This is a genomic window from Enterobacter mori LMG 25706 (genome assembly GCF_000211415.1).
GTDB classification, from domain to species: Bacteria; Pseudomonadota; Gammaproteobacteria; order Enterobacterales; family Enterobacteriaceae; genus Enterobacter; species Enterobacter mori.
The window spans coordinates 133433-189100 of sequence record NZ_GL890773.1 but is presented as its reverse complement, the minus strand read 5'-3'; the positions used below and the strand labels follow the sequence as shown (position 1 = coordinate 189100).

57 protein-coding genes and 1 tRNA gene (1 of these 58 running past the window's edge) are annotated in these 55668 nt (G+C 55.9%); 29 read left to right on the top strand and 29 right to left on the bottom strand.

Annotated features, from left to right (window positions below; genetic code table 11):
- Both ENTMO_RS0101575 and ENTMO_RS0101570 read left to right on the top strand, forming a co-directional pair.
- A protein-coding gene (locus ENTMO_RS0101575; RefSeq protein WP_010426540.1) for a YidH family protein crosses the window boundary here: on the top strand, positions 1-245 show its 3' portion. It extends 103 nt beyond the left edge of the window; the window shows 245 of its 348 coding nt (coding positions 104-348); its start codon lies off the left edge, out of view; its stop codon occupies positions 243-245.
- Positions 235-582 carry a DUF202 domain-containing protein gene (locus ENTMO_RS0101570; protein WP_010426539.1) on the top strand — a complete coding sequence of 116 codons (348 nt, stop codon included), beginning with the start codon at positions 235-237 and terminating at the stop codon, positions 580-582. The genes ENTMO_RS0101575 and ENTMO_RS0101570 overlap by 11 nt, the downstream gene beginning before the upstream one ends.
- Before the next feature lie 32 nt (positions 583-614).
- On the opposite strand, the gene dsdA is transcribed toward ENTMO_RS0101570, so the two are convergent.
- Positions 615-1901 (bottom strand): D-serine ammonia-lyase, encoded by a 1287-nt coding sequence (gene dsdA, locus ENTMO_RS0101565; protein ID WP_010426538.1) that lies wholly within the window; start codon positions 1899-1901, stop codon positions 615-617.
- A gap of 17 nt (positions 1902-1918) precedes the next feature.
- Positions 1919-3256 (bottom strand): D-serine transporter DsdX, encoded by a 1338-nt coding sequence (gene dsdX, locus ENTMO_RS0101560; RefSeq protein ID WP_010426537.1) that lies wholly within the window; start codon positions 3254-3256, stop codon positions 1919-1921.
- A 204-nt stretch (positions 3257-3460) separates the two neighbouring features.
- Here dsdX and dsdC point away from each other — a divergent pair, with 204 nt between their 5' ends.
- Together dsdC and ENTMO_RS0101550 are read left to right on the top strand one after the other, a co-directional pair.
- Complete coding sequence (gene dsdC, locus ENTMO_RS0101555; RefSeq protein WP_010426536.1) at positions 3461-4387, top strand: DNA-binding transcriptional regulator DsdC; 927 nt, start codon at positions 3461-3463, stop codon at positions 4385-4387.
- An 84-nt stretch (positions 4388-4471) separates the two neighbouring features.
- Complete coding sequence (locus tag ENTMO_RS0101550) at positions 4472-5560, top strand: cellulase family glycosylhydrolase (protein WP_010426535.1); 1089 nt, start codon at positions 4472-4474, stop codon at positions 5558-5560.
- Here the strand turns inward: ENTMO_RS0101550 and emrD are convergent.
- The 4 genes from emrD to tisB form a co-directional block, all read right to left on the bottom strand.
- Positions 5463-6647: a multidrug efflux MFS transporter EmrD gene (emrD, locus tag ENTMO_RS0101545; protein ID WP_041951340.1), complete on the bottom strand. Its 1185-nt coding sequence runs from the start codon at positions 6645-6647 to the stop codon at positions 5463-5465. The two genes, ENTMO_RS0101550 and emrD, sit on opposite strands and share 98 nt — an antisense overlap.
- A gap of 176 nt (positions 6648-6823) precedes the next feature.
- Positions 6824-7657: an EamA family transporter gene (locus ENTMO_RS0101540; protein WP_010426533.1), complete on the bottom strand. Its 834-nt coding sequence runs from the start codon at positions 7655-7657 to the stop codon at positions 6824-6826.
- 62 nt (positions 7658-7719) lie between these two features.
- Entirely contained in the window at positions 7720-8166 is a 447-nt protein-coding gene (locus ENTMO_RS0101535; protein ID WP_010426532.1) for a GNAT family N-acetyltransferase, read from the bottom strand.
- A 64-nt stretch (positions 8167-8230) separates the two neighbouring features.
- Positions 8231-8320, bottom strand: a complete 90-nt coding sequence (gene tisB, locus ENTMO_RS24880) for a type I toxin-antitoxin system toxin TisB (RefSeq protein ID WP_023309830.1) — start codon at positions 8318-8320, stop codon at positions 8231-8233.
- Positions 8321-8806: 486 nt separating this feature from the next.
- Here tisB and ENTMO_RS0101520 point away from each other — a divergent pair, with 486 nt between their 5' ends.
- The 9 genes from ENTMO_RS0101520 to uhpT all read left to right on the top strand — a co-directional run bounded on the left by ENTMO_RS0101520 (position 8807) and on the right by uhpT (position 16889).
- Complete coding sequence (locus tag ENTMO_RS0101520; RefSeq protein ID WP_010426531.1) at positions 8807-9121, top strand: type II toxin-antitoxin system HigB family toxin; 315 nt, start codon at positions 8807-8809, stop codon at positions 9119-9121.
- Positions 9118-9537 (top strand): helix-turn-helix domain-containing protein, encoded by a 420-nt coding sequence (locus ENTMO_RS0101515; RefSeq protein ID WP_157133700.1) that lies wholly within the window; start codon positions 9118-9120, stop codon positions 9535-9537. Before ENTMO_RS0101520 ends, ENTMO_RS0101515 begins: the two co-directional genes overlap by 4 nt.
- A gap of 147 nt (positions 9538-9684) precedes the next feature.
- A complete protein-coding gene (gene ivbL, locus ENTMO_RS26030; protein ID WP_057979964.1) occupies positions 9685-9783 on the top strand; it encodes an ilvB operon leader peptide IvbL in 99 nt (32 codons plus the stop codon).
- 106 nt (positions 9784-9889) lie between these two features.
- Complete coding sequence (gene ilvB / locus ENTMO_RS0101510; protein ID WP_010426529.1) at positions 9890-11578, top strand: acetolactate synthase large subunit; 1689 nt, start codon at positions 9890-9892, stop codon at positions 11576-11578.
- A gap of 3 nt (positions 11579-11581) precedes the next feature.
- Entirely contained in the window at positions 11582-11869 is a 288-nt protein-coding gene (gene ilvN / locus ENTMO_RS0101505) for an acetolactate synthase small subunit (RefSeq protein WP_010426528.1), read from the top strand.
- A gap of 82 nt (positions 11870-11951) precedes the next feature.
- Complete coding sequence (gene uhpA / locus ENTMO_RS0101500) at positions 11952-12545, top strand: transcriptional regulator UhpA (RefSeq protein WP_010426527.1); 594 nt, start codon at positions 11952-11954, stop codon at positions 12543-12545.
- On the top strand, positions 12542-14047 hold the full coding sequence (gene uhpB, locus ENTMO_RS0101495; protein WP_010426526.1) for a signal transduction histidine-protein kinase/phosphatase UhpB: 1506 nt from the start codon (positions 12542-12544) through the stop codon (positions 14045-14047). The genes uhpA and uhpB overlap by 4 nt, the downstream gene beginning before the upstream one ends.
- On the top strand, positions 14040-15359 hold the full coding sequence (gene uhpC, locus ENTMO_RS0101490) for an MFS transporter (RefSeq protein ID WP_010426525.1): 1320 nt from the start codon (positions 14040-14042) through the stop codon (positions 15357-15359). The genes uhpB and uhpC overlap by 8 nt, the downstream gene beginning before the upstream one ends.
- 132 nt (positions 15360-15491) lie before the next feature.
- The gene (gene uhpT / locus ENTMO_RS0101485; RefSeq protein ID WP_010426524.1) at positions 15492-16889 is read left to right on the top strand and encodes a hexose-6-phosphate:phosphate antiporter; all 1398 of its coding nucleotides are present in this window, start codon (positions 15492-15494) and stop codon (positions 16887-16889) included.
- Between the two features lie 64 nt (positions 16890-16953).
- Here uhpT and ENTMO_RS0101480 read toward each other — a convergent pair whose 3' ends face one another.
- Complete coding sequence (locus ENTMO_RS0101480) at positions 16954-17754, bottom strand: MBL fold metallo-hydrolase (protein WP_010426523.1); 801 nt, start codon at positions 17752-17754, stop codon at positions 16954-16956.
- A 197-nt stretch (positions 17755-17951) separates the two neighbouring features.
- Here ENTMO_RS0101480 and ENTMO_RS0101475 point away from each other — a divergent pair, with 197 nt between their 5' ends.
- Entirely contained in the window at positions 17952-18404 is a 453-nt protein-coding gene (locus tag ENTMO_RS0101475) for a DUF1198 domain-containing protein (RefSeq protein WP_010426522.1), read from the top strand.
- Between the two features lie 102 nt (positions 18405-18506).
- Positions 18507-19697 carry a purine ribonucleoside efflux pump NepI gene (nepI, locus tag ENTMO_RS0101470; protein WP_010426521.1) on the top strand — a complete coding sequence of 397 codons (1191 nt, stop codon included), beginning with the start codon at positions 18507-18509 and terminating at the stop codon, positions 19695-19697.
- Positions 19698-19808: 111 nt separating this feature from the next.
- On the opposite strand, the gene ENTMO_RS0101465 is transcribed toward nepI, so the two are convergent.
- From ENTMO_RS0101465 to ENTMO_RS0101440, 6 genes are all read right to left on the bottom strand, one after another.
- Positions 19809-20714, bottom strand: a complete 906-nt coding sequence (locus ENTMO_RS0101465; protein WP_010426519.1) for a DMT family transporter — start codon at positions 20712-20714, stop codon at positions 19809-19811.
- Positions 20715-20859: 145 nt separating this feature from the next.
- Positions 20860-22239: a carbohydrate porin gene (locus tag ENTMO_RS0101460; RefSeq protein ID WP_010426517.1), complete on the bottom strand. Its 1380-nt coding sequence runs from the start codon at positions 22237-22239 to the stop codon at positions 20860-20862.
- A gap of 137 nt (positions 22240-22376) precedes the next feature.
- Positions 22377-22679 carry a PTS lactose/cellobiose transporter subunit IIA gene (locus tag ENTMO_RS0101455; protein WP_010426515.1) on the bottom strand — a complete coding sequence of 101 codons (303 nt, stop codon included), beginning with the start codon at positions 22677-22679 and terminating at the stop codon, positions 22377-22379.
- Positions 22680-22684: 5 nt separating this feature from the next.
- Positions 22685-24061, bottom strand: coding sequence for a glycoside hydrolase family 1 protein (locus ENTMO_RS0101450; protein WP_010426514.1), 1377 nt, complete (start codon positions 24059-24061; stop codon positions 22685-22687).
- A 17-nt stretch (positions 24062-24078) separates the two neighbouring features.
- Positions 24079-25404: a PTS cellobiose transporter subunit IIC gene (locus ENTMO_RS0101445; RefSeq protein ID WP_010426512.1), complete on the bottom strand. Its 1326-nt coding sequence runs from the start codon at positions 25402-25404 to the stop codon at positions 24079-24081.
- An 11-nt stretch (positions 25405-25415) separates the two neighbouring features.
- On the bottom strand, positions 25416-25730 hold the full coding sequence (locus ENTMO_RS0101440; RefSeq protein WP_010426508.1) for a PTS sugar transporter subunit IIB: 315 nt from the start codon (positions 25728-25730) through the stop codon (positions 25416-25418).
- A 293-nt stretch (positions 25731-26023) separates the two neighbouring features.
- Between ENTMO_RS0101440 and ENTMO_RS0101435 the strand changes: the two genes are divergently transcribed.
- Entirely contained in the window at positions 26024-26974 is a 951-nt protein-coding gene (locus ENTMO_RS0101435) for a LacI family DNA-binding transcriptional regulator (RefSeq protein ID WP_010426506.1), read from the top strand.
- Positions 26975-27022: 48 nt separating this feature from the next.
- Here the strand turns inward: ENTMO_RS0101435 and ENTMO_RS0101430 are convergent, their stop codons facing one another.
- The 5 genes from ENTMO_RS0101430 to ENTMO_RS0101410 form a co-directional block, all read right to left on the bottom strand.
- Positions 27023-27319 carry a YicS family protein gene (locus ENTMO_RS0101430; RefSeq protein ID WP_010426504.1) on the bottom strand — a complete coding sequence of 99 codons (297 nt, stop codon included), beginning with the start codon at positions 27317-27319 and terminating at the stop codon, positions 27023-27025.
- A 120-nt stretch (positions 27320-27439) separates the two neighbouring features.
- Positions 27440-28804 carry an efflux transporter outer membrane subunit gene (locus tag ENTMO_RS0101425; RefSeq protein ID WP_010426503.1) on the bottom strand — a complete coding sequence of 455 codons (1365 nt, stop codon included), beginning with the start codon at positions 28802-28804 and terminating at the stop codon, positions 27440-27442.
- A complete protein-coding gene (locus ENTMO_RS0101420) occupies positions 28804-31914 on the bottom strand; it encodes an efflux RND transporter permease subunit (RefSeq protein WP_010426501.1) in 3111 nt (1036 codons plus the stop codon). The genes ENTMO_RS0101425 and ENTMO_RS0101420 overlap by 1 nt, the downstream gene beginning before the upstream one ends.
- Positions 31914-33035: an efflux RND transporter periplasmic adaptor subunit gene (locus ENTMO_RS0101415; RefSeq protein ID WP_029484915.1), complete on the bottom strand. Its 1122-nt coding sequence runs from the start codon at positions 33033-33035 to the stop codon at positions 31914-31916. The genes ENTMO_RS0101420 and ENTMO_RS0101415 overlap by 1 nt, the downstream gene beginning before the upstream one ends.
- A gap of 148 nt (positions 33036-33183) precedes the next feature.
- Positions 33184-33753: a TetR/AcrR family transcriptional regulator gene (locus tag ENTMO_RS0101410; protein ID WP_010426497.1), complete on the bottom strand. Its 570-nt coding sequence runs from the start codon at positions 33751-33753 to the stop codon at positions 33184-33186.
- A 186-nt stretch (positions 33754-33939) separates the two neighbouring features.
- Between ENTMO_RS0101410 and ENTMO_RS0101405 the strand changes: the two genes are divergently transcribed.
- Positions 33940-34359, top strand: coding sequence for a GNAT family N-acetyltransferase (locus ENTMO_RS0101405; protein ID WP_010426495.1), 420 nt, complete (start codon positions 33940-33942; stop codon positions 34357-34359).
- On the opposite strand, the gene ENTMO_RS0101400 is transcribed toward ENTMO_RS0101405, so the two are convergent.
- Positions 34356-35003, bottom strand: a complete 648-nt coding sequence (locus ENTMO_RS0101400) for a TetR/AcrR family transcriptional regulator (RefSeq protein ID WP_010426493.1) — start codon at positions 35001-35003, stop codon at positions 34356-34358. The genes ENTMO_RS0101405 and ENTMO_RS0101400 overlap by 4 nt on opposite strands.
- A gap of 93 nt (positions 35004-35096) precedes the next feature.
- On the opposite strand from ENTMO_RS0101400, the gene ENTMO_RS0101395 reads away from it, so the two are divergent.
- The 6 genes from ENTMO_RS0101395 (at position 35097) to ENTMO_RS0101365 (ending at position 40429) form a co-directional block, all read left to right on the top strand.
- On the top strand, positions 35097-36581 hold the full coding sequence (locus tag ENTMO_RS0101395; protein ID WP_010426491.1) for an MDR family MFS transporter: 1485 nt from the start codon (positions 35097-35099) through the stop codon (positions 36579-36581).
- A gap of 188 nt (positions 36582-36769) precedes the next feature.
- Positions 36770-37570, top strand: coding sequence for a lipoprotein NlpA (gene nlpA, locus ENTMO_RS0101390; RefSeq protein ID WP_010426489.1), 801 nt, complete (start codon positions 36770-36772; stop codon positions 37568-37570).
- Between the two features lie 95 nt (positions 37571-37665).
- Entirely contained in the window at positions 37666-38445 is a 780-nt protein-coding gene (locus tag ENTMO_RS0101385; RefSeq protein ID WP_010426488.1) for an MBL fold metallo-hydrolase, read from the top strand.
- 25 nt (positions 38446-38470) lie between these two features.
- Positions 38471-39424: a GlxA family transcriptional regulator gene (locus tag ENTMO_RS0101380; protein ID WP_010426485.1), complete on the top strand. Its 954-nt coding sequence runs from the start codon at positions 38471-38473 to the stop codon at positions 39422-39424.
- Between the two features lie 111 nt (positions 39425-39535).
- Positions 39536-39784, top strand: coding sequence for a hypothetical protein (locus tag ENTMO_RS0101375; RefSeq protein ID WP_010426483.1), 249 nt, complete (start codon positions 39536-39538; stop codon positions 39782-39784).
- Positions 39785-39973: 189 nt separating this feature from the next.
- On the top strand, positions 39974-40429 hold the full coding sequence (locus ENTMO_RS0101365) for a hypothetical protein (protein ID WP_010426480.1): 456 nt from the start codon (positions 39974-39976) through the stop codon (positions 40427-40429).
- 38 nt (positions 40430-40467) lie between these two features.
- On the opposite strand, the gene ENTMO_RS0101360 is transcribed toward ENTMO_RS0101365, so the two are convergent.
- The 4 genes from ENTMO_RS0101360 to ENTMO_RS0101345 all read right to left on the bottom strand — a co-directional run bounded on the left by ENTMO_RS0101360 (position 40468) and on the right by ENTMO_RS0101345 (position 44000).
- Complete coding sequence (locus ENTMO_RS0101360) at positions 40468-41556, bottom strand: AAA family ATPase (protein WP_010426477.1); 1089 nt, start codon at positions 41554-41556, stop codon at positions 40468-40470.
- Between the two features lie 146 nt (positions 41557-41702).
- Positions 41703-42662: a YbgA family protein gene (locus tag ENTMO_RS0101355; RefSeq protein WP_010426475.1), complete on the bottom strand. Its 960-nt coding sequence runs from the start codon at positions 42660-42662 to the stop codon at positions 41703-41705.
- Between the two features lie 102 nt (positions 42663-42764).
- The gene (uraH, locus tag ENTMO_RS0101350) at positions 42765-43175 is read right to left on the bottom strand and encodes a hydroxyisourate hydrolase (protein ID WP_010426473.1); all 411 of its coding nucleotides are present in this window, start codon (positions 43173-43175) and stop codon (positions 42765-42767) included.
- Between the two features lie 99 nt (positions 43176-43274).
- Positions 43275-44000, bottom strand: coding sequence for a MerR family transcriptional regulator (locus ENTMO_RS0101345; protein ID WP_010426471.1), 726 nt, complete (start codon positions 43998-44000; stop codon positions 43275-43277).
- Positions 44001-44117: 117 nt separating this feature from the next.
- Here ENTMO_RS0101345 and ENTMO_RS0101340 point away from each other — a divergent pair, with 117 nt between their 5' ends.
- From ENTMO_RS0101340 to ENTMO_RS0101330, 3 genes are all read left to right on the top strand, one after another.
- Positions 44118-44642, top strand: a complete 525-nt coding sequence (locus tag ENTMO_RS0101340; protein WP_010426469.1) for a lipocalin family protein — start codon at positions 44118-44120, stop codon at positions 44640-44642.
- 78 nt (positions 44643-44720) lie between these two features.
- Entirely contained in the window at positions 44721-45767 is a 1047-nt protein-coding gene (locus ENTMO_RS0101335; RefSeq protein WP_010426467.1) for a class I SAM-dependent methyltransferase, read from the top strand.
- A gap of 66 nt (positions 45768-45833) precedes the next feature.
- A complete protein-coding gene (locus tag ENTMO_RS0101330; protein ID WP_010426464.1) occupies positions 45834-46274 on the top strand; it encodes an acetyltransferase in 441 nt (146 codons plus the stop codon).
- Here the strand turns inward: ENTMO_RS0101330 and ENTMO_RS0101325 are convergent.
- Both ENTMO_RS0101325 and ENTMO_RS0101320 read right to left on the bottom strand, forming a co-directional pair.
- Positions 46271-47308: a virulence RhuM family protein gene (locus tag ENTMO_RS0101325; protein ID WP_010426462.1), complete on the bottom strand. Its 1038-nt coding sequence runs from the start codon at positions 47306-47308 to the stop codon at positions 46271-46273. The two genes, ENTMO_RS0101330 and ENTMO_RS0101325, sit on opposite strands and share 4 nt — an antisense overlap.
- Before the next feature lie 59 nt (positions 47309-47367).
- The gene (locus ENTMO_RS0101320; RefSeq protein WP_010426461.1) at positions 47368-47709 is read right to left on the bottom strand and encodes a SymE family type I addiction module toxin; all 342 of its coding nucleotides are present in this window, start codon (positions 47707-47709) and stop codon (positions 47368-47370) included.
- 127 nt (positions 47710-47836) lie between these two features.
- Between ENTMO_RS0101320 and ENTMO_RS24870 the strand changes: the two genes are divergently transcribed.
- Positions 47837-48001, top strand: a complete 165-nt coding sequence (locus tag ENTMO_RS24870; protein WP_010426460.1) for a YlcI/YnfO family protein — start codon at positions 47837-47839, stop codon at positions 47999-48001.
- A 180-nt stretch (positions 48002-48181) separates the two neighbouring features.
- Here ENTMO_RS24870 and ENTMO_RS0101310 read toward each other — a convergent pair whose 3' ends face one another.
- From ENTMO_RS0101310 to ENTMO_RS0101295, 4 genes are all read right to left on the bottom strand, one after another.
- Entirely contained in the window at positions 48182-49126 is a 945-nt protein-coding gene (locus tag ENTMO_RS0101310) for a hypothetical protein (protein WP_010426457.1), read from the bottom strand.
- Positions 49126-50256 carry a DUF3696 domain-containing protein gene (locus ENTMO_RS0101305; protein WP_010426455.1) on the bottom strand — a complete coding sequence of 377 codons (1131 nt, stop codon included), beginning with the start codon at positions 50254-50256 and terminating at the stop codon, positions 49126-49128. Before ENTMO_RS0101305 ends, ENTMO_RS0101310 begins: the two co-directional genes overlap by 1 nt.
- Entirely contained in the window at positions 50253-51332 is a 1080-nt protein-coding gene (locus tag ENTMO_RS0101300) for a DUF262 domain-containing protein (protein ID WP_010426454.1), read from the bottom strand. The genes ENTMO_RS0101305 and ENTMO_RS0101300 overlap by 4 nt, the downstream gene beginning before the upstream one ends.
- A 230-nt stretch (positions 51333-51562) precedes the next feature.
- Positions 51563-51657: transfer RNA gene (locus ENTMO_RS0101295), tRNA-Sec, on the bottom strand.
- Positions 51658-51945: 288 nt separating this feature from the next.
- On the opposite strand from ENTMO_RS0101295, the gene ENTMO_RS0101290 reads away from it, so the two are divergent.
- Together ENTMO_RS0101290 and yicI are read left to right on the top strand one after the other, a co-directional pair.
- A complete protein-coding gene (locus tag ENTMO_RS0101290) occupies positions 51946-53337 on the top strand; it encodes a glycoside-pentoside-hexuronide family transporter (protein WP_010426452.1) in 1392 nt (463 codons plus the stop codon).
- 12 nt (positions 53338-53349) lie between these two features.
- Positions 53350-55668 carry an alpha-xylosidase gene (yicI, locus tag ENTMO_RS0101285; RefSeq protein ID WP_010426451.1) on the top strand — a complete coding sequence of 773 codons (2319 nt, stop codon included), beginning with the start codon at positions 53350-53352 and terminating at the stop codon, positions 55666-55668.

Genomic DNA, 55668 nt, shown 5'->3' with positions numbered 1-55668 from the left:
CCGGTGTCGGCCTCGATCAGCTTGCCCCCGAGTTTGCCACCCCATTAATTCGTGAAGTGCTGGCGCTGCTGCTGTGCCTGTTCGCGGGCGTGCTGGCGATTTACGGCTACCTGCGCTGGCTGCGCAATGAGAAGGCGATGCGTCTGAAGCAGGATCTGCCCTATACGCGCGGGCTGCTGATTATCAGCACGATTCTGCTGACGGTGGCGGGCGTGGTAATGGTACTGGTGTTCTATGGCGGATAGCCGCAAAGCGCGACGCGAAGCGGACCCCGGCCTGCAGCCGGAGCGGACGTCACTGGCCTGGCTGCGCACGCTGCTGGGGTATGGCGCGCTGATTGCACTGGCGATTAAGCACAACTGGCACCGCACGGGGGGGCCATTCTGGATCTCAATTATCGTGCTGGCGCTGGTGGCGATTATTTTATGGCGCTATACCCGCAGCCGTAACCTGATGGACGTGGCGCAGGATGACTTTGTACAGCCGAAGGCGGTGCGGGATAAGTTCCTCATCGCCCTGGCCGTGCTGTCGCTGTCACTGCTGTTTGCTGTCACCCACATTCAACAAATTTTGCAGTTATAGGCCGGGTAAGGCGCAGCCGCCACCCGGCATAATTACTTCCCTTTCGCCAGATACTTCGCCATCTCGTCTTCCGGTACCATCCCGCCGCCGGTCGCCCAAACCAGGTGGGTAACGTTGGTATGCGAATGAACGCGCAGCGGCCCAGCCATCCCCGCCAGCGCGGACGGTTCCAGCCGAATGCCTTCCTCCTGCGCCAGCCAGCCGAGCATGTCGTACATGCTCTGGTCGGAAAGCGTATAGAACCCGTTGAGCAGGCGCTCCATCGCGCGGCCCACGAAGCCGGAGGCGCGTCCTACCGCCAGGCCGTCCGCTGCCGTCACGTTATCAATGCCCAGATCCTGCACGGCAATCTCATCATGCAGGCCGGTGTAGACGCCCAGCAGCATGCACGGTGAGTGCGTTGGCTCCGCGAAGAAACAGTGAACGTTATCGCCAAAGGCCAGCTTCAGGCCAAACGCCACGCCGCCAGGGCCACCGCCGACGCCGCACGGCAGGTAGACGTACAGCGGATGCTCCGCATCCACCACCCGGCCCTGTTCGGCAAACTGCGCCTTCAGGCGCTCGCCCGCCACCGCATAGCCCAGGAATAAGGTGCGCGAGTTTTCATCGTCGATGAAAAAGCAGTTGGGATCGCTTTCCGCCGCCTTTCGTCCCTGCTCTACCGCCACGCCGTAATCCTGCTCATATTCCACGACGATGACGCCATGGCTGCGCAGTTTGGCTTTCTTCCACTCGCGGGCGTCGGCGGACATATGTACCGTCACCTTAAAGCCGATGCGGGCGCTCATGATGCCGATGGACATCCCGAGGTTGCCGGTTGAGCCTACCGCGATGCTGTACTGGCTGAAGAATTCCTTAAAGCGCGGCTCCAGCAGAACGCTGTAGTCGTCTTCGAGGCTCAGCAACCCGGCTTCAAGCGCCAGTTTCTCCGCGTGGGTCAGCACCTCATAGATGCCACCGCGCGCTTTGATCGAGCCGGAGATCGGCAGATGGCTGTCTTTTTTTAGCAGCAGCGTGCCGGGAACGGATTTGCCAGACTCTTTCTCCAGCCGCGCCTGCATTGCCGGAATGGCGACCAGCTCGGATTCGATAATTCCGCCCGTTGCCGCCGTCTCCGGGAAGGCTTTCGCCAGATACGGCGCGAAGCGTTTCAGGCGAGCGTGGGCGTCGTCCACGTCGGCTTTGGTCAGCCCGACATACGGCAACCCTTCTGCAAGCGTCGTGGTGCGCGGGTTAAGCCACGTGGTTTCTTTCAGGGCGATCAGATCCTCAACCAGAGGAAACTGTGCGGTTAAAGTAGTGATTGTTGCGTTTTCCATAATACGTCTCTTCGCGCTCAGATAATGAAGGAAAGCAGGAATGTGCCGCCAAGTGCAAGCACCGAGGCGATAAACGTCGCCGTCGTATAGTATTTGAAGGTCTCATTCAGGGTCGCGCCGCAGTATTGTTTCACCAGCCAGAAGAGAGAATCGGTCACGATCGTGCAGCCAATGGCGCCGGAACCGATGGCAATGGTGATGATCTCCGGGCTGACGTTCGGGTAGAGCGGAAGCATCGGCGCGACGATCGCCGTGGCGCCCATCATCGCCACCGTGGCGGAGCCGACGGCGGCATGCAGCACCAGCGCCACCAGCCAGGCGAGCAGGATAGGGTGCATGTGCAGGTTCGAGAGAATATGCGCCAGCGAGTCCGCCAGTCCGCTGGTTTTGAGAATGGCGTTAAATGCGCCGCCCGCGCCGATAATCAGCAAAATGTTGGCGATAGAGCCGAAGCCGTGCTCGGTATGCGTCAGCATTGTGCCCATGCCCATATGCTGGCGGATCCCCAGCAGGTAGTAGGCAACAAACACGGCGATAAACATGGCGGTGATCGGGTTGCCGATAAATTCCAGCAGCGTATACAGCGTGCCTTCTTTTGCCATATTCAGCTCGGCGATGGTTTTCACCAGCATCAGGGCAATCGGCAGCAGCACCGTGAACAGCGTGGCGCCCAGCGACGGCAGGGTGTGCTCTTCACGTACCTTCAGGTCTGAAAATTCCGCCGGAACCGGCTTATACGGCAGACGGTTGCCGAGCAGTTTCAGGAACAGCGGGCCGCCGACCAGCGAGGCCATCAGGCCTACCATCAGACCGTAGACAATCACCGTTCCGACGTCTGCACCGAGTTTATTGGTGACAAACAGCGCCGCCGGATGCGGCGGCACCACGCAATGCACCGCCATCAGCGCGGTACAGAGCGGAATGGCCAGCTTGAGCAGCGACGTGTGGGTCTTTTTGGCGATGGAAAACGCCAGCGGGATCAGCAGTACCACACCCACTTCCACGAACAGGGTAATGCCGCAGATAAGGCCCACCAGCACCATAATCACGTCCGCTGACAGCCAGCGGCAGCGCTGCAGTGCGATCCCGATGCGCTCGGCCGCGCCGGAGACTTCCATCATTTTGCCGAGAATGGTGCCCAGGCCAATCACCGCCGCCAGGAAGCCCAGCGTACCGCCAATCCCGCTCTCGATGGCATTCACCATATCCAGCGGGCTCATCCCCATCATCGCGCCGACGAAAAAGCTCGCCAGCAGCAGCGCGAGAAACGGGTGTAATTTCAGTTTTACGATGGTTAAAACAATCAACACAATGCTGACCAGCAGCGTTGCCACAACCCAGACCTGAGATCCCATATCTCACCTCACCCTTATGTCATCTGTGGGTATTGGACGAAAAAACGGCGTAGGCTGACAAACGATATAAATTGGCGTTCAGGTGAGCCAGATTGGATCAACTAAGTGACTGCATTCTAAAAAGTGCACTTAATTCGCATTAGGTTCACATAAATTCACCCTTGAGCGGTATGCTGAGCGCAGATACTACGCGCGAGAATTGTGATGACCGATGCAAATGAAGCCAGAAACCGGCTGTTAAACGGCTGGCAGCTGTCGAAAATGTACACCTTTGAAGTGGCTGCCCGGCATGAGTCCTTCGCCCTGGCGGCGGAGGAGCTGTCGCTCAGCCCCAGCGCGGTGAGCCACCGCATCAACCTGCTGGAAGAGGAACTGGGCATTCAGCTGTTCGTCCGCTCGCACCGTAAAGTCGAGCTGACGCAGGAAGGCAAGCGCGTTTACTGGACGCTAAAATCGTCCCTCGACACCCTGAATCAGGAGATCCTGGATATCAAAAACCAGGCGCTCTCCGGCACGCTGACGGTTTACTCCCGCCCGTCGATTGCCCAGTGCTGGCTGGTGCCGATGCTGGGGGACTTTACCCGCCGCTACCCGTCGATTTCACTCACCATTCTGACCGGCAATGATTACGTTAATATGCAGCGAACGGGCGTCGATCTGGCGCTCTATTTCGACGATACGCCGCCAAACCACCTTTCTCATCACTTTTTGATGGACGAAGAGATTTTGCCCGTCTGCTCGCCGGCGTATGCCCGCGAGCATGAACTGCTGAAAAACCCCGATAACCTCAGCCACTGCACGCTGCTGCACGACCGTCAGGCCTGGAGCAATGATTCCGGTACGGATGAGTGGCTGAGCTGGGCGCAGCACTTTGCGGTGAATATGCCGCCATCGTCGGGTATTGGTTTCGATCGTTCCGATTTAGCGATTATTGCGGCCATCAACCACGTAGGCGTCGCGATGGGAAGAAAGCGGCTGGTGCAAAAACGGCTCGAGCGGGGCGAGTTGATTGCACCGTTTGGTGAAAAAACCCTCAAATGCCATCAGCATTATTACATCTCAACGCTTTCTGGCCGTCAGTGGCCGAAAATTGACGCCTTTATCGGCTGGCTGAGAGAACTGGTGAGGTGAAGAATTATTACGCTTTGACGCTACACCAAATGTGAAAAAGCGTGCTAAATACAGGTAATGCTTTTGATTTATCCAGGGTAAACCGTGTTAAAGCCTTTTATTGCCACTGCGTTGCTGATCTCTTCCGGCTGGGCGATTGCCGCTGAGCCGCCGCTGACGGCTGCTCACTATGCGCAGCAGCTGGGCGTCGGGATGGATGTGGACTGGGCGCGCGCCGAGCGCGGCATACGCGAATTCGACCCGCTGGTGGTACGGGATTTTCGTGCAAAAGGCATTACCCATGTGCGCATCCGCGTGGCCGATGAGCCGACGGAAGCGCGGCTGATCCACCTGCGCAAGCTGGTAGAAGCCTGCGAGCAGTATGGCGTGATCCCGATAGTCGCTTATCAGGCTGATGAATATAAAAACGACCCAAAAGCCGATAACGAGAAAGAGGCGATCAACTGGTGGATTGCCGTGGCGCACTATTTCGGTCAGAGCTACCCGCTGCTGGGTTTTGATCTCATTTATGAGCCCGCCGACAAGCTTAACCACAACCTCACGTCGCTAAACCGCGTGTATGAAAAAACCATTAAAGCGATCCACGATATTGACCCGCAGCGCATGATCTTTATTGCGCCACGCCTGCGTGCCGCGCCGGAGGATTTATCCAGCCTGAAGCTGCCTGCGCACAGTCAAAACTACCTGCTGGCGGAGTGGCATATTTTCCCGTGGGGGCCGCTGAAAAATAACGGTAAATACCCGTGGACGTCCGGCACGGCGGCGGAGAAAGCGGCTATCCATAATCGCATCAATAACGCGCTGCGCTGGCAGCAAAAAACCGGCCACGTTAGCTGGGTCGGGGGCTGGGGCGTGGGGGAGTCAAACCACCTCACGCCAACCGCTTCGCAGCTGGCCTTCGCCACCTTTATGGCCTGCGAGCTGCAAAAGGCGAAAATCCCGTATGCGTTGAACGCGGACTTCCAGTTTTACGACGGGGAAGAGGGTGCCTGGCGGCCTGCGCCAGAGCCGTTACTACAGGCGATGATTGCGCCCGTCTGTGAAAAACCCGGCGAGAAGCCGGGTCATCATGCGGTTAAACCGGCTGCTCGTGATGCGGGACACGCGACGCCAGCGGCAGCCAGCACAGTAAAATCAGCAGCCCCATCAGCGTCATCAGCAGGCCCAAACTAGCCTGCCCTGTCTGCGGCATCATGGCCGAGAGCCAGGCCAGCGCGCCGGAACCGATGTTCTGCAAACCGCCCACCAGCGCACCTGCCGTGCCAGCAAGGAACGGGAACGGCTCCATCGCGCCGCTGGTGGCGAGCGGGAACAGCATGCCCGCGCCGAAGAAGAACAGCGCCGCCGGGATGAGCAGCGTCCAGACCGTCATCACGCCGAACAGCCCCGGGATCCACATCATCAGACCCGCCAGCAGGCAGCTGATCACCGACTGCCACATCAGGGTTGAGAAGCGTTTGTTCGGGCGTCCGGCAAACCACGCGCCGAAAAACGCCGCCGGGATCGGCAGAATAAACAGAATACTCACCACCATGCTGCTCAGGCCCAGCCCCGCGCCCAGCAGCACGCCGGAGCAGGCTTCGAACACCGCGATACCCGCCAGGCGGCCGATCAGCATCAGCAGGTAGCAGGTAAACGATCCGTTACCGAACAGCGTCTTATAGCTGGTAATGAGCTTCGTGCGCGGCGCGTCCTGCGGGCGCGTTTCCGGCATCCAGCGCGCCATGCTGAAGGTGACAATCACGCACAGCACCAGCAGGAAGGCGTAGCAGGCGCGCCAGGACCACATCGTGTCCAGCAGGCCGCCAATCAGCGGGGCGAGAAGGGGGCTGACCAGAATACCCATGTTCAACAGACTGTTGGCATGACGGAGCTGGGTGCCCTGATACATGTCGCGCGGTAAGGTTCGCGCCATCACCCCGCCAACGCCGGTGCCGACACCCTGTAGGGCGCTTGCGGCAATCAGCACAGTCAGGCTGTGCGTGGTAATGGCAATCACCGTCGCCACCATGAAAATGCTCATGCCCACCAGGATCACCGGACGACGTCCGACGCGGTCGGACAGCGGGCCGTAAAAGAGTTGCGAAACGCCATAGGTCAGCAGGTAGGCTGCCATTACGCTCTGCACCGCGCCCTCGCGGACGTTCAATTCCTTTGCCATGTCGGCAATCGCCGGAAGGTAGATGGTTTGCGCCATCTGACCGACGGCCACCAGTAACACCAGCATCAACAATAAGTTAACGTTCCTTTGTTTTTTCATGTCGCTGAATACTTTTGCCCAAAAGAGAGAAATGAAGAATAAGTGACTGTGCATTCCCATAAATGCGCGAGGAATCTACCACAATGAGATGACAATTTAAGCATTGTCGTGGGGAATGAAAAAACCGGGTAAGGCAGGATTTGTAAACAAGAATGGCAACTAATGTTGCCAGTGATTTACGCCAGGCGCAGCAGAATGGCACCGCCAGCAATACCGAGTGCCGCGGCGATGCGCAGACCGGCAACCTTCTCTTTTAAAAGGACAAACGCGATCAGTGCCCCAAAGAGAATGGAGGTTTCACGCAGCGCCGCGACCACTGCCAGCGGGGCCTGGGTCATCGCCCAGAGCGCCAGACCGTAAGATCCCATGGTGCCAACGCCGCCGAGTAATCCCTTTTTCCAGTGCAGGCGCAGGTAGCCGGACGCCTCGCGCCGACGCGCTACCATCGCCCAGCTTAGCAGGCAGAAACCGTTCATAAAGAAGGTCCACAGCGTATAGCCCAGCGCGGTGTCGGAAAGCCGCACGCCGGTGCCATCCACCAGCGTGTAGCCTGCGATGAAACAGGCGTTCAGCAGCGCCAGCCAGATCCCTTTGCGTGACTGCATGCGGCCATGCATCGCCATAATGAGAATCGACAGGCAGATCACGCCAATGCCGGACCAGGCGAGCCATGAGAGGCTATCGCCGAGCGCCAGCACGCTGATCAGCGCCACCAGCAGCGGGGCGGTGCCGCGCATCAGCGGATAGGTCTGGCTCATGTCAGAGACCTGATAGGTCTTCGCTACCAGCACGGTGTACACCACCTGTAAGGCACAGGAGACAATCAAAAACGGCCAGCTTGCAGCAGATGGCTGTGGAGAAAACGGCAGTAAGACCAGAGCGATAACCGTGGCGGAGCCGCTGACGCTTATTGCAGAATAGAGCTTGTCCGTTCCGGCTTTAACGATGGCGTTCCAGCTGGCATGCAGCAGCGCGGCGAAGAGTAAAATGCAGAAAACGGTGAGGGTCATGGCGTATCAGATGATGAATTGTCACTCAACTGTAACATTCACATCCTGATGCTGCCAGCCGGTTACACCGCACAAAAAAGGCGGTGTGTCACCCGCGGTTCGTCTGAGACCATCGTAAAACCCGCCCGATTATAAAACCCGCAGGCACTGTCCGGCGCATGGGTATTCAGGAAATCAAACCAGATGCTGGCATCGGCCATTACCACGGTCAAAAGCTGTTTGCCAATGCCCAGCCCGCGACACTTCTCGCTGACGTAGAGATGGCGAATACGTCCGGCGCGCGGCTGCTGGCTGAACGGATCGCGGTTGAGGCCGCACACGCCGACCAGCTTGCCGTTAAGAAACGCACCCAGCAGCTTTTCACCCGGCGCGTTAAAGCGGTTCTCGCCACGCTGCCAGTTCTCTTCCAGCCTGCGCAGCATGTTGAAATTCAATGCGATACTTTCCGCTTTCAGGGCGATATACCCCGGCTCATCCGGTGTGACAGGCTCAATTAACAGACGCGACATAGCATTCCCTCGTTATTAAAGAGGGGCGGTTGCCCGCCCCTCTCAGGTGCGACTTGAACCTGAATTACCGAAGGAATTTCAGGACAGCATCAAGCAGTTGCAGTACTGCAACAATGAGTTTGAGGATAAGTATCACCATATCCACTACGCTCATACGCGTCTCCTTTTGGTTAAAAGGAGCACGATGCTGGCGTACCTTTCCGCCGCCTGTTGCCAGCACCTGGATTGACGTAACACAGTGTGCTCACTTCAGGGGGTTAAGGCACTGACGGCACCACCCGTTTCAGCCAGGACTTCGTTGCGCCGGTAGAACTGCGGCCCCCTCGCTCACTGCGAACACCCTCAGTATAGATAAATACTGTATGCATGAACAGTATTTTGTGGACAAAATTTGGAAGGCGATTCATACTCAAAAACGTCAAAATCCGTGCCGGAATTGCGCGTTCCTCTTCGATCGCGTATACTTTTCGCGTTGACGTAACACAGTGTGTTCTGCGGCGACCAACCGCAAAACCCTGATAAAAACCTCGCTTAGGCGGGGTTTTTTGTTTTCTGGTCTTCTCAAAAAAGATGGCTGTTGACTTATTGGCAATGAATGTCATCATTGCCATAATGGCAACGGACGCGGCAGGCATGCAGTATGCGTTTAATCTCTCTGAAAGCTATTTTGGATGCGGTAACTCAGTTTCCGCAGCACAAAGAAGAACTCCTCTTTTTGGGCCGCACCATAGAAAAGAGTCATTGTCCGACGCCTGCTGCGCTGAAAAAACTGTTTCCGACGCTGGATAACTTTAAGTATATGGATAAGCATTATGTTATTGATATTGCAAACAACAATCTCAGAGTAGTGGCTCTCAGCTTCTTTGAAAGCCAAAAGTTTTATGTGCGCCATGTTTTTACTCATAAGGAATATGACCGTTTTACGGAGAAACATCGCACTAAGGGGAAGAAATGATGATCGTCGCTGATGCAATGAAAGCTACGCATGCCCTTGTTGCGGCCGTTCCTTTACTGGGTGAACAGCCGAGCGAGAAAGATTATAAAGATGCGCTTGAGCTGGTTGAGTATCTGCTCATGAACGAGCCCGATAGCCCCCTGCTGGATATTGTGTGCGCCAGGATTAGCCGTTACGAAGCCAATCGGCCAGAGATAGTTGCATTACGCAAGGAGATGGAGTCCGTTCCTGTCGGTATTGCGGTTTTAAGAACTTTGATGGATCAGTACAGCCTGACGATATCGGATTTTCAGGATGAAATTGGCAGTAAATCAATGGTTTCACGGGTATTGAATGGTCAAAGGCAGCTTACGCTGAACCATATTAAAAAGCTCGCGGCCAGATTTGGGGTATCACCTGCTCTGTTTATTGAGTGAGTTAAAACCGACTTTTTAAGTGTCATCACTCAACAAACGAAACGTGATCCCTGACGCATTTTTGCGCAGATGAAAATATTTCCATTGTCATGCCCGAAAACCTGTGTTTGTATAAATTCAATCAATGATTCCAAACACAGGTCCCCAATGACTTCATCCATCTTCACTTCGACCCTACTAAAAACTGCGCAACCAGCCGCAGTGGTCGTCGTGCGTGTGGTGGTGGTCGTCGGCAATGCGCCGTAGGGACTGGATCAACACACGAATCCAAAACCCCGCCGGCGCAAACCGGGCGGGGTTTTTCGTTTAAGAGCCTCCCCGGAAAGTCGGCCCAGAAGAAAAGGACTGGAGCATGGCAATTTCGGGCACAACATCCACGAATACGCGTTTCACCGGCGCGCAGTTGATCGTTCATTTGCTGGAACGACAGGGCATCACTACCGTTGCGGGTATCCCGGGCGGCACGGTGCTGCCGCTGTACGACGCGTTGAGCCAAAGCACGCAGATCCGGCACGTGCTGGCGCGTCACGAGCAGGGGGCAGGCTTTATCGCTCAGGGCATGGCGCGTACGCAGGGCAAACCGGCGGTCTGCATGGCCTGCAGCGGCCCGGGCGCAACCAACCTGGTGACCGCCATCGCCGACGCGCGCCTCGACTCCATTCCGCTGATCTGCATTACCGGCCAGGTGCCGTCTTCAATGATCGGTACCGATGCATTCCAGGAAGTGGATACCTACGGCATCTCTATCCCCATCACCAAACATAACTATTTAGTTCGCGACATCGCCGAGCTTCCTCAGGTTATCAGCGATGCGTTCCGCATTGCGCAGTCTGGCCGCCCGGGCCCGGTGTGGATAGACATTCCTAAGGATGTCCAGACCGCAGAGATCGAGATCGACGTGCTGCCGGAGCCGGGCGACCGTGCCCCCGCGCCAGAATTCAGCGCTGAGAGCGTGCGCGATGCCGCCGCCATGATTAACGCCGCCAAACGTCCGGTGCTCTATCTGGGCGGCGGAGCGATTAACGCCGCGGATGAAATCCGCCAGTTTGCGGAAAAAGCCAACCTGCCGACCACCATGACCCTGATGGCGCTGGGCATGCTGCCAAAAGCGCACCCGCTCTCTCTCGGCATGCTGGGCATGCACGGCGCGCGCAGCACTAACTACATCCTGCAAGAAGCGGATTTGCTGATCGTTATGGGCGCACGTTTTGATGACCGGGCGATCGGCAAAACCGAGCAGTTCTGCCCGAACGCCAAAATCATTCACGTGGATATCGACCGCGCCGAGTTGGGTAAAATCAAGCAGCCGCACGTGGCGATTCAGGGCGACGTGGCAGAGGTGCTGGCGCAGCTGATCCCGCAGACGGACGCAGCCGACCGCGCCGACTGGCGTAAGCTGGTGGCCGATCTCCAGCGCGAGTTCCCGGGCGCCATCCCAACCGAAGGCGACCCGCTGAGCCACTACGGGCTGATCAACGCCGTGGCCGCCTGCGTGGACGACAGCGCGATTATCACCACCGACGTGGGCCAGCACCAGATGTGGACCGCTCAGGCCTACCCGCTGAACCGTCCGCGCCAGTGGCTGACTTCCGGCGGTCTGGGCACCATGGGCTTTGGCCTGCCCGCAGCCGTGGGTGCAGCACTCGCCAATCCGGACCGCAAGGTCATCTGCTTCTCCGGCGACGGTAGCCTGATGATGAACATTCAGGAAATGGCGACTGCGGCCGAAAACCAGTTAGACGTGAAAATTATCCTGATGAACAACGAGGCGCTGGGGCTGGTGCACCAGCAGCAGAGCCTGTTCTACAAGCAGGGCGTGTTTGCGGCGACCTATCCGGGGATGATTAACTTTATGCAGATTGCCGCCGGTTTTGGCCTGCATACCTGCGATCTGAACGCCGAAGAGGATGCCCACGCGGCGCTGCAGGCGGCGATTTCTCGCCCCGGCCCGGCGCTGATCCACGTGCGTATCGACCCTGAACAAAAAGTGTATCCGATGGTGCCGCCGGGAGCGGCAAATACTGAGATGGTGGGAGAATAAACCATGCAGAAACAACATGATAACGTCATTCTGGAACTCACCGTCCGCAACCACCCTGGCGTCATGACGCACGTTTGTGGGCTGTTTGCCCGCCGTGCGTTTAACGTGGAAGGCATTCTTTGTCTGCCGATTCAGGGCAGCGAGCACAGCCGCATCTGGCTACTGGTCAATGACGATCAGCGTCTGGAGCAGATGATGGCGCAGATCGACAAGCTGGAAGATGTCACCAAAGTGGCACGCAATCAGTCCGATCCCACCATGTTTAACAAAATTGCGGTGTTTTTCGAGTAAATCGCTTAAGGTAAGCGCCTTTCGCTCTTGTAGGCCGGATAAGCGCAGCGCTATCCGGCATTTTCAGACCGCAGGAACACACATGACCACCATCGCTCTTATCGACGACCACCTTATCGTCCGCTCCGGCTTTGCCCAGCTTCTGAACCTCGAACCGGATTTTCAGGTCGTGGCCGAGTTTGGTTCCGGTCGCGAGGCGCTGGCGGGCCTGCCGGGGCGCGGGGTGCAGATCTGTATCTGCGACATCTCGATGCCGGATCTCTCCGGGCTGGAGCTGCTAAGCCAGCTGCCGAAAGGAATGTCGACGATTATGCTGTCAGTTCACGACAGCCCGGCGCTGGTCGAGCAGGCGCTCAACGCGGGCGCGCGCGGCTTCCTCTCTAAACGCTGTAGCCCCGACGAACTGATCGCCGCGGTGCGTACGGTCTCCACTGGCGGCTGCTATTTAACGCCGGATATCGCCATCAAGCTGGCGGCCGGACGTCAGGATCCACTCACCAGACGCGAGCGTCAGGTTGCGGAAAAACTCGCGCAGGGAATGTCGGTAAAAGAGATTGCCGCCGAGCTGGATCTGTCCCCGAAAACCGTGCACGTTCACCGCGCCAACCTGATGGAAAAACTTAACGTCAGCAACGACGTCGAGCTGGCGCGCCGCATGTTCGACAGCTGGCAATGAGTTCCGCTTTTTCACGGCTGATCGCCGTCGTCGCCAGCTTTTTTATCTTCTCCGCCGCCTGGTTCTGCCTGTGGAGCATCAGCCTGCACATGGTAGAACGCCCGGAGCTGGCGGTGCTGCTGTTTCCCTTCGGCCTGCGTCTGGGCTTAATGCTCCAGTGCCCGCGCGGCTACTGGCCCGTTTTGCTGGGTGCAGAGTGGCTGATGCTGGTCTGGCTGGCGCAGGAAGTCGCCCTCGCGCACCTGCCCTTATTGATGACCGGAAGCCTGCTTACGCTTCTCCCGGTTGCGCTGATTTCCCGCTACCGTCACCAGCGCGACTGGCGCACGCTGCTGCGTCAGGGGGCGGCGCTGATTGCCGCCGCGCTGCTGCAGTCGCTTCCGTGGGTCGGCGAGAAGGAGATGCTCAACGCCCTGCTGCTGGCCCTGACCGGCGGCCTGACGCTCGCGCCGACCTGCCTCGTTTTCTGGCACTACCTCACCAGCACCGTCTGGCAGCCGCTCGGCCCGGCGCTGGTTACTCAACCGGTGAACTGGCGCGCCCGGCACCTCATCTGGTATCTGCTGCTGTTTGTGGTGAGCCTGTGGCTGCAGCTTGGCCTGCCCGCCGAACTTTCACGCTTTACCCCATTTTGCCTGGCGCTGCCGATTATCGCCCTGGCCTGGCACTACGGCTGGCAGGGGGCGTTGATCGCCACGCTGATGAACGCCATCGCGCTGATTGCCAGCCAGACCTGGCACGATCATCCGGTGGATCTGCTGCTTTCCCTGCTGGCCCAGAGCCTGACCGGGCTGCTGCTCGGCGCGGGCATTCAGCGCCTGCGCGAGCTGAACCTGTCCCTGCAAACCGAACTGGCGCGCAACCGTCGTCTGGCGGAGCGTCTGCTGGAGACGGAAGAGAGCGTGCGGCAGGAGGTCGCCCGCGAGCTGCACGACGATATCGGCCAGACCATCACCGCCATTCGCACCCAGGCGGGCATTGTCCAGCGCCTGGCGGCAGAAAACGCGGGCGTGAAGCAGGGTGGGGCGCATATCGAACAGCTCTCGCTGGGCGTCTATGACTCCGTTCGTCGTCTGTTAGGACGGCTGCGCCCGCGCCAGCTTGACGATCTGTCCCTGGAGCAGGCGGTGCGTTCCCTGATGCGCGAGATGGAGCTGGAAAGCCGCGGGATAGTCAGCCATCTCGACTGGCGCATCAATGAAGCTACCCTGAGCGAAGGTCAGCGCGTGACGCTGTTCCGCGTCTGTCAGGAGGGGCTGAACAATATCGTCAAACACGCCAGTGCCAGCGCGGTCACGATCCAGGGCTGGCAGCAGGACGAGCGCCTGATGCTGGTGATTGAAGACGACGGCTGCGGCCTGCCGCCGGGCTCCGGCCAACAGGGCTTTGGCCTTGCGGGCATGCGCGAGCGCGTGAAGGCGCTCGGCGGCACGCTGAATATCTCCTGCACCCACGGGACGCGCGTTACCGTCAGCCTGCCGTTACGGAGCCACCATGTTTAAAACCCCTGCCAGCGCCGCGCCGATTGGCGACAAAGCGGAAATCGACGCCCGCTACCGCTACTGGCGTCGCCAGATCCTGATTACCCTCTGGCTCGGCTACGCGCTGTTCTACTTCACCCGCAAAAGCTTCAATGCCGCCGCGCCGGAAATCCTCGCCAGCGGCGTGATGACCCGCACCGATATTGGCCTGCTGGCGACGCTGTTTTACATCACCTACGGCCTGTCGAAGTTCTTCTCCGGCATCGTCAGCGACCGCTCCAACGCGCGCTATTTTATGGGTGTCGGGCTGATCGCCACCGGTGTGGTGAACATCCTGTTTGGTTTCTCCACCTCGCTATGGGCCTTTGCCCTGCTGTGGGCGCTGAACGCCTTTTTCCAGGGCTGGGGCGCGCCGGTCTGCGCCCGCCTGCTCACCGCCTGGTACTCGCGCAACGAGCGCGGCGGCTGGTGGGCAGTCTGGAACACCGCGCATAACGTCGGCGGGGCGCTGATCCCGATGGTCGTGGGAGCCGCAGCGCTGCACTACGGCTGGCGCGCGGGGATGATGATTGCCGGTGGCCTCGCGATTGTCGCCGGGCTGTTCCTCTGCTGGCGCCTGCGCGACAGGCCGCAAACCGTCGGCCTGCCGGCGGTAGGTGACTGGCGGCACGACGAGATGGAGATTGCCCAGCAGCAGGAAGGCGCGGGGCTGACCCGCAGGGAGATCCTCACTAAGTACGTGCTGAAAAACCCGTACATCTGGCTACTGTCGCTCTGCTACGTGCTGGTCTACGTGGTGCGCGCGGCGATCAACGACTGGGGCAACCTGTACATGTCCGAGACGCTGGGCGTGGACCTGGTGACCGCCAACTCGGCGGTGACGATGTTCGAGCTGGGCGGGTTTATCGGCGCGCTGGTGGCGGGCTGGGGATCGGACAAGCTGTTCAACGGCAACCGCGGGCCGATGAACCTGATTTTTGCTGCCGGGATTTTGCTCTCCGTCGGCTCGCTGTGGCTAATGCCGTTTGCCAGCTACGTGATGCAGGCGGCGTGCTTCTTCACCATCGGCTTCTTCGTCTTTGGCCCGCAGATGCTGATCGGCATGGCGGCGGCGGAGTGTTCCCACAAAGAGGCGGCTGGCGCGGCGACGGGCTTTGTCGGGCTGTTTGCCTACCTCGGCGCGTCGCTCTCCGGCTGGCCGCTGGCACGGGTCATCGACGTCTGGCACTGGAGCGGGTTTTTCGCGGCGATCGCCATCGCGGCGGGGATTTCCGCCCTGCTGCTGCTGCCGTTTTTGAACGCGCAGGCCCCACGCGAGGTGAGCGAAGCGTGATGCGTCTCACCTTTTCACCCCGAATAGCGCAAAACTAAGAAATTTTCCCGGTTTTACCTGGACGCTGTCTCAGGCATCTCTCCCGGCTGATTTTTACAATGCTGCAAAAATCAGCTCGGGAGTAACTCAGTCATGCTGGCCTTCTTAAATCAGGTGCGCAAGCCGACCCTGGATCTGCCGCTCGACGTGCGGCGCAAGATGTGGTTCAAACCGTTCATGCAGTCTTATCTGGTGGTCTTCATCGGCTACCTGACCATGTACCTGATCCGCAAAAACTTTAACATCGCGCAGAACGACATGATCTCCGCCTACGGGCTGAGCATGACGCAGCTGGGGATGATTGGCCTGGGCTTCTCCATCACCTACGGCGTGGGGAAAACGCTGGTTTCCTACTACGCGGACGGCAAAAACACCAAGCAGTTCCTGCCGTTTATGCTGATCCTCTCCGCCATCTGTATGCTCGGCTTCAGCGCCAGCATGGGCGCGGGTTCCGTCAGCCTGTTCATGATGATCGCCTTCTACGCCCTGAGCGGTTTCTTCCAGAGCACCGGCGGGTCGTGCAGCTACTCCACCATCACCAAATGGACCCCGCGCCGCAAGCGTGGTTCGTACCTCGGCATGTGGAATATCTCCCACAACCTCGGCGGGGCGGGTGCGGCAGGCGTGGCGCTGTTCGGCGCGAACTACCTGTTCGACGGCCACGTGATCGGCATGTTTATCTTCCCGTCGATTATCGCCCTGATTGTTGGCTTTATCGGCCTGCGCTACGGCAGCGACTCCCCGGAATCCTACGGCCTCGGTAAAGCCGAAGAGCTGTTCGGCGAGGAGATCAGCGAAGAGGACAAAGAGACCGAAGAAAACGAGATGTCCAAATGGCAGATCTTTGTTGAGTACGTGCTGAAAAACAAAGTGATCTGGCTGCTCTGCTTCTCGAACATCTTCCTCTACGTGGTGCGCATTGGTATTGACCAGTGGTCGACCGTGTATGCCTTCCAGGAGCTGAAGCTTTCTAAAGAAGTGGCGATTCAGGGCTTCACCCTGTTCGAAGTGGGCGCGCTGGTCGGCACGCTGCTGTGGGGCTGGCTCTCTGACCTCGCCAATGGTCGTCGCGCGCTGGTGGCCTGCGTCGCGCTGGCGCTGATTATCGCCACCCTCGGCGTCTACCAGCATGCCAGCAACCAGTACGTTTATCTGGCGTCCCTGTTCGCGCTCGGCTTCCTGGTGTTTGGTCCGCAATTACTGATCGGCGTGGCGGCAGTGGGCTTCGTCCCGAAAAAAGCGATCGGCGCCGCCGATGGGATTAAAGGCACCTTCGCCTACCTGATCGGCGACAGCTTCGCCAAACTGGGTCTGGGGATGATCGCCGACGGTACGCCGATTTTCGGTCTCACCGGCTGGGCAGGCACCTTCGCCGCGCTGGATGCGGCAGCCATCGGCTGTATCGTCCTGATGGCGATGGTTGCAGTGCTGGAAGAACGTAAAATTCGCCGTGAGAATCGTGCGCAGAAGCAGAAATTGAAAGCAGCCTGAGTGTGCAGGTGACTTCTTTGCCCGGTGTGTGATGCCGGGCTTTTTTTATTCAGTGAGTTAAGACCTACCCCAGAACAAAAATATCCCCAGTTGACGGGGTGACTGCGTCCGGCAACCACAAATTGCCCCATTTACCCGTACAATGGCAGCCCATTATTTTGTCGGGCTGTAGGCCGCGCAGAAACTGCCTGACTGCCCAGAGCTTACGCGGTGACGCACAGCGAAGATGGAAACCGCCGAAAATTGCATGGATATGATTGATACCGGTTATTCTCTGGCAGTGACGCACAATATCAATCAGCCCTCGGTGCCCACAGCCAATAAAAATAATCAGGCCACGGTCAGACTTATAAATCAGAACCCCTTCATCTTTTACATAATCCGCATTCGCATTTTTACTGCCGATAACACCATATGCGTGCGGTTTGGCGACAGGGATCTCCCCTGACCACATAAAGCGCTCCCCAAGCTGGAGCGGGGTACGGCTGTATTCCATGCGATAGCGTGAATAATCATTATTCAGCGACAGTTTTTTTAGTCTGGCGGTATACCCCGAAAACCGTATTGCCGAATAGCGCTCGCAGGCCACGTGGGGATGGCATACGATCCGGCAATTATCCGGTAACCACGGAACGCCGCCGCAATGGTCATAGTGCCCGTGAGACAGTACCGCTGCGGTCAGGCAAGTTAAATCGACTCCCATCAGGCCTGCGTTATGCAGGAAGCTATCATCAGGACCGGTATCAAACAGAATGGAATCATTTTCATCCTGTATAAACAGGCTGAGCCCTGCTTTGGCCCGCAGTGAGCTTTTAGCGTTATGGTTAGGCCGATTCTCCAGCAGGACACTGATTGTTATGGACATGTTCGCTCTTTCCCTGAAGTCATGATTCGTTACCGCCACCCGTTGACCATACACCCTGGAAATACAATCGTCCCCATAAAAACTAAAACGACTTTTCTGCCCTTTTTCCAGCGCTTTTCAGTTCACTATTATGGTTCTGCCCGCTGTTGACGCCCTGCGTTTCCCGCTATGATGAGCGGCTAGTCTAAGGAGAACGCATGGTCTGGATAATGCTGGCAACGCTTGCCGTGGTGTTTGTGGTGGGATTTCGTGTCCTGACCTCAGACTCCCGCCGCGCCATCAAACGTTTAAGCGAGCGTCTGGGTATCACCCCGATGCCGGTCGAGTCGATGATCGACCAGTTTGGAAAATCCTCCGGGAATGAGTTTGTCCGCTACCTTGAGCGCCCCGACGAGGCACATCTGCAAAACGCCGCCCAGGTGCTGCTTATCTGGCAGGTGTGTATTGTTGATGCTAGTGAAGAGAACCTGCACACCTGGCACCGCATGTTGCGTAAAGCCCGCCTGGCCGCGCCCATTACCGATGCGCAAATTCGTCTGGCGCTTGGCTTTATGCGCGAGATAGAGCCGGACCCGCAGGAGCTAAACGCCTTTCAGCTGCGCTATAACCAGCTCTTCCTGCCGGAAGAGGGCGTGTTTTACCTGCACTGATCCCCTGTAAAAACGACAAAAGTTGTCAAATCGTTAAATCCGTCACACTTTTGATGATAAACTGCGCGACTTTTCCGCACGTTTTTATCTTCAGGTGACGCCATGACAGAACATATCCAGCCCACGACCAGACCGCAGACCAAAGAGGTTTCTCGCCCCAACTGGTCGGCGGTTTTCTCCGTGGCGTTCTGCGTCGCCTGCCTGATTACCGTTGAGTTTCTGCCTGTGAGCCTGCTGACGCCGATGGCGCAGGATCTGGGCATTTCCGAAGGCGTGGCGGGGCAGTCCGTTACCGTCACCGCCTTCGTGGCGATGTTCGCCAGCCTGTTTATTACCCAGGTGATTGGCACTATCGACCGCCGCAAGGTGGTCATCCTGTTCAGCGTGCTGCTGACGCTCTCCTGCCTGCTGGTCTCCTTTGCTGAAAGCTTCACCCTGCTGCTGCTCGGTCGCGCCTGTCTTGGTCTGGGACTCGGCGGCTTCTGGGCGATGTCGGCCTCGCTCACCATGCGCCTGGTGCCCGCGCGCACGGTGCCAAAAGCGCTGTCCGTTATCTTCGGTGCGGTCTCTATCGCGCTGGTGATTGCTGCGCCGCTCGGCAGCTTCCTCGGCGGGATTATCGGCTGGCGTAACGTCTTTAACGCCGCGGCGGTGATGGGGCTTCTCTGCATTATCTGGGTGTGGAAAGCGCTGCCGTCCCTGCCGGGTGAAGCGGCGCATCATAAGCAGAACATGTTCGCGCTGCTGAAGCGCCCCGGCGTGATGGCGGGGATGACTGCTATCTTTATGGCCTTTGCCGGGCAGTTTGCCTTCTTTACCTATATACGCCCGGTGTTTATGACCATGGCGGGCTTTGACGTGGACGGCCTGACGCTGGTGCTGCTGAGCTTGGGTATCGCCAGTTTTGTTGGCACCTCGCTGTCGTCGCAGTTTCTGAAACGCTCCCTGAAAGTGGCGCTGGCGGGTGCGCCGCTGGTGCTGGCGCTGAGCGCGGCGGTGCTGGTGCTGTGGGGCAGCGATAAGTGGGTGGCCTCTGCGATTGCGATTATCTGGGGCTTTGCCTTTGCGCTGGTGCCGGTGGGCTGGTCGACGTGGATCACCCGCACGCTGGCCGATCAGGCGGAAAAGGCCGGGTCGATTCAGGTGGCGGTGATCCAGCTGGCGAACACCTGCGGCGCGGCCATTGGCGGCGTGGCGCTCGACCATCTGGGGCTGACGTCACCGCTGGTGATTTCCGGCACCCTGATGCTGCTGACGGCGCTGCTGGTGGCAGGGAAGGTGAAGGCGAAGTAGTAAATTCCCCCCTCACCCTAACCCTCTCCCCGCAGGGGAGAGGGGACTGCTCGGTGCTGTCTTTTCACCCTCGCCCCTTTGGGGAGAGGGCCGGGGTGAGGGGACATCAGGCTATGCCGATGCCTTAACCCTTCTACGCGAATCCATCGAAATCAGCACCACCGACGACACAATTAGCAGCGTCCCCAGCCAGTCCGGCAGGGTGAACGCCACGCCCAGCAAAATCACCGACAGCAGCGCGCTGCTCAGCGGCTCGGCGCAACTCAGAATGCTCGCCTTCGGCCCGCCGATCATCTGTGCGCCTTTCAGGTACAGGCTGAACGTCAGCGCGGTGCCAATCACCACCAGATAGAAAAAGGCCAGCAGCAGGCTGCCGTCAATCACGAATGTGGTCCCGCGCCCGGCGTAGAACGGCGTCAGCATTAACCCGGCAATCAACATGCTCCAGCCGACAATCGGCAGCGGGCCGTAGCGGGCGATAAGCGTCGACGGGTACGTCGTATAAAACGCGGCGGCAAACGCCGAGGCGATACCGAAGAACAGCGCGGCAGGCGAGATGGAGAGCGAGGTCGGGTCGCCGTGGGTGACCAGCAGGAAGGTGCCGACTAGCGACGTCATGATGGCGGACAGGACAAACACGCCGGGGCGCTTTTTCCGCGCCAGGGCGAACCACGCCACGATGATGGTCGGGGACAGAAACTGCAGCACGGTGGCGGTCGCAGCGTTGGATTTTTCAATCGTCAGCAGAAAGGTGAGCTGCACGGTGAGCGCGCCGACGAGCGAGAAAATCAGCAGGCTGAGGGCGTCTTTGCGATGCCTGATGACCGAGAAAATCTTGTCGCCGTGAACGAAGGAGAGCGTCAGCAGGATCACGCCGGTAAACAGCAGGCGAACCATGGTCAGGTAAGGCGAAGAAATGTGGCTTTTCTCCATGATGTACTGCGCGCAAACCCCCGAGCTGCCCCATAAAACGGCGGCGATCAGGACGTTTAGCATCCCTTTAGGTGTGGAACCCATATTCTCCCCTGCGATGTTGTCGTTAATTCGGTCAACAGCATAGCATGGTTGTGTGCGGCCTGATGCCCTCACCCCGGCCCTCTCCCACGGGGAGAGGGAGCAAACACTCAAAACGGCAACGTTGCGTTGCCGTTTTGCTTTTACCTTAGAACCACGCCTCCCACATCGCGCCGACGTTGAAGTCGTCGAGGGTTTCGTCTTTGGTGTTGTTCACGCGCGCGGTGCGCTCGTTATCCACTTTGCCGCCGGTCACGTAGAAGCGCAGCATCGGACGGAACTCCGGCCCCATGGCGATGGACATGTTCTGCGACAGGGTCAGCTTCCAGCCCTTGTTATCGCCGCCGTTGTCGTAATCAACGTGCTGCCAGCCCGCTTCCAGCCAGGTGGAGTGAACGTCGTTCCACCAGTGCATTGGGCGCACGATGGCATTGTAGTTCTTACGGTTGTCGGTCTTATCACGGCTGTTGTCGTAGTCGTGGAAGGCGAGGATGTACTCCACCTGCGTCGCCTGGGTGAATTTGTACAGCCCTTCGAAGCTGGCGTAAACCGTGGTCAGATCCTCGGTTTTGTTGAACACGCTGTTGTCCGCGTTATCGGAGTAGCGGGCAATCACCTTGTTCACGCCGCTGTCGTTGGTGTGGCTCAGCACCACGCCGCCCTGCCAGGCGTTCAGACGTTCATCGCTCTCCACCGCCTTGGAGTCAAAGCCGTAGTTGGCGTACAGCTCCATGTCGATCGGGCCGAGCTTCATGCCGTGGATTTTTGAGGTCGCGGCGTAGTTACCTTTGTCGCCCGTGCCGGAACCGCCGGTACAGGTGATGCGCGACGGGTTGGCCTCATCTTCCATCACTTCCGGACTACAGGATTCCACCGCCGCCACGGCGGCCACGTCGAACTGCACGCCGCCGATGTCGAAGTTCTTCACCCCGGCGCCCTGGCCGTCGTGGTTCATCCAGAAGTAATCGTTGATGCCCTGCTGCGGACGCTGGTGGAAGTCACGACCGGCCCAGAAATAGGCATTCGGGTTGGAGGCCATAATGTTGGTCACGCCCGCGTAGGCTTTTTTCAGGTTAACTTCGTCGCCCCAGTGGTCGATCATCACGTTAACGTCCCAGATGGCGCCGTTTTCCCCCTTGAAGGCCTTGGAGAGCTGGAATTCACCGCCGTTGCCTTCGTTACCCAGACGACCAATGGCGGACGCGCCGTTGTAGGAGCCGTCCACCGCCACGTATTTCTGATCGGCGGCCTGGAAGTGCGCGCCGTAGCGGGCGTAGCCGGTAAACTTAATGCCGAACGGAATCGCCATGTCCGGCGATTGCGCCGCGCTTTGCGGCTCGGTCACCACGTCCGCTTTTTTCGCGACCGCCGCATCCATTTTGGCCTGACGTTCGGCCAGGGCTTTATCCACCGCTTTTGCCACAGTGGCGTCGATTTGCTCCTGCGTGAATTCTTGTGCGAGCACGGAAATTGGGCAAAGCGCGGCGATAACCGCCATGGTTAATGGAAGTTTTTTAATCGTATTCATGGTTATCTCAATATAGTTTAATTTTATTCAGACAATAACCATCCCGCTCCGATCTGACAGAGTATGTCGCTATCATCAGAACAAGTGGAATTCTATTTAAGGTACAGAGGTATTACAGTAATTTATTTCGCCATAGGCTATCTCTGATATAAATGAATAATTTCTTCGGATAATTCACGCGCTAATAAGGAATTCATTAAATGATCCTGCGCGTGCACCATGATTAACGTCATCGGCTGGCGTCCTTCGCCCGCATCCTGCTCGATCAGTTTGGTCTGCATCTTGTGCGCCTGGCGCGAATAGCCGTCGGCTTCGCGCAGCAGGCTTTTGGCCTCGTCAATGTTGCCCTGACGCGCCGCGTGCAGTGCTTCAAAGCACAGGCTGCGGGACTGCCCGGCGTTGACGATAATTTCCATTACGGCTTCTTCTAGTGCGATCATCATCATTACCCTTTATCAAAGCTATTATTTAAGGCGGTGGCGGCAAACCACTCCCCGCTTTTCTTAATGGTGCGCTGCTGCGTCTTTAAATCGAGCTGGATAAATCCGTAGCGATTTTTATACGCGTTACACCACGACCAGTTATCAATAAACGTCCACATATGGTAACCAAGACAATTGCACCCTTCGCTAATACCCTTATGCAGCCAGGCTAAATGCTCGGAAATAAACTCGATGCGGTATTGATCGTTAATCTGGCCATTTTCAATAAAGCGCTGCTCATTTTCGACGCCCATGCCGTTTTCAGAAATAAAGCAGCGTGGGTTGCCGTAATTGTCGCGCAGGTTAACCAGAATATCGTAAATACCCGGCTCGTAGATTTCCCAGCCGCGGTACGGGTTCATCTTGCGGCCCGGCATCTCGTAGTTATCAAAGAACCACTCCGGCATAAACGGCGCCTGCGGGTTCACCGCGCTGTCGCGGCACTTCACGCGACGCGGCTGATAGTAGTTCACGCCGAGCAGGTCGATTTTCCCTTCCGCAATCAGGAAACCGTCTTCCGGTTTACAGGCGGGTAATTGATCGTAGGATTTCAGCAGCGCCACCAGGTCTGCCGGGTATTCACCGCGCAGAACCGGGTCAAGGAAGCTGCGGTTAAACATCAGGTCTGCGATGTGCGCCGCCTTCACGTCTGCCGGATTCTGCGAACGCGGGTATGACGGCGTCAGGTTCAGCACGATGCCAATCTCCCCCGCGTAATGCCCGGCGCGGTAGGCTTGCACCGCCTTCGCATGGGCCAGCACGGTGTGATACGCCACGGTTGCTGCCCGACGAAAATCCACCACGTTCGGATAGTGGAAGTCGTACAGATAACCGCCTTCTACCGGCACGATCGGCTCGTTGAAGGTAAACCAGTGCAGCACGCGATCGCCAAACAGCTCGAAGCACATCTGCGCATAGCGGGCGTATGCGTCCACCACGTCGCGGTTTTCCCAGCCGCCGATCTCCTGCATCGCCATCGGCATGTCGAAGTGGAACAGGGTGATAAACGGCGTGATGCCCTGCTCATTCAACTCATCAATGACCTGATTGTAAAAATCGACCGCTTCCGGGTTCACTTCACCGATACCGTCGGGGATCAGGCGCGCCCAGCTAATCGAGGTGCGAAAGCTGTTGTGGTTCAGCTGCTTTAACAGCTGAATGTCCGTTTTCCAGTGCTGATAAAACGTGGAGGTCTGCTGCGGCCCCACGCCATTGTGAAAACGGTTCGGCTCGCGGGCAAACCAGTAATCCCATGTGGTTTCGCCCTCTCTTGCTCCTTCGGTCTGGAGAGCGGAGCTTGCGCTGCCCCACCAGAAGTTATCGGGAAATGCGTATTTCATGACTCTTCCTCTTTGACTTAATTGCTGGCGGCTTCAGCGTTACCGACGGTCGCCTGAGCTTTCTGCTCTTCGTTTTTGATGAGCGTACGCTCATAAGCGCGCAGGAACGGCAGGTACATCAGCGCGGACATCACCATACAGACCAGGCACATCACCACCGGGCTGAGCGCCCAGTTCGCCGCCCATGACGCACCAATCGGTGCAGGGGTGGTCCACGGGGTTAACGAGACGACCTGTGCCAGCCAGCCGAGCTTGGTTGCGCCGTACGCCAGGCAGGCGTTGACCAGCGGAACGAACACGAACGGGATAAACAGCATCGGGTTCATGATGATCGGCGCGCCGAACAGAATCGGTTCGTTGATGTTAAAGAAGCTTGGCACCACGCCCATTTTGCCGATGGTGCGCAGATGGGTCACGCGGCTGCGCAGCAGCAGGAACGCCAGCGGCAGCGTGGAGCCTACGCCGCCAATCAGCAGGTAGTGATCCCAGAAGCCCTGCAGGTAAACGTGCGGCAGCGCCGCGCCAGCCGCCAGCGCCGCCTGGTTTGCGGAGAGGTTAGCCATCCAGAACGGGTTCATAATGCCGGTGACAATCAGCGAGCCGTGGATACCCGCAAACCAGAAGATCTGGCACAGCAGCACGGAGAGCAGAATGGCGGGCAGGGAGTCAGAGGCGGACACCAGCGGTTCCAGCAGGTGCATGATCGCCTGGGGAATGATCATTCCGGTCTGCGCTTCAATGAACAGGTTCAGCGGGTGCAGGGTGCCGATCACCACCATCACCGGGATCAGGATCTCAAACGAACGCGCCACGCCGGTCGGGACTTCTTTCGGCAGACGAATGGTCACGTTGTTCTGCTTCAGCCACGCGTAAACGCGGGTGGCGTAAATTGCGGTGATCAGCGCGGTGAAGATGCCCTGGCCGGAGAGATACTGCGTGGAGATCTTGCCGTCGGCATACGGCGCGGCGACCAGCAGGAAGGCCATAAAGGCCAGCAGGCCGGACATCACCGGGTCGAGGTTAAACTGACGACCCAGGCTCGCCCCAATCCCCACCGAAATGAAGAAGGTCATGACGCCCATGCTGAGGTTAAACGGCAGCATCAGCTGCTCGCGGTAGGTCTGGGAGAAATCCAGCCAGCCGCGGGCAAAGCTGTTGGTGGTATCCGCCGAAAACGGCGGGAAGATGAACACCAGCATAAACGAGCCGATGATCATAAACGGCAGCGCGGCGGTAAATCCGTCGCGGATTGCAATCACATACTTTTGCTGACCCAGCTTCGCGGCCAGCGGGGTAATTGACTGCTCAATCACCGCGACCATGGATTGATATAACGAACTCATGTGAACACCTTTTAGTGTGCCGCTTCGATGAGCGACAGAGCATAGTCCAGTACTTTATCGCCACGCTGCATGCCGTAGTCCATCATGTCGATGGGCTGTACCGGAATGCCTTGCGTCGCCGCCTTGTCTGAGAGTGTCTTTAACATGTATTTCACTTGCGGTCCGAGAAGGACAACCTGGTATTGCGGAAACTGCGTATCAAATTCGGAAACACCGTACGCATCAATCTTCACCGGCAAACCACGTTCTTTCGCGACATCGACCATTTTGCTGACCAACAGGCTGGTGGACATCCCGGCAGAGCAGCACAGCATAATCTTGAACATCGACAACCATCCTCTAAATGTAAAAAGTTATTGCGGAGATGATTGGACATCATACGGAAACCGGTTTCCATTTATAAAAGACAGAAGTGTGACAACCATCAAGAAGCTGTGCTTATGGGGCCTATTACCACGATCTGCATCACGGAATTTGGCTGTTGTGACGTCATTTTGAGTGGAAACGGAAAATCGGTTTCCATGAAAAACGGAAACGGATATACTCCGTTCTGGCTATAATGTGAGCCGTAGCGGTAATGGAATTTGCAGGCGTGAAGTTGGCCTGCCAGGGGAGAGAGATGTCTACAATCAACGATGTATCACGTCTGGCCGGGGTGTCCAAAGCCACGGTATCACGGGTGTTGAGCGGGTCACGCGGCGTGAAGGAAGCCAGCCGTCAGGCCGTTCTGAAAGCGGTGGATGAGCTGAACTATCGTCCTAACGTGATTGCACAATCACTGCTAAGCCAGTCGACGGGCTGTATTGGCGTGATTTGCGCGCAGGAAAACATTAACCAGACCACCGGTTATCTGTACGCGCTGGAAAAACAGCTCAGCCAGCATCAAAAACATCTGCTGCTGCGCTTCGCGCATAGCAAAGCGGAAGTGATGCACGCCCTTGAAGAACTCTCCTGCGGGCTCTGTGATGATATCCTGGTGATTGGCGCCCGTTTTCCGCTGGACGTGGATATGGAAAACGTCATTCTGGTCGACTGTATGGAGGCTGATAACGCCAACAGCATCCAGTTCGATCACGCGTTTGCCGCCGAAACTGCCTGTAACTACCTCACCAGCCAGGGGCGTCGCCAGATTGCGCTGATCCACCCGCACGGCAGCGGTTTTGCCGACCAGGTGCTGCTCGGCTACAAGCACGCGCTGGAGAAAAATTTTCTGCCCTTTAATCGCAACCTGGTCTTTATGGACGCCACCTCCTCATCCGTTGCGCTGCAGGAGCTGCTGAACAACGCCAGCACCCTGAATTTCAACGCGCTGCTGGTGGCGGACGAGCAGGAAGCCCAGCGGGTGATCCCGCAGTTGCAGGCGTTTAACAAATCGGTGCCGGACGACATCATGGTCTTCAGCCTGGGCGGATCGCTGCATCTGCCGGGTATTCCGGTGATCCCGGCGATTGAATATTCCATGGACGCCATGGCGGCGCGTATTGTGAGCTGGCTGACGGAGAAAACGCAGATGCTGGGGTCGTACGTGCTGCGCGGGGATTTAATTATTCCGGATATGCGGAAGCGTTAAACGTGTGATGTAGGCCGGGTAAGCGCAGCGCCACCCGGCGAGCAGCATTCAATAGTCTTCCATGCAATCCACCTGACTGACGGCATCCCAGTAGGCGTCCAGATTGTCGCGCTTCACGGCGGTGATGGCGTTTTTGATCAGCAGCTGGTTGGCCTCCGACGACAAAATCATTGCCTGCCAGGCCTTATCGCTCTGCTTTTTCTGTGGCGTGCAGGTTTTCTTCACATCTTTCAGAACCTGCTGTTTTATCTGGGCATCTTTCGCCGGATCGTCCTTCTCCTGAGCGTGGACAAACGCGGCGAACAACAGGCAAACGAGCAGGCAAACCAGGTGCGCAGCTTTCATCGAAACCTCCAGTTAACGTCACATGCTTCCCATGAAATATATCGTTACATTCAGTGTAGCGATTCCAGCCGAAAGTATGATTTTCTCTTTTCTGCGCATGAGAATCGCCCACCGATGAGGTTACTGGATCCCGCCGCCCAGCGACTGCCACAGCGTGATGCGGTTTTCCAGGTCGGTTTGCTGCAGCGCAATCAGTGATTCCTGTGCCGACCACAGCGACCGCTGCGCGGTAAGCACCGTCAGATAATCCCCCGCGCCTGCCTTATAGCTGCGCGTTGCCACATCCAGCGTTTTTTGCTCCGCCGCCACGTATTCTCGCTGGGCATCCAGCTGCTCGCTCAGCGTTTCACGGCGCGCCAGCGCGTCGGCCACGTCCTTAAACGCGCTCTGGATGGCTTTCTCGTAGGTGGCGATCAGTCCCTTCTTCTCCGCTTCCGCGTAGCGCAGCTGTGCCAGGTTGTTCCCGCCGCTAAACAGCGGCAGGGTGATGGACGGTGCAAACGACCAGACCTTCATCCCGTGGCTGAACAGGGAGGAGAGCGAATCGCTGCCGACGCCCGCGCTGGCGGTGAGCGAGATGGTCGGGAAGAAGTTGGCGCGCGCCGCGCCGATGTTGGCGTTGGCGCTCAGCAGGTTATGCTCGGCCTCCTGAATATCCGGGCGACGCAGCAGCGCGCTGGAGCTGACGCCCGCCGGGATCAGCGTGATGGCATTATCGCTCAGGCTCTCCAGCGTGCCGGGTAGCAGGTTCTCCGGCACCGTATCGCCCGCCAGCAGATTAAGGGCGTTTTTGTCCTGCATCACCAGCGTCTGGTAGCTCGCCACGCTGGCGCGCGCCTGCTGGTAAACCGCCATCGCTTCACTGACGTCCGTTGCCGCCGCCACGCCCACCTCACGCTGACGCTTCACAATCTTGAGCGAGTTCGCCGCGCTCTCCATTGTGGATTTCGCCAGCGCCAGGTTGCTGTTATCCGCCGCCAGCGTCACCCAGGCCGTGGTCAGCTCGCTAACCATCGTCAGGCGCGTATTCTGCGCGGTGAATTCGCTGGCAAGCCAGGTTTCACGCGCGGCGCGGGAGAGGCTCTGGTTGCGGCCAAACAGATCCAGCTCGAAGCTGGAGACCGCGCCGTTGGCTTCGTCGCTGGTGGTCACGCCGCTTGCCAGCGTGCGGCTGCGGGTGTGGCTCAGCTCGGCGTCTACCGTCGGGAACAGGGACGAGCGCGTTTCACCGTACTGGGCGCGGGCGGCGTCGATATCCGCAATCGCTTTTTGCACGTCACGGTTGCTGTTAAGCGCCATCGTCACCACGCTTTTCAGCCGCGCGTCGTTCATCACCTGCTGCCACTGGCTCACCACGGCGGTAGCTTCGCCGTGCGCGCCGGGTAAGGTTGCCGGGACGGGGGCGTCCGGGCGTTGATACGTTGGGTCTAACGACACACAGCCTGCGCTCAGCAGGGCTAACGCTAAAATAGATACACGAAACATTATGACCTCCGGTTTGCGTGCTTACCGGAGAACAGACGTTTCACCAGTACAAAGAATAAGGGGACGAAGAAGATCGCCAGCAGCGTCGCGGCCAGCGTCCCACCGATAATGCCGGTACCGATTGCCACGCGGCTGTTGGCACCTGCCCCGGTTGCCACGGCCAGCGGCGTAACCCCTGCGATAAACGCCAGTGAGGTCATGATGATCGGACGCAGACGCGTCTGAGCGGCACGCAGCGCGGCGCGCGTCAGGGAGTACCCTTCCGCGACTTTGGCTTCGGCAAATTCCACAATCAGGATGGCGTTCTTCGACGACAGGCCAATGGTGGTCAGCAGCGCCACCTGAAAGTAGACATCGTTGTTCAGGCCACGCAGGGAGGCGGCGACGGCTGCGCCCAGCACGCCAAGCGGGATCACCATGATGACCGAAATCGGTACTGACCAGCTCTCATACAGCGCTGCCAGGCACAGGAACACCACGAGAATGGAAAGGGCATAAAGGCTCATCGCCTGACCGCTCGCCAGTTTTTCCTGTAGCGACAAACCGCTCCACGCCCATGTGCTGCCGGACGGCAGGCTGTTTGCCAGCTGCTCCATTTTGCTCATCGCCGTGCCGGAGCTGGCGCCGCTGGCGTTTTCGCCCTGAATCTCATACGCCGCCGAGCCGTTGTAGCGTACCAGGCTTTCCGGGCCGTACTCCCAGCGGGTGGTGGCGAAGGCGGAGAACGGGGTCATGGTGCTGTCGCTGCCGCGCACATACCATTTGTTGAGATCCGACGGCACGGCGCGATAGTCGCTGTCGCCCTGGATGTAGACCTTTTTCACGCGGCCGCGATCGATAAAGTCGTTCACGTAGGTCCCGCCCCAGGCGCTGGAGAGGGTGTCGGTGACGTCGCTCAGGGACAGCCCCAGCGACACGGCCTTGTTGTTGTCGATATCGACCTGAAGCTGCGGCATCTGCGGCAGATCGTTGGCGCGCACGGCGTGCAGCGAGCTGTCCTGGTTGGCTTGACCAATCAGCTGGTTACGCAGTTTCAACAGCGCGTCACGGTCGGTGCCGCCGCTGGCCATCAGCTCAAAGGTAAAGCCGTTGCTCTGGCCCAGACCGTCCACCGCCGGCGGCGTCATGGCAAAGATGGTCGCATCGCGGATGGTGCTCAGCTCCTGCGTGGCGCGCAGGGCGATGGCCTGCGCGGTATTCTCATCGCCTTTACGCTCTGACCAGTTTTTCAGAGAGACAAACGCCATCCCGGCGTTCTGGCCGCTGCCGCTGAAGCTGAAGCCTTCAATGGTAAAGATCACGTTGGTGTTGGCTTTCTCTTTGGTGAGGAACCACTCGCGCACCTGGCGGCTGACTTCGGCGGTACGCACCGTCGTCGCGCCGGCTGGCAGGGTGTACTGCACCATGATTTCGCCCTGGTCTTCCGTTGGCAGGAAGCTGCCCGGCAGCTTAAGCATGGCGAAGCCCATTGCGCCACAGAGCAGGGCGTAGATGACCAGCATGCCGCCGGAGCGGCGCAGGGCCCGCAGCACCTTGTTCTGATAGCCATGCTCGGTCCTGCTGTAGAAGCGGTTAAACGCGCCGAAGAAACCTTTCTTGTGCGGAGCCGTGTGGCTCAGAATTGAGCCGCAGAGCGCGGGCGTCAGGGTCAACGCCACCACCACGGAGAGGAACATCGCCGAAATGATGGTGACCGAGAACTGACGGTAAATCACCCCGGTGGAGCCGCCGAAGAAGGCCATCGGCAGGAATACCGCAGAGAGCACCAGCGCAATGGCGATCAGCGCGCCGGAGATTTCGCCCATCGATTTTTCGGTGGCTTCGCGGGCGGGCAGGCCTTCGTCGCGCATAATACGTTCGACGTTTTCCACCACCACGATGGCGTCATCCACCAAAAGCCCAATCGCCAGCACCATCGCAAACAGCGTCAGGGTATTGATGGAGTAGCCGAACAGCGCCAGCACGCCGAAGGTGCCCAGCAGAACAACAGGTACCGCCAGCGCCGGGATCAGCGTCGCGCGGATGTTGTGCAGGAACAGGTACATCACAACCACCACGAGGATAATGGCTTCGAACAGGGTCTGAATCACGTCCTCAACGGAGATCTTAATGAACTCTGTGCTGTCTTTCGGGTAGGCCACGTCGTAGCCTTCCGGCATCGACTTTTTGAACTCAGTAATCTTGTCTTTTACCGCCGTCGCAGTGTTGAGCGCGTTCGCACCCGGTGAAAGCATGACCGCCATACCCGCCGCCGGGTGGCCGTTGAGCTTCGCGGTGGCGGTATAATCTTCGCTGCCCATCTCCACGCGGGCGACGTCGCTGATGCGCACGACCGCGCCGTTGGACTGGCTCTTCACAATGATGTTTTTAAACTGATCCACCGTCTGCAGGCGCGACTGGGCGCGGACGGTGGCGGTCAACTGCTGGGCGTTTGACGAAGGCAGTGCGCCGATTTTACCGGCGGAAACCTGCACGTTCTGGGCTTCAATCGCGCTCTGCACGTCGGACGGCATCAGCGAGTAGGACGCCAGCTTCGCCGGGTCGAGCCAGATGCGCATGGCGTATTCCGCACCGAACACCTGCAGGCTGCCAACGCCCTCCACGCGCGCCAGCGGATCCTGCATATTGCTCACCAGCCAGTCGGCGATATCCGAGCTGCTGGCGGTGTCGGTTTTATCGTACACGCCCATGATCAGCAGGAAGTTGCTCTGCGATTTCTCGACGGTAATGCCGGATTGCTGCACCTCGGTCGGCAGGCGAGATTCCGCCTGCTGAACCTTGTTCTGCACCTGTACCTGCGCGGTGTCAGGGTCGGTTCCCTGCTCGAAGGTGACGTTGATGCTTACTGACCCGTCCGAGCTGCTGGTGGAGGTGAAGTAGAGCAGGTTATCCAGCCCGGTGAGCTGCTGCTCGATCACCTGCGTCACGCTGTTTTCCAGCGTCTGCGCGGAGGCACCGGTGTAGGTGGCGGAGATCTTGATCGACGGCGGGGCGACGTCCGGGTACTGCGCGACCGGCAGCGAGCGGATAGCCAGCATCCCGGCGAGCATGATAAGAATGGCGATAACCCAGGCAAAGACCGGGCGACGCACGAAGAAACGGGAAAACATCAGGCGTTTCCTCCACTGGCTTTCATCTCTTCGGCTTTCACTTCCTGCCCGGCGGTCACCTTGTCGGTGCCTTCCACAATCAGCTTATCGCCCGCCTTCAGGCCGCTCAGCACCAGCCATTTGTCGCCGTAGGTGTCGCCCGTTTCCAGCTGACGCTGCTCGACCTTGTTGCTGGCATTCACCACCAGCGCGGTAGCGGTGCCTTTGGCGTCGCGGGTGATGCCCTGCTGCGGTGCCAGGATCGCGTCGTTCATGATGCCTTCATCCACTCTGGCGCGGACAAACATCCCCGGCAGGAGCTGATGCTGCGGGTTCGGGAAGACGGCGCGCAGCGTGACGGAGCCGGTTGATTCATCCACCGCCACTTCGGTTAACGCCAGGCGGCCTTTTTCACCATAGGTGCTGCCGTCTTCGAGGATTAACGACACGCTTAGCGTATCGCTATTGGTGGCAAGGGTTTGCTTGCGTAAACGCAGCAGATCGGCGCTGGAACGTGTGAGATCGACGTACATGCTGTCGAGCCCGCGAATGGTGGCGAGGGCGGTATCCTGCTGAGCGGTCACCAGCGCGCCGGGGGTGACGGAGGAGATGCCGATACGTCCGGCAATCGGTGCGGTCACGGTGGTCCAGTTGAGGTTAATGCGCGCGCTTTCCTGCGCGGCCTTCTTTGACTCGACGCTGGCCTTGTCCTGTGCGCAGGTGGACTTCGCGTCCTCTGCATCCTGACGTGACACGCCGTCATCTTTCACCAGCTGCGCATAGCGCTGGGCCTTCTGGCAGTCGGCCTGCACCAGCGCCTGCGCCTGCTTTAGCGCCGCGGCGGCTTCATCGTAGGCGGCGCGGTAGCTGGAAGGGTCAATTTGATACAACGCCTGTCCGGCCTTGACCGTATCGCCTTCGGTGAACAGCCGCTTCTGGATAATGCCGCCTACCTGCGGGCGCACTTCGGCGCTCATGGCGGCGGTGGTACGGCCCGTCAGCTCGCTGACGACGGAAACAGGCTGGCTCATGAGCGTGACAATCCCCACATCCGGAAGAGGACGCTGGGGAGCAGATGTTTGCGCATTATCGCACCCTGTCAGGAGGAGTAATGCCGCGATGGAGGTTGTTATGGTTTTCATAATCTTTTTCCAGGGTGAACGATGCCTGCCCTGTTAATCGCTTAACAGGGAGGAGGGCTATTTAAAGGCACAGCGATACCGCATCTCTGGCTGAGCCAGAAATGTAAAAAAGGGGAATTACTTATTCCCGCTAATTATTCATATGCGATTACTTCGCAGAGAAAAGCATATTTAAAATATCCTGATAAAGAGGTTCTAATTGTTCTGACGGTACTTTTAACGGCGCGAGTCGACGGTAAATCGTTCCTTCGATCATCACGGCGGTAATCTCCACGCAGCAGCGAATATGCTCATCGCTCAGGTGGGGGAACTGCTTTTTCAGGTGCGCGCAGGCGTTGGTGAACATGCGCGATTCGGCTTCGATCAGCATGGCAGCAACCTGAGGATTACGCGTGGCCTCGGCGGACATTTCCAGCATCAGCGCATCGTCATCCTCGTTGAGCGTTTGCCGCCAGGCGAGGGCCTGCGGCATCCCTTCAACCAGCGTTTTGCCCTGCATCTCCTCGATGCGCGAGTCGATGATGCGGCGGATCATCTCTTCGATAATCGCGTCTTTGTTGCTGAAATAACGGTAAATTTGTCCGACGCTGAGCTTTGCCTCGCTGGCAATCTGCGACATGCTGGCGGCGTGAAACCCACTGGCGCGAAAGCAGCGGCGCGCGGCGGTGATGATCTCGTCCTGGCGCAATTTTTGTCGTTCTTCCAGCTTTGTGCTCATCGTCTGCTACCGTGTAAAAGTGAGAATGATCGTTCTCATTATACGTTTTAGGTGCGTATTGGAAAGGCTTTTTTTATTTACATATTGAATGAATATTTCCTGGATTAAACAATGGAGGAAATAAGGAGTTTTTATGAAGGTTAAGCTGTGAGATATTCAGATTGCGCTGAAAATAAGGAGAACAATATGCAGTTGAGCATTACTAAAAAAGTCGCACCCGAAGAGAAAGAAGAGTTATTAACGGGGCTGAGAGCCTATAACGGGCAGTTTTTAGATCTGGCGAACTTCAGCGGGGATATTGGCGTTTACGTGCGGGACGAAAAAGGGATCATGCTCGGCGGGCTAATTGGGGTGCGTAAAGGCGACTGGTTAAATATTGATTTTCTGTGGGTCAGCGATAGCGTGCGCGGTTCCGGCGTCGGCAGCGAGCTCATCAAAACGGCAGAAGATGAAGCCCGACGCCAGGGCTGCAAGCACGCGCTGGTGGATACGGTCAGCTTCCAGGCACGCCCGTTCTATGAAAAGCAGGGCTACCAGCTGCAGATGTCGCTGCAGGATTACCCCTATGCGGGCATGCAGCGCCACTATCTGGCAAAGGCGCTTTAACCGCCGATCCCGGTGCCGATTACGGCAAGCGCATGACGGACAATGATTTCCGGCGAGAGGGATTTTAGCCTCTCGTCATTGCGCATGCGTGAGAACGGCACCAGCACCAGGCTCAGCAAGGTGGTAAACAGCAGCTCCGGTGCCAGCGCCTGATTCAGCTTCCCTTCCTGCTGCCAGCCTTTGAGGGTGGCAAGCGTCGCCTGATACTTCTCGTCACCAAACCGCGCCTGAAGATGGGTGCGCAGTACCGGCATTTCGCCAATCACCTCCTGCATCCACAGCGGTGCAAACCAGGGATACTGTTCCGCCAGTTCGGCCAGCACTTTAACCATTTCCGTCAGGGCGTTCACCGGCGAATCCCGGTTATCGGCGAAAATTGTCCCGATCCGCTCGCGTAACGGCAGGAAACGCTCCTCAATCATCGCATCCAGCAGTTGCTCTCGGGAGTTGAAGTAATAGTGCAGCATCGCGGGCGTGACGCCCGCCTCTTTGGCAATGGCGTTGAGTGAGGTATTGGCGATCCCCTGACGGGAAAAGAGGTTCAGGGCGATATCCAGCAGCTGTTCGCGGCTGGCGGTGACGCGTTTACCCCCGCGAGGGCGGCCGGGGCGGCGCGGTTCAGAATTGTCTTTTAATACTGGCATGACCACGGTGCCTCTTGATCTTATTCATCACTTCCACAAATATTAATTATGCGATTAATTAATTTCAAGCGATCTCTTATGGAATCCGACGTCATGAACCCACCCGCGCAAAAAGCTCCGTCGATTAAGCTGCTGTTCAGCGCGCTGCTGCTGGTGATGCTGCTTTCTGCGCTTGATCAAACCATCGTCTCTACGGCGCTGCCTACCATTGTCGGTGAGCTGGGCGGCCTGGATAAGCTCTCCTGGGTAGTGACGGCCTATATCCTCAGCTCCACCATCGTGGTGCCGCTGTACGGTAAATTCGGCGATCTTTTTGGTCGCAAAATTGTCCTGCAAATCGCCATAGTGCTGTTCCTCGTGGGCTCCGCGCTGTGCGGGCTGGCGCAAAACATGACCCAGCTGGTGCTGATGCGCGCCCTGCAGGGGCTGGGCGGCGGCGGCCTGATGGTGATCAGCATGGCCGCCGTGGCGGACGTGATCCCGCCAGCCGATCGCGGGCGCTATCAGGGGCTGTTTGGCGGCGTGTTTGGCCTGGCGACGGTCATCGGGCCGCTGATCGGCGGGTTTATCGTCCAGCACGCATCCTGGCGCTGGATTTTCTACATCAACCTGCCGCTGGGGCTGTTTGCGCTGCTGGTAATAGGCGCGGTATTTCACGGCAGCGCGCGGCGCAGCAAGCACGAGATTGACTATCTGGGGGCGATTTACCTCAGCATGGCGCTGCTGTGCATCATCCTGTTTACCACCGAAGGCGGCACCGTTCGCCCGTGGAGCGACCCGCAGTTGTGGTGCATTCTGGCCTTTGGCCTGACGGGCATTGCCGGGTTTATCTATGAGGAGCGGCTGGCGTGGGAGCCGATTATTCCGCTGTCGCTGTTCCGCGACCGCAGCTTCCTGCTCTGCAGCCTGATTGGCTTTATCATCGGCATGTCGCTGTTTGGCTCAGTGACCTTCCTGCCGCTGTACCTGCAGGTGGTGAAAGACGCCACGCCAACGCAGGCCGGTTTGCAGCTCATTCCGCTAATGGGCGGGCTGCTGCTGACCTCGATTATCAGCGGGCGGATCATCAGCCGTACCGGGAAATATCGCCTGTTCCCGATCCTCGGCACGCTGCTCGGCGTGGTGGGGATGTTTTTACTGACGCGCATTTCAATCACGTCGCCAACCTGGCAGCTTTATCTGTTCACCAGCGTGCTGGGCATGGGGCTGGGACTGGTGATGCAGGTGCTGGTGCTGGCGGTGCAAAACAGCGTGTCGGCGGATCAATACGGCGTAGCCACCTCTGGCGTCACGCTCTTCCGTTCCATTGGCGGGGGCATTGGCGTTGCGCTGTTTGGCGCGGTATTCACGAATATTCTGCAATCGGGGCTGATGGACAGCCTTCCGGAAGGCGCGGAACTGCCGCGCGAGCTGAACCCGACCGCCATCCACCATCTGCCTGACGCTCTGAGGCTGGACTACCTTGATGCCTTCGGCTCGGCCATTCATGCGGTATTCCTGCTGGCGGCAGGGATTATGGTGCTGGCGTTTGCGCTGTCGTGGTTTTTACGGGAAGCGCCGCTGCGTCGGCAGGCGTGAGGCCCATCGCCCGGTGGCGCTTTGCTTACCGGGCCTACAACACCTCCGCGCGTAAGCCGGGTAAGCGCAGCGCCACCCGGTAATAGGCCGCATATAACTTATCCTTCTTATTGATTCCTTTTCGTTTTTTAGCGCGCCGTCGCGTTGTCGATATAGTCTTCAAAACGTCTAACAAAAGGAACTGTCTCGTGAAACTTCGACTGGGTGCGCTTCTCCTGACTGGCCTGCTGCTCGCGGGCTGTGACCAAAGCAGCAATGATGCCAAACACATTAAGGTCGGCGTGATTAACGGTGCCGAGCAGGACGTGGCGGAGGTCGCTAAAAAGGTGGCAAAAGAGAAATACGGTCTGGACGTGGAGCTGGTGGGCTTTAGCGGATCGCTGCTGCCCAACGATGCCACTAACCAGGGGGAGCTGGATGCCAACGTCTTCCAGCACCGCCCGTTCCTCGCAGAAGATAACAAGGCGCACGGCTACAAGCTGGTTGCCGTTGCAAACACCTTCGTTTTCCCGATGGCTGGCTATTCCCGCAAGATTAAATCGGTGAATGAACTGAAAGACGGCGCAACGATTGCCATTCCTAACGATCCAACCAACCTCGGTCGCGCGCTGCTGCTGCTGCAAAAAGAGAAGCTGATTGCCCTGAAGCCGGACGTTGGCCTGCTGCCGACGGCGCTGGATATCACCGCAAACCCTAAAAATCTGAAGATTATGGAGCTGGAAGGCGCGCAGCTGCCGCGCGTGCTGGACGATCCGAAGGTGGATGTCGCCATTATTAGTACCACCTACCTCCAGCAAACCGGCCTGTCGCCGGTTCATGACAGCGTCTTCATTGAAGATAAAAACTCGCCGTATGTGAACATTGTCGTGACGCGTGAAGACAATAAAAATGCGGAAAACGTGAAGGAATTCATACAGTCGTATCAGTCGCCTGAGGTGGCAAAAGCGGCCGAAACGATCTTCAACGGCGGCGCGGTGCCAGGCTGGTAAGTTTGGCCCAATTCCATCGATCATCGCCCTTTAGCCCACATCGTAACGCGTGGTCACGGGCTATTCTCCTTATCACACCCACCGGAGGATAGCCCATGAACATTACTCAGATTCGCAATGCCACTCAGCTGATTACCTACGCGGGAAAACGTTTTTTAGTTGACCCCATGCTCGCGCCGAAAGGGGCTTACCCCGGTTTCCCGGGCACGGCGCATGCAGATATTCGTAACCCGACCGTTGACCTGCCTGTTGAGGTTACTACGCTGCTCGATGCCGACGCGGTGATTGTCACCCACACGCATGACGATCATTGGGATCAAACCGCCATTGCACAGATCGCCAAAGACAAACCGATTTATGTACAAAACGACAGCGACGCCGCGCTGCTGCGCAGCCAGGGATTTACCCACCTGACGGTGATGACCGAAGAGACCGCATTTGATGACGTAAGCATCGTGAAAACCCACGGCGGCCAGCACGGAACCGATCGCGCTTATGCCGTGCCGGACCTGGCGGAGCGCCTGGGCGAGGCCTGCGGCGTCGTCTTCCGTCATCCTGACGAAAAGACGCTCTATATCGCCGGGGATACCATCTGGCGCGAAGAGGTGGCGGCCGACATGCAAAAGCACCAGCCGGATGTCGTGGTTGTGAACGCCGGTTACGCGCATGTGATTGGCTTTGGCCCCATTATCATGGGGGAGCAGGACGTGCTGAACGTGCATTTTCTGTTGCCTGAGGCGCAGATTGTGGCGACCCATATGGAGGCCATCAACCACTGTCTACTGACCCGCCGCGCGCTGCGTGAATACGCCGAAGCCAACCAGTTTAGTGATGCATTGAGCATTCCCCAGGATGGTGAAAGCGTTATATTCTGAGCACCACGGAGGGAAGGAGAGAGTGATGTCACTATTACATGTTGCCATTGTCGCGGTGGACGGGTTTAGCCCATTCCACTACTCCGTTCCCTGCATTTTGTTTGGCGATACGGTATCGGGCGAAAAGCGATTTAATGTCACGATTTGCGCTGAAAAACCAGGGTTTCTGACATCAAAAGACGGTTTTTCGCTCAATGCTACGCAGGATTACTCCGTCATTGAGCAGGCTGATATTGTTGTCGTGCCCTACTGGCAGCACATCCTGGAACGCCCGCCTCAGATGTTGATCGACAGCCTGGTGCAGGCGAGAGACAATGGCGCTGAAATCGTCGGGTTGTGTCTGGGGTCGTTTGTGCTGGGCTATGCGGGCATTCTCGACGGCAAGCGCGCTGCCACCCACTGGGAGTTCGAAAATCAGTTCCAGTCGCTCTTTCCGCACGTCCAGTTGGATATCAATGCGCTCTACGTGGATGACGGTAATATTATCACCTCTGCCGGAACCGCGGCTGCGCTGGACTGCTGCCTGTATATCATTCGCCAGCGGTTTGGCAGCGTGGTCGCCAACCAGATTGCCCGGCGGATGATTGTGCCGCCGCACCGCGAGGGCGGTCAGGCGCAGTTTATTGCTCAGCCTGTTCCGAATGACACCCGCGATGCACGTATCAATTGCCTGATCGACTATCTACAGAAGCACATCACCGAACCGCATAGCCTTGACTCGCTGGCGGACGTGGTTTCGATGAGCCGCCGCACCCTGACGCGTCATTTTATTAAAGCCACGGGGATGAGCGTTGCCGACTGGCTTACCGCCGAGCGCCTGCGGCGCAGCCAGATCCTGCTTGAAGCCGGAAATATGCCGATTGAGCGCGTGGCTGAACTGGTGGGATTTAATTCCGCCGTCACCTGGCGACAGCAGTTTAAGGCGCGTTTTGGGGTGAGTCCGGCGGAGTGGCGGAAGACGTTTCGTCTGCAGAACTAGCGTGCAAGTTCTGTCATAACGAAAGGTTAAGAAATTCGAGCATTCAGGAACTTACAGAAGCTAGCGGTTACAGCCCTTCACCAGTTTGCCGCATTCAGACAGAGGAAAATAATGATTACTACAAAGGTAAAATTATTCTTATTACTGGTCGCTGTTTGGATAGCAGGAATATTTGCCACGCTTTTATTTGGACGTTTGTTGATTGCCCTGGTCAGCTTCTTTTTCATCGGACAATTTGATTTTCCAATTAGCGATCTTGTTGAAGCTATTACCCTTGCCATTAGCGGTGGGATCCTCATTGGAGGAATACAGTGCATTATGGCGAAGGAAAAGAACCGATCCGAAGACCCACCCAGGTAAGTTGGGTATGGCTACCCCAGCCGATACTAAGCAGGGTGAGGAGCCTGATACAGGAGAGCACATAGCGGAAGAAGAAAATGTCTGGCGTACTAAGCCTCAACCAAACAAGCCTGATGCCGATAATATTCTTTCTTACCTGTCGAAGAACAGATAGGTGTATTGAATGAGGCAGCAAAAAGGACTCACGAAATGATTTACGTATTATTAGGAATTGCACTCTTCGCTTTTGTAGTTGGAACGGCCGTGTTTTTTCGCTTTAGTAAAGTGACAGGAAGAAGCGTCCATTCACCTTTTACCTCTATGTTTTTCTTTGATGCGCTCTTTTTTGGGCTGGGCAGTAAGCGAGAGATGAATATCGCAGCATGTTCATTTATCATCTTTTTACTAAGCGTATGGGGATTAACTTATTTAAAATTAAGCGCACATTTTTGGGGGAGTCGAGAAAGCTATTTTGGTCTCGTGATCGCCGGGGTTTTCTTTCTAATTATGCACTGTCGCTATTGCGCAAAAAATATCGTTATCAAAAATGATGGTCTAGCCCCCATGAGAGAGTTGATTAATATCCGGCGGTCCGGCCTCATCAGCCCCTTTTTATGGTTAAGCAGGGCCGGGTATCTGGGGTTCTTTATTGGCATGATTCGCTGAAGCGAGATGCGAAAAAATAGTCCCCATACTCTGGGAGACTACCCCAGCCTCTCCACCCTCGTCTCCCCCTCCACCATCGACAGCTGATACAGCGAAAACGATCGCTGTTTCTCAATCAACGTCGCCAGCTCCGGCGAGTGGCTGGTGAGCCAGATCTGCGAGTAGCGGCTGGCCTCGGCGATTAAGCTCGCAAGGGCTGGCAGCATCTGCGGGTGCAGGCTGTTTTCCGGTTCGTTCAATGCGATAAACGCCGGTGGGCGCGGGCTTAATAGCGCCACCGCCAGGCACAGAAAACGCAGGGTGCCGTCGGAGAACTCCGCCGGCTCCAGCGGTCTGCTTAGCCCTTCACGCTGCATCATCATCCGGAAGCGTCCGCCAGTGTTGTCGCTGTAGAACACGCAGCCGGGGAAGGCCTGGTCGAGAATGCGCATCAGCAGCAGCTCGTCGCCAATTTCCACGATGGTCTGAAACGCCGCCGCCAGGTTTGCGCCGTCGCTGGCCAGCACCGGGGAGCGGAAACCGACCTGAGGCGCGCGCATGGCCGAGCCGGATGAGACGGAAAACTCGTGATAAAAGCGCCAGTTACGCAGCGACTCTCGCATCTGCGACACTTCCGGGTAGAGATGCGGCTCGCCAAGCTGGCCGAACACCGGTTCGTTCTCATACAACGTGCCGCTGTGGGTGACTTTCTCGTGATGCACGTTGTTCAGAAATACGGCCTGATTTTTACGCTTCATCAGCTGGGAGGACGGGCGTCGGTACTGACCACTCAGCCAGATGGACTCTTCTTTGATCACCGGATCGAGTTGAAACTGTGAGGGGTAAGGCAGTTTTTCGACAAAGCCTACCTGCAGCTCGTATTCGTAGGTTTCGGTTTCAACGGCTAAATTCATTCGCCGCAGCTGGTCGCTGCGGGTTTTGCCTGCCCAGAAGACTTTTAAAATCCCACCCTCGTTCGCCAGTGCCTGCGAAAACTGCCCCTGCGCGGCGCTGTGCATCAGGTGGATCGCTTTGTAGATATTTGATTTTCCGGTGCCGTTTGGGCCAAAGACGATGTTGAGCTGTTCCAGCTCCAGCGACATTTCGCGAATCGAGCGGTAGTTTTGAATGTGCAGGGTGGTGATCACAGGCAGTCCCTTTTTTGCGTTACTGGCCTGTAAATAATTACAGTATTTTGCGTGGAATGCAAAAAAGAGACGACAGTGAGGATGTCGTCTAAACGGGGTACTGCTTTGGGCCTCTATGGGTCAATTGGGCCTTCGCATTTTTATCGTCAGGTTACTGCCAGACGCAGACCCAAATCATCAGGATAGGGATCAAAGTAGTTTTGCGTCATCAGATACCGGTCAGGGTATTCGGCCATATAGTGTTTCAGCAGCGTCAGCGGCGCGAGGATGGGCAGCAGCCCGTCGCGATAGTGCAGGATCACATCGCGCAGTTCGACGCGCTGGCGGCTGTTCAGCTGGTTACGGAAATAGCCCTGGATATGCATTAGCACGTTGGTATGGTTTTTCCGCGAAGCGGGCTTTTTCAGGATCGTCATCAGCTTTTCGCGGTACGCCACGAAGAAAGCGTCCAGATCTTCCCATTCATGCAGCGACGCAACGAACGGGCCAATCTCGCGGTAGCCCGCCTGATGGTGCGCCAGCAGCTGCAATTTATAGCGGCTGTGGAAATCCAGCAGCGCGCGGCGCGTCAGGCCTTGAGCACGCAGCGTGTTCAGCTCGTGCAGGGCAAATACCCGCTCGATAAAGTTTTCCCGCAGCACCGGGTCGTGCAGCCGACCGTCTTCCTCCACGGGCAGCCACGGGTAGGTTTCAAGCAGGGCGGCGGTGAACAGCCCGACACCCTCCTTGCGGCCCCGGTTGCCGTTTTCATCATACAGCCGCACGCGTTCCATGCCGCAGCTTGGTGATTTCGCGCAGACGATAAATCCCGACAGATCGCCGATTTTAGGCAGATAGTCCGCCGTAAAGTCAGCCATTTTCTGCGTAATATCATCATGGGGTGGTTTGCTGAAGCGGAGCTGCGTTTCGCCGCTGTCCGTCAGCGTCAGGCGTATGGCCGGGCGAGGCGTCGGCAGGCCAATCGCCATTTCCGGGCAGACGGGCCTGAAACTCACCCACTGGGCCAGTTCATCCATGACAAAGCCCATACGCTTGTGTCCGCCGTCAAAGCGAACGGCAGACCCGGTCAAACATCCGCTAATACCGAGCACAGGTTTTGTTGTCATGGTGTGGTCCTCCCGTTCTTCTCTTTAAAACTTACACAACATGACTAATTTGTCCAAGTATTAGCGGAATTATTTTTTATTTCCCTTTAAAATCAACGTTTCTTAACTGCCTTTGTAAGTTGAATAACCGTACTGGCTCAGCAGGAGAGGGATGTGCAGCTTTTCGTTGGTGCGGGTTACGGTGAACAGCACCGGGATTTCCGGGAAGAAGGAGTCCAGCTTCTTCCCGTGGAAGTAATCTGCGGTTTTAAAGGTCACTTTATAGACGCCGGGCTGCATATCCTGATCCTGCGGATAAAGCGATTTGATGCGGCCGTCATGGTCAGTTTTGCCGCTGGTAATTGGGGTCCATTTGTCCTGCTGCTGTTTTTCCAGCGTGACGGTAACGTCCGATGGCGGCATCCCGGTTTGCTGGTCAAGAATGTGTACGCTCAGCGTGCCGGCAGGGGCGCTAAAGGCGGCAGGGGCAAAGGCCAGGGTAGTCAGCATCAGCAGAGAGGCAGTTTTTTTCATTGTGTTTTCCTGTGGGGTTGTCGGTCACAGGAAAACGTTAGCATTTGTGGCGCGGGAAAATATTCAACTTTTCGTGAAGATTCCCACAGGAGAAAATGATTAGAGGATAATCACTTCAAGCGATACCTGCTGCTGCCACTGCTCGATCTGCTTTTTGCGCGCGGCGGTGAGTTTACCGCGCGTGACCAGAAGCCAGTGGCGGTCCGGGAAAATCTCCGGGGCCAGCGTGGCGGGCGGCGTGGGTAAAATATCGATACGGTGGCCTTGCCCGGTGCGGGTTAAGGCTTCGAGCCAGACCTCGCACGGGTCATTCAGGTACCAACCGCTGAGCAGGATGTTGTCGCCTGGCGCTTTTTTATCGCCTTCCAGGCAAAACGAGGTGTAGGCGATGATGATGCCGTCGAGGATCTCCCGCAGGGTCATGGCGGCGGCGACGTTTGCCGATACCTGACTGCGTAGCGGACGCAGCACGTTCGCGACCAGTTCTGGTCTTGGGTACTCGCGCCCTGCGTCGTAAATCATCTGGCGCAGGGACTCGATTTTGCCGTCCTGCAGGCGCTGTAACATGGTCTGCTGCAGCGTGAGCCAGTTGTTGGTCAGGCGCGACGTAGGGCGCTCCAGCAGCGGTTTGACCTGGCCAATCGGGACACCTTTTTTTACCCAGTCGAGGATTTTTAGCGCCTGCTGGACGTCCTCATCGCTGTACTGGCGGTGGCCGCCCTCCGTGCGCTGAGGCTTGAGTAAGCCGTAGCGCCGCTGCCAGGCCCGCAGCGTGGTGGCGGTGATCCCGCTGAGTCTGGCGAATTCGCCGATGGAGTAAGCCATGTCCGTGTCCAGAGTTGAGGAATACTCTCAATATACTACGAATTTTCGCGGACGGGATGAAGCGCCGCCGCGGTGCACTACACTTAATTTCCAACCGTGCAAATGAAAGGAATTCTCATGAAGCTATGGCCTGTTGTGACCGGTGTTGCCATTGCCCTGACGCTGGTAGCCTGTAAATCCCCCACCCCGCCGAAGGGCGTGCAACCCATTTCCGGTTTTGACGCCAGCCGCTATCTTGGCAAATGGTACGAAGTCGCTCGCCTGGAAAACCGCTTTGAACGCGGCCTGGAGCAGGTTACCGCCACCTACGATAAGCGCAGCGACGGCGGCATCAGCGTGCTTAACCGCGGCTACGACCCGGTGAAGAACAAGTGGAATGAGAGCGAGGGTAAAGCCTACTTTACCGGCGAACCGACCACGGCCGCGCTGAAGGTGTCCTTCTTCGGCCCGTTCTACGGCGGGTATAACGTGATCAAACTGGACGATAAGTACCAATACGCGCTGGTCAGCGGCCCGAACCGCGACTACCTGTGGATCCTGTCGCGCACGCCAACCATCCCGGATGCGGTGAAACAGGATTACCTGAACACCGCGCGCGGTCTGGGCTTCCAAACCGATCAATTGGTGTGGGTGAAGCAGTGAAGATCGTGCTTTCTTCGTAGGGTATTACTGGCTCGCCTGGATAGACTTCCGTTAAAAGCCTAACGGAGGAAAGACGATATGAACTGGCAGCCTTTTCGCGGCGATGCACCGGAAAATATGACGATTTTCAGTGCGTCCTTTCCCGACGTCAGCGATCGGTGGCCGATGAAAGACGATACCGTCCGGGAGATAAATGCCATCGATCGGGGACTGAAAGCCGATCCGGCGCTCCGCCCTCCTTTTGTTGAATGGGAAGAGGGCGGCCAGGCGGTGCTTGTCCCGCAGAACCGCTATTCCGAACAAGCCTTTCGCAACCGTCCGGCGCTCACCGCGTGGCGAACCCGGCTGGTTCCCTCTGCGCTGGCACTTTTTGTGGTGCAAAACCCCCTGGAAGAGCGTCTCCCTGAAGGGACGAAAATGGACAGCGACAGTCGCCAGTGGTTTATCCACGCCAATGATGCCATCGGCGTGCGCTCCCGCGCCCGCGTGCTGGCCGCGCTGGTGGAGAAATACATTCACAACGAAAGTGAAAATAACTGGGTCAGCCTGGCGAGCGGGGCCGCCATCCCGGTGCTGGAAGCGCTCCGCAATGCCGAACTTGATGGTCAGCACGTGTATCTCACGCTGGTCGATAAAGATGCCGTCGCCCTGAGCTGGGCCGAAACCATGGCGGCGCAGGAAGGGATTGTGGTGGGCGAACAGCTAACCCTCCTCAGACGCGACCTGCTCCATACGCTGGTGCGTAACGAGGACCTGCTGCTGGAGCTGGGCGAGCATCAGGCCGAACTAGTTGATGCGTTGGGGATTTTCGAATACTTCAACGATACCGATGCGGTGATTTTTCTACAGCGCGCGCTGCGGCTGGTCAAGCCCGGCGGGGCGGTGATTGTATCGAACATGCTGACCAGCAGCCCGCAAATTGACTTTGTGCTGCGGGGGATCGGCTGGGAGGATATTTACCCGAGGTCGTTACAGCAGCTGCAGGATATCCACCTCGCGGCGGGCGTGCCGGTGGAAAACGTCACCGTGGTGGTGCCGAAGGACGGGGTGTACGCGGTGATGGAGGTGAGGGTAGGGGATGAAAAACCGCACGGTCAGTTCCCTCTCCCTGAGGGAGAGGGTTAGGGTGAGGGGGGAACAGACCGCAAAGCGTGGCTTGAAATAGTTCGGTTTTCCAATCATGATCCCCCCATGAAAATAGAAACCGCACTCCCCACACAATTCGAACGTCTGGTCGCGATCTGGGAATCCTCCGTTCGCGCCACCCATCACTTTCTACAGGAAAGCGATATTGCGGCGCTGCGCCCGTTATTGCTCAACGCGTATCTGCCAAACCTCACCGGCGTGATGGCCCGCGATGACGCAGGCGTTATTCATGGCTTTTTAGGCGTGGATGAAAACCGCATTGAAATGCTGTTTGTTGACGATGTGAGCCGCGGGAAGGGCGTCGGGAAATTGCTGCTGCAACACGCCATCACAGCGTTCGGCGCGAACGAGGTGGACGTGAATGAGCAAAATCCGCAGGGCGTCGCGTTTTATCGCCATATGGGGTTTGAGCAGGTCGGGCGCTCGGAAGTGGACGGGCAGGGGAATCCGTTTCCGCTGTTGCATATGCGGTTGAATCGGGATTAGTGCTTAGCCTGCTTATCCCATTTTAATAAGCCGACAATATCTTTCTCACCCTCGGCTTCTTTCAGCAGGCGCTGCTTCTTTTCATACTCGATGTATTCTGAGCACGCCTTTTCATCAGCCGCTTTCTTGCTGATTTTGCCTGCGCCTTCTAAAACGCCCCGGTCGTTAAATTGCAGGAACTGATCGAGCTTGGTTTGCCAGTCTCGTAAAAATACCTGCTTGCGGCGTTTGGCCTGATCTTCGGCAAAATCGAGCCACATATTAACAACGCGATTTAGTTCGCTCACCTCATCCTGAGACAGATAATTTTTTGCAGTGGTGACATCGCTTTTACGGACTTCTTCGCCTTTATAGCTGGTCAGCCCCATATGCGGTTGAGTGGCATCCGCGCGCTGGTGAATCAACTCAGCAGCGGTATGGCCCGTGCAGGCAAAATGCAGTTTATTCTGGATGGTCTGGAAGAATTGCGTGGTTTCTTTGAGTGATGGCTGATAATCAGCGGCTAATGCAAAAATCTCCCTCACGCGGAGATAGACCCGGCGTTCGCTGGCCCGTATATCGCGAATGCGTTCCAGCATTTCATCGAAATAGTCAGGTACGGCGGATGATCCGACAGGTGGATTTTTCAGACGCTCGTCGTCCATAACGAAGCCTTTTACCAGGTATTCTTGTAGCGTTTGGGTGGCCCACTGGCGGAACTGGGTACCTCGCGCGGAGCGGACGCGATAGCCGATAGCGAGAATGACGGGCAGGCTATAGTGAAGTGTGTTGCGATTGACCTTGCGCTGACCTTCTTGCTGAACTTGTAAGTAAGCCTTACAAGTTGCTTTTTGTTCAAGCTCACCCTCTTCGTAAATCGCTTTAATATGCTGAGTAATGGCTTGAGGAGTGACCTGATAAAGAGCCGCAATGGCCGCTTGCGACAGCCAGAGCGTTTCGTGTTCAAAGCGACATGTGATGCGTACAGTTCCATCATCACTGGCAAACATAACAAATTCACCTGCTGGAGATTGGATTATGTCTTGATCTGCCATGTCGCCTCCCTCTTTCGAATGATTAACCTTACCAGCGTGTAGTATGCCAGAAACAGCCGCTAAGCCAGGTGGTTTGTATTTGATTTTGCGAGGCGCTTTCCAGCACGCGGAGTTTGGATCGCTGCAAGCGCGTTCTCTATCTCAATAAGTTTTGCTTTCGTGCGTTTATAATCGTCCTGCAACCTCTGCTCCTGCTCGTTATACGCCACCAGAACGATGCATCCTTTCATGACTTTTATCGTGACCTGCTGTCCGGTATTAAAGCCCGCCGCGCGCAGCCACTTGCCGGAAAGGATGATTTTTGGCGTGGATTTGTCGAAAACATTCGGGCGGTATCCCACAATTAACGAACGCTCGGTTCCGGATTGGGCGGTGTCTGGGGTAGAATGCGAATCAGCCATAATCAACTCCTTGATAGTTGGTGAGGTTAGACGCCCTTTAGTGCTCCAACACTGCTGGGCGTTGCAGAATTCCGAATCCATGTGGTAGGTACCACATGCAGATAAATTAACCGAAGTGGTACCTACCATGCAAGAAAAAAAGAAACCTAATTTTGACCGCACCAAGAGCACGATGAAGAACATCCGATTTGAGGATGAACTTTTGGAGCAGATTGAGAAGGCGGCGGGGAAAGGGAATTTTAGTAAGTGGGTGAAGGAGGCTTGCAGGATGAGACTCAATAAAAATTGTTAAATTCTCACTTGGAAAATTCTTACTGAAATAATCTTCCGTAATGTTTATTGAAATTTGTGTTCAGGAATAATATTGTTAGTATGTTAAATGATTTTAAAACCCTCAAAATAAATATTTTGTCATTCATGTATTTTTGAGGGGGGGTATTTGAATTCAGAACTCATCTTTATTCTAGTGCTTTCATTTTTTTGTTATTTTTTCCCCGATGTACGCAATATATAATGGGGTTTCCTTTTCAATAGGAAAAGAAAAATGGATTCTTAACTGTGGGGTTTTTATTTTACCATGCCAAGCGCATAAACGTTTATCACTTTTAATTAATTCAAAAGTCATCTCATTTGCAAAATCTATTTTTTCCCCATCTGAAGAATCACTAAACCATGCTTTATCACCAGTAAAATGGTTTTTATAAATCTCATGACCTAACGCTGTGAATTTACCTGAGCTATCGAAACAATCTTTTATCTGATTTAAAACATTTAATTTTTCCATAATACTTTTTGATGCCGCTTTATGGAAAGGTAATTTATATAATGGAATAAAACATTCATGAATAAAGCTTAAGTTTTGAAATTCACTCCTTGCTAATTCCTCAAGCCTCTTCCAGCTCTCTATAGACTTGTTAGATTGTTTTATTTTTTCCTCTAATGAAATCATGGTGGTATGATTATTTATTAGAAAATCATTGTGTTTATTATTATCTATCCAAGTGATTTTAATGCTGCTTTCCAAATATTTTTCATTTTTTAAACTAAAAATTTCGCATTCCTCATCGCAGAATAATTGTGCTGCAGCTTCAGCTAATGCCGTACCTGTAACCTCTTCTTTATCATGTACATATAAATCCTCTAGAGAATGTAACTGTTCGTCATCCCAAAACGGACCAGCTTTGGATAGCCAAGTAAGAACATCAATTTTTTCAGTTTTTTCAAAACCCATCACGTACTTAAATATGGTCTCGTCATTAGATAGTCTATAGTTTATAAAATCGCGCTTGCAATAAATATTTAAAGCTTTTTGTAGAAGATATTGCCGTGCTCGCATAACATGTTTTATTTGTTCGAATAATTGTTCTTTGCTTTGTATATCATCATTTAAAGATTTTTCATTAAATAATATTGTCATTATAAATCCCATCCAGCAAGAAAACTTATGTCTTTATCGAATTGATCGAAAAAACCATTAGGCCAATGGTCAATCCTTCCATTTTCGTCAATCTGTGGAGAGATTATCTGACTTTCATTAAAGGTTCTGTTGTTGAAAAAATAAAACGCAACTTTCCTATCATCTATTTTTTTACTTTTAACAGATCTTCTGATGCCGTTTAAAACATGGTCGCTATGAGTTTCAATTATAATTTGTATTCCAGTATTAGCGACCTTTGCTAAAAACTCACCCATCATAGCTTGACCTTTAGGGTGTAAATGCACCTCAGGGTTTTCAATTATAAGCAAGTCACCTTCTTTAGCGGTGAGGCATGAAATTATAATTGGTAAAATTTGTGTTAACCCAAAACCTACATTCATAGGTCTATGAAAATTTGTATCTTCAGATGTTCTTATTCCGAGTGTAACTGCATTTATTTTTTCCAAGGATTCAATTTTATATTCAAATCCTGGGAAAAATTCTCTCATTCGAGCTTGAACTTGTTGGAAAAGAGTTGGTGGAGCTGTATTAAGCACAAGATCTTGAGATACATCGCTGTCTAAGTTATTAAAAAGTAAGGCTATCGAATGTTCACCATCAACGGTGGTTTTTTTCTCTTCATTATCTATTAGTGTATAAAAGTCACGAGGCCCACATCTTTCTGCTTTTATATATGTCATATCCCTAAGCGTAGAAACTATATTAGAATCATTGAACTCAGGGGGAAGCAGATCTTGTAAAATAGAAGGCGATTCAACGATCTTGCTATCGATTTGAACATTATCTATTTGCATAGATAATTGTGATCGTTCTCCTGAAAATGTCCAGCTGACCACACTTTCATCATCAGAGAATTTAATCTTAATAAGATTTCTTCCATTAACTTTATCAATTACATCTGAAACAGTTCCTAAATTTATATTGGACCCATTGAGAATTAGTTTTTTTGACCATTCGTTTAGATGCATTGTTTGATTTAATACAAGAATAGATTGTATTAATGATGATTTTCCGGAAGCATTTTCCCCAGATAAAACATTCAAATTCTTAAGATCGATTTGAATATTTTCAAAACATTTAAAATATTCAAGAGCTAATTTATTGATCATAATACAGCCTCCTCGATGACTTGTCTGACACAAGCGAATCTATATTTAACTTTGTTTACTTGGCTGGTTCCCAATGTAATTGACTGTGAAAAATTATCATCTGAGAATAAATTTAGCACACTGTCTTCAATTGTTTTTTTCCTTGATTCAACTATGTGTTCAGGAACCTCTGACAGAACTACTGACATTACATCCCATAGCGAAGCATTTATTACACTCCTGGCGCTATTTTTGTCACTATATTTTCTAAAAGCATGTTTGCCGAAAATAGTAATGTTATTCTTTAAACTTCTTCTAAAATCGTTTGAAATTTTTTCAAGAGAAATATTTTCATTTTCATTTATATTTTCCAATGCTTTTGCTAAGAAGTCATCCATGTCTCCTTTGTATTCATTTAATGGAAGGGTTTTAAAAGCTACAAAGCGATTTACAAACTCTCTATCCCGCATTGTTTTCTGTGTTAAGCTTTCGCCAGTAGCTTTTTTAAATAAAGAGGAATTTGCTTCTTCTTTTAAAAATCTTGTGGCCTTGCCCATGTACAAACAATTTCTCATTTGTTGACGGGTTAATGGAACCCCACTATTTACACGTTCAAAGATATCTAAAAGTGCCTGTGCTGGAACTTTGGAATCAATTAGATATAAAATTAGATTACAATCTTCTACCCTATTTTGCAGTTTAGGATGTAAGTCTGAAAATTTTTTTCCATCCAATTCAGATTGATTTTTTAATTTCAGCTTTAAATCATCATTCAAAAAACGCTGAAGAGTTGATAATCGCTGGAGTCCATCAACAACAACCATTTGCCCTCTACTGTTTTCTGCGAGATAGAAGACAGGGAATGGTATTCTCATAAGAACAGATTCAATTAGTTTACTTTGCTTATCTTCAGGCCAAATAAACTCACGCTGAAAGTCTGGATCCATAACATACCCACCTTTTTCGATCCTTCGAATAACGTCAAAAACGGTACGAGGCTCATTTCTAATCAATACTGTATCAATTGGATAGTCTCCTAATGATAATTCAGCATTGTCATCTAAACCTTCAATATCTTCGTTATCTGTGTTTTCCATATAGTTTTCTCCAAATTTTAATAAACTATAAATTGAGATGGTGCTTACAGTTATGCTCAAGCACATGTTAGGTTTATAATAATTCCTATATGAACTTATGCATCAACAATTTCTCGTTATAGAAGTGTTTTACTGCGAGTTAGATTGGCATTAGATAACCATGGATTCAACCTATCTCTTAAAAATTTAGGGATTTTAAGTGACAAGTGTGATTTCGAAACTTGGAATTTTGGCGGAAGATCACAGGAGTCGAACCTGCCCGGGAACGCTGGCGTCCCCAGCTGGATTTGAAGTCGAGCCACCTCACCGGAGATGACGATCTTCCGCGCCTCGATTGCTACATGGAGGCGGGGCGCATTATAGCTACTTTCAGACATTTACCACATACCCCACACCACTTTTTTCACCTCTCTTTTGACCTGTACACCCCTGTTTCAGTTAATTCCTAAGAAAATCCTCATGTTAGCCCTTCGTGCTATCAACATTTACCGCGATCACAAAAAACAAGAAACGTAATCTGCTAACCAGAAAACGCAATACCCGCTCCTGAAACAATGGTTTAAAACTCTGTAACCGGTCTCAGCGCATCCTACAGCGTGAAGGATAAAAAAAGATGAGCGAAGTATTGTCAGTAAAAGAGAAGATTGGCTACGGCATGGGAGATGCCGCCAGCCACATCATTTTTGATAACGTCATGTTGTACATGATGTTTTTCTACACCGATATTTTTGGCATTCCCGCCGGGTTTGTCGGCACCATGTTCCTGCTGGCGCGCGCGCTGGATGCGATCTCCGACCCGTGCATGGGGCTGATTGCCGACCGCACCCGCAGCCGCTGGGGCAAGTTTCGTCCGTGGATTTTGTTTGGTGCCATCCCGTTCGGGATCGTCTGCGTGCTGGCCTACACCACGCCGGACCTCAGCCTCAACGGTAAAATGGTTTACGCTGCCGTTACCTACACCCTACTGACCCTGCTCTATACCGTGGTCAACATCCCGTACTGCGCGCTGGGCGGCGTGATCACCAACGACCCGACGCAGCGTATCTCCCTTCAGTCCTGGCGCTTTGTGCTGGCGACCGCGGGCGGCATGCTCTCCACGGTGCTGATGATGCCGCTGGTGAACCTCATTGGCGGCGACGATAAGGCGTTCGGCTTCCAGGGCGGCATCGCCGTGCTGTCGGTGGTCGCGTTCCTGATGCTGGCGTTCTGCTTCTTTACCACCAAAGAGCGCATCCAGGTGCCGCCGAGCACCACGTCCATGCGGGAAGACCTGCGCGACATTTGGCACAACGACCAGTGGCGCATCGTCGGCGTGCTGACCATCCTCAACATCCTCGCCGTCTGCGTGCGCGGCGGCGCGATGATGTACTACTGCACCTGGATCATGGGCTCGCCGGAGGTGTTCGTCGCCTTCCTCACCACCTACTGCGTCGGCAACCTGATCGGCTCCGCGCTGGCGAAACCCCTCACCGACTGGAAATGCAAGGTCAGCATCTTCTGGTGGACCAACGCCGCGCTGGCGGTGGTCAGCGTGGCGATGTTCTTCGTGCCGATGCACGCCACCGTGCTGATGTTCGCCTTTATCTTCGTCATCGGCGTGCTGCACCAGCTGGTGACGCCGATTCAGTGGGTGATGATGTCCGATACCGTCGACTACGGCGAATGGACTAACGGCAAGCGCCTGACTGGCATCAGCTTTGCGGGCACGCTGTTCGTGCTGAAGCTCGGCCTGGCGCTGGGTGGGGCGATGATCGGCTGGATGCTGGCCGGCGGCGGCTACGACGCGGCAGCCAAGACCCAGAACAGCGCGACCATCAGCATCATTATCGGCCTGTTTACCCTGGCCCCGGCGGTCTGCTACGTGCTGAGCGCCATCATCGCCAAACGTTACTACACGCTGAAAACCCCTTTCCTGACCAAAATCATGGGCGAGCTGGCGCAGGGCGCGCGTCGCAATCAGCAGGAGTTTGAAAACCTGCCGGTCAGCAAAGAATTACAGAACTAAGAGGACGAAAGTATGAAAATCAGTGATGGAAACTGGCTTATTCAACCGGGGCTGAGCGTGACGTATCCGGTTCAGGTGTTCGACGTGGAGCGGCAGGATAACGACCTGGTGGTGTACGTGGCACCACGCGACGTGCGGGAACGCGCCTGGCAGCTCGACACGTTGATGTTCACGGTTCGCCTGTTTGCCCCGCAGGAGGGGATTGTCGGGGTGCGCATCGAGCACTTCCAGGGCGCGTTGAATAACGGCCCGCATTATCCGCTCAACGTATTGAAAGATGCGAAGGTCGAGATTGAAAACAACGCCGATTTTGCTGAGCTGAAAAGCGGAAGCGTCAGCGTGCGCGTCACCAAAGGCGAGTTCTGGGCGCTGGATTTCCTGCGCGACGGGCAGCGCATCACCGGCAGCCAGCTGAAAAACAACGGCTACGTGCAGGACGCCACTACCGACCGCAATTACGTGTTCGAACGGCTGGATCTGGGCGTGGGGGAGACGGTTTACGGTCTCGGCGAGCGCTTTACCGCCCTGGTACGCAACGGTCAGCGGGTCGATACCTGGAACTGCGACGGCGGTACCAGCACTGAACAGTCCTACAAAAATATTCCGTTTTACCTGACCAACCGCGGCTACGGCGTGCTGGTCAATCACCCGGAAAACGTCTCCTTCGAAATTGGCTCGGAGAAAGTCTCCAAAGTGCAGTTCAGCGTCGAAGGCGAATATCTGGAGTACTTCGTGATCGACGGCCCGACGCCGAAAGAGGTGCTGAACCGCTATACGCAGTTTACCGGGCGTCCGGCGCTGCCGCCTGCGTGGTCGTTCGGCCTGTGGCTGACCACCTCGTTCACCACCAACTACGACGAAGCCACGGTAAACAGCTTTATCGACGGCATGGCCGAGCGCGACCTGCCGCTGCACGTCTTCCACTTCGACTGCTTCTGGATGAAGGCCTTCCAGTGGTGCGACTTCGAGTGGGACCCGGCGACCTTCCCGGACCCGGAAGGGATGATCCGCCGTCTGAAAGAGAAAGGGCTGAAGGTCTGCGTGTGGATCAACCCGTACATCGGCCAGAAGTCACCGGTATTCCGGGAACTGAAAGAGAAGGGCTACCTGCTCAAGCGCCCGGACGGCAGCGTGTGGCAGTGGGACAAATGGCAGCCGGGGCTGGCGATTTACGACTTCACCAACCCGGAAGCGTGCCAGTGGTATGCCGACAAGCTGAAAGGCCTGGTGGACATCGGCGTCGACTGCTTCAAGACCGACTTCGGCGAGCGTATCCCGACGGACGTGCAGTGGTGCGACGGGTCCGATCCGCAGAAGATGCACAACCACTACGCCTATCTCTATAACGAGCTGGTGTGGAACGTGCTGAAAGAGACGGTGGGAGAAGAAGAGGCGGTGCTGTTTGCCCGTTCTGCCTCCGTCGGGGCGCAGCAGTTCCCGGTACACTGGGGCGGCGACTGCTACGCCAACTACGAATCGATGGCCGAAAGCCTGCGCGGGGGGCTGTCGATTGGCCTGTCCGGCTTCGGGTTCTGGAGCCACGATATCGGTGGGTTCGAAAACACCGCACCGGCGCACGTCTACAAGCGCTGGTGCGCGTTCGGGCTGTTCTCCAGCCACAGCCGCCTTCACGGTAGTAAATCCTACCGGGTGCCGTGGGCGTACGATGACGAGTCCTGCGACGTGGTTCGCCACTTTACGCAGCTGAAATGTCAGCTGATGCCGTATCTGTATCGTCAGGCGGCGCTGGCCCGCGAGTTCGGTACGCCGATGCTGCGGGCGATGATGCTGGAGTTCCCGGACGATCCGGCGTGTGATTACCTCGACCGCCAGTACATGCTGGGGGATGCGGTGATGGTTGCGCCGGTGTTCTCCGAGGTGGGCGACGTGCAGTTCTACCTGCCGGAAGGCCGATGGACGCACCTGTGGCACAATGACGAAATTCAGGGCAGCCGCTGGCATAAGCAGCAGCACGATTTCATGAGCCTGCCGGTCTACGTGCGCGATAACACGCTGCTGGCGCTGGGTAACAATAACCAGAAGCCGGACTACGCATGGAACGAGGGGACGGCCTTCCAGCTGTTTAACCTGGACGACGGCGCAACGGCGGTGAGTGAAGTGCCTGTGGCGGACGGCTCCGTGGCGTTTACGCTGAAGGCGTCACGTCAGGGCGACATCGTGACCTTTACCGGCGTGGGAGACGCGAAAAACTGGTCGGTGTGCTTGCGCAACGTGCAGAAGGTGAGCGGCGTGAAGGGCGGTTCACACGCGGGCAGCGAGTGGGGTGTGATGGTGAAAGCGGAGGGGAATGAGGTGGTGGTTCACCTTTAA

Coding starts and splice junctions, on each gene's coding strand:
- ENTMO_RS0101570 (WP_010426539.1), top strand. CDS start 235: ATGGCGGATAGCCGCAAAGCGCGACGCGAAGCGGACCCCGGCCTGCAG.
- dsdA (WP_010426538.1), bottom strand. CDS start 1,901: ATGGAAAACGCAACAATCACTACTTTAACCGCACAGTTTCCTCTGGTT.
- dsdX (WP_010426537.1), bottom strand. CDS start 3,256: ATGGGATCTCAGGTCTGGGTTGTGGCAACGCTGCTGGTCAGCATTGTG.
- dsdC (WP_010426536.1), top strand. CDS start 3,461: ATGACCGATGCAAATGAAGCCAGAAACCGGCTGTTAAACGGCTGGCAG.
- emrD (WP_041951340.1), bottom strand. CDS start 6,647: ATGAAAAAACAAAGGAACGTTAACTTATTGTTGATGCTGGTGTTACTG.
- ENTMO_RS0101540 (WP_010426533.1), bottom strand. CDS start 7,657: ATGACCCTCACCGTTTTCTGCATTTTACTCTTCGCCGCGCTGCTGCAT.
- ENTMO_RS0101535 (WP_010426532.1), bottom strand. CDS start 8,166: ATGTCGCGTCTGTTAATTGAGCCTGTCACACCGGATGAGCCGGGGTAT.
- tisB (WP_023309830.1), bottom strand. CDS start 8,320: ATGAGCGTAGTGGATATGGTGATACTTATCCTCAAACTCATTGTTGCA.
- ENTMO_RS0101520 (WP_010426531.1), top strand. CDS start 8,807: ATGCGTTTAATCTCTCTGAAAGCTATTTTGGATGCGGTAACTCAGTTT.
- ENTMO_RS0101515 (WP_157133700.1), top strand. CDS start 9,118: ATGATGATCGTCGCTGATGCAATGAAAGCTACGCATGCCCTTGTTGCG.
- ivbL (WP_057979964.1), top strand. CDS start 9,685: ATGACTTCATCCATCTTCACTTCGACCCTACTAAAAACTGCGCAACCA.
- ilvB (WP_010426529.1), top strand. CDS start 9,890: ATGGCAATTTCGGGCACAACATCCACGAATACGCGTTTCACCGGCGCG.
- ilvN (WP_010426528.1), top strand. CDS start 11,582: ATGCAGAAACAACATGATAACGTCATTCTGGAACTCACCGTCCGCAAC.
- uhpA (WP_010426527.1), top strand. CDS start 11,952: ATGACCACCATCGCTCTTATCGACGACCACCTTATCGTCCGCTCCGGC.
- uhpB (WP_010426526.1), top strand. CDS start 12,542: ATGAGTTCCGCTTTTTCACGGCTGATCGCCGTCGTCGCCAGCTTTTTT.
- uhpC (WP_010426525.1), top strand. CDS start 14,040: ATGTTTAAAACCCCTGCCAGCGCCGCGCCGATTGGCGACAAAGCGGAA.
- uhpT (WP_010426524.1), top strand. CDS start 15,492: ATGCTGGCCTTCTTAAATCAGGTGCGCAAGCCGACCCTGGATCTGCCG.
- ENTMO_RS0101480 (WP_010426523.1), bottom strand. CDS start 17,754: ATGTCCATAACAATCAGTGTCCTGCTGGAGAATCGGCCTAACCATAAC.
- ENTMO_RS0101475 (WP_010426522.1), top strand. CDS start 17,952: ATGGTCTGGATAATGCTGGCAACGCTTGCCGTGGTGTTTGTGGTGGGA.
- nepI (WP_010426521.1), top strand. CDS start 18,507: ATGACAGAACATATCCAGCCCACGACCAGACCGCAGACCAAAGAGGTT.
- ENTMO_RS0101465 (WP_010426519.1), bottom strand. CDS start 20,714: ATGGGTTCCACACCTAAAGGGATGCTAAACGTCCTGATCGCCGCCGTT.
- ENTMO_RS0101460 (WP_010426517.1), bottom strand. CDS start 22,239: ATGAATACGATTAAAAAACTTCCATTAACCATGGCGGTTATCGCCGCG.
- ENTMO_RS0101455 (WP_010426515.1), bottom strand. CDS start 22,679: ATGATCGCACTAGAAGAAGCCGTAATGGAAATTATCGTCAACGCCGGG.
- ENTMO_RS0101450 (WP_010426514.1), bottom strand. CDS start 24,061: ATGAAATACGCATTTCCCGATAACTTCTGGTGGGGCAGCGCAAGCTCC.
- ENTMO_RS0101445 (WP_010426512.1), bottom strand. CDS start 25,404: ATGAGTTCGTTATATCAATCCATGGTCGCGGTGATTGAGCAGTCAATT.
- ENTMO_RS0101440 (WP_010426508.1), bottom strand. CDS start 25,730: ATGTTCAAGATTATGCTGTGCTGCTCTGCCGGGATGTCCACCAGCCTG.
- ENTMO_RS0101435 (WP_010426506.1), top strand. CDS start 26,024: ATGTCTACAATCAACGATGTATCACGTCTGGCCGGGGTGTCCAAAGCC.
- ENTMO_RS0101430 (WP_010426504.1), bottom strand. CDS start 27,319: ATGAAAGCTGCGCACCTGGTTTGCCTGCTCGTTTGCCTGTTGTTCGCC.
- ENTMO_RS0101425 (WP_010426503.1), bottom strand. CDS start 28,804: ATGTTTCGTGTATCTATTTTAGCGTTAGCCCTGCTGAGCGCAGGCTGT.
- ENTMO_RS0101420 (WP_010426501.1), bottom strand. CDS start 31,914: ATGTTTTCCCGTTTCTTCGTGCGTCGCCCGGTCTTTGCCTGGGTTATC.
- ENTMO_RS0101415 (WP_029484915.1), bottom strand. CDS start 33,035: ATGAAAACCATAACAACCTCCATCGCGGCATTACTCCTCCTGACAGGG.
- ENTMO_RS0101410 (WP_010426497.1), bottom strand. CDS start 33,753: ATGAGCACAAAGCTGGAAGAACGACAAAAATTGCGCCAGGACGAGATC.
- ENTMO_RS0101405 (WP_010426495.1), top strand. CDS start 33,940: ATGCAGTTGAGCATTACTAAAAAAGTCGCACCCGAAGAGAAAGAAGAG.
- ENTMO_RS0101400 (WP_010426493.1), bottom strand. CDS start 35,003: ATGCCAGTATTAAAAGACAATTCTGAACCGCGCCGCCCCGGCCGCCCT.
- ENTMO_RS0101395 (WP_010426491.1), top strand. CDS start 35,097: ATGAACCCACCCGCGCAAAAAGCTCCGTCGATTAAGCTGCTGTTCAGC.
- ENTMO_RS0101385 (WP_010426488.1), top strand. CDS start 37,666: ATGAACATTACTCAGATTCGCAATGCCACTCAGCTGATTACCTACGCG.
- ENTMO_RS0101380 (WP_010426485.1), top strand. CDS start 38,471: ATGTCACTATTACATGTTGCCATTGTCGCGGTGGACGGGTTTAGCCCA.
- ENTMO_RS0101375 (WP_010426483.1), top strand. CDS start 39,536: ATGATTACTACAAAGGTAAAATTATTCTTATTACTGGTCGCTGTTTGG.
- ENTMO_RS0101365 (WP_010426480.1), top strand. CDS start 39,974: ATGATTTACGTATTATTAGGAATTGCACTCTTCGCTTTTGTAGTTGGA.
- ENTMO_RS0101355 (WP_010426475.1), bottom strand. CDS start 42,662: ATGACAACAAAACCTGTGCTCGGTATTAGCGGATGTTTGACCGGGTCT.
- uraH (WP_010426473.1), bottom strand. CDS start 43,175: ATGAAAAAAACTGCCTCTCTGCTGATGCTGACTACCCTGGCCTTTGCC.
- ENTMO_RS0101345 (WP_010426471.1), bottom strand. CDS start 44,000: ATGGCTTACTCCATCGGCGAATTCGCCAGACTCAGCGGGATCACCGCC.
- ENTMO_RS0101340 (WP_010426469.1), top strand. CDS start 44,118: ATGAAGCTATGGCCTGTTGTGACCGGTGTTGCCATTGCCCTGACGCTG.
- ENTMO_RS0101335 (WP_010426467.1), top strand. CDS start 44,721: ATGAACTGGCAGCCTTTTCGCGGCGATGCACCGGAAAATATGACGATT.
- ENTMO_RS0101330 (WP_010426464.1), top strand. CDS start 45,834: ATGAAAATAGAAACCGCACTCCCCACACAATTCGAACGTCTGGTCGCG.
- ENTMO_RS0101325 (WP_010426462.1), bottom strand. CDS start 47,308: ATGGCAGATCAAGACATAATCCAATCTCCAGCAGGTGAATTTGTTATG.
- ENTMO_RS0101320 (WP_010426461.1), bottom strand. CDS start 47,709: ATGGCTGATTCGCATTCTACCCCAGACACCGCCCAATCCGGAACCGAG.
- ENTMO_RS24870 (WP_010426460.1), top strand. CDS start 47,837: ATGCAAGAAAAAAAGAAACCTAATTTTGACCGCACCAAGAGCACGATG.
- ENTMO_RS0101310 (WP_010426457.1), bottom strand. CDS start 49,126: ATGACAATATTATTTAATGAAAAATCTTTAAATGATGATATACAAAGC.
- ENTMO_RS0101305 (WP_010426455.1), bottom strand. CDS start 50,256: ATGATCAATAAATTAGCTCTTGAATATTTTAAATGTTTTGAAAATATT.
- ENTMO_RS0101300 (WP_010426454.1), bottom strand. CDS start 51,332: ATGGAAAACACAGATAACGAAGATATTGAAGGTTTAGATGACAATGCT.
- ENTMO_RS0101290 (WP_010426452.1), top strand. CDS start 51,946: ATGAGCGAAGTATTGTCAGTAAAAGAGAAGATTGGCTACGGCATGGGA.
- yicI (WP_010426451.1), top strand. CDS start 53,350: ATGAAAATCAGTGATGGAAACTGGCTTATTCAACCGGGGCTGAGCGTG.